Origin of the sequence: Nonomuraea sp. NPDC005983 (assembly GCF_040614375.1) — a bacterium.
Classification (GTDB): domain Bacteria; phylum Actinomycetota; class Actinomycetes; order Streptosporangiales; family Streptosporangiaceae; genus Nonomuraea.
Map to the genome: position 1 here is coordinate 1 of NZ_JBEXUP010000065.1, position 46581 is coordinate 46581.

Annotated in this window: 35 protein-coding genes and 3 pseudogenes; 24 read left to right on the top strand and 14 right to left on the bottom strand. The window is 67.5% G+C overall.

Going from position 1 to position 46581, the window contains the following annotated elements:
• Both ABZ297_RS26095 and ABZ297_RS26100 read left to right on the top strand, forming a co-directional pair.
• A partial coding sequence (locus ABZ297_RS26095) for an IS256 family transposase (protein WP_355350972.1) occupies positions 1–909 on the top strand: 909 nt, incomplete at its 5' end.
• Between the two features lie 270 nt (positions 910–1179).
• Entirely contained in the window at positions 1180–1557 is a 378-nt protein-coding gene (locus ABZ297_RS26100; protein WP_355350974.1) for a nuclear transport factor 2 family protein, read from the top strand.
• A gap of 73 nt (positions 1558–1630) precedes the next feature.
• Here ABZ297_RS26100 and ABZ297_RS26105 read toward each other — a convergent pair.
• The 3 genes and pseudogenes from ABZ297_RS26105 to ABZ297_RS26115 form a co-directional block, all read right to left on the bottom strand.
• Positions 1631–2753 (bottom strand): annotated as a pseudogene (locus ABZ297_RS26105) (IS630 family transposase).
• A gap of 277 nt (positions 2754–3030) precedes the next feature.
• Positions 3031–4284 (bottom strand): alpha-L-fucosidase, encoded by a 1254-nt coding sequence (locus ABZ297_RS26110; protein ID WP_355350976.1) that lies wholly within the window; start codon positions 4282–4284, stop codon positions 3031–3033.
• Positions 4285–4305: 21 nt separating this feature from the next.
• Positions 4306–5415, bottom strand: a complete 1110-nt coding sequence (locus ABZ297_RS26115) for an ROK family transcriptional regulator (protein WP_355350978.1) — start codon at positions 5413–5415, stop codon at positions 4306–4308.
• A gap of 172 nt (positions 5416–5587) precedes the next feature.
• On the opposite strand from ABZ297_RS26115, the gene ABZ297_RS26120 reads away from it, so the two are divergent.
• From ABZ297_RS26120 to ABZ297_RS26145, 6 genes are read left to right on the top strand one after another with little or no spacing between them, the layout of a single operon-like run.
• Positions 5588–6877: an extracellular solute-binding protein gene (locus tag ABZ297_RS26120; RefSeq protein ID WP_355350980.1), complete on the top strand. Its 1290-nt coding sequence runs from the start codon at positions 5588–5590 to the stop codon at positions 6875–6877.
• Positions 6874–7842 carry a sugar ABC transporter permease gene (locus tag ABZ297_RS26125; RefSeq protein ID WP_355350982.1) on the top strand — a complete coding sequence of 323 codons (969 nt, stop codon included), beginning with the start codon at positions 6874–6876 and terminating at the stop codon, positions 7840–7842. Before ABZ297_RS26120 ends, ABZ297_RS26125 begins: the two co-directional genes overlap by 4 nt.
• Positions 7839–8690, top strand: coding sequence for a carbohydrate ABC transporter permease (locus ABZ297_RS26130; protein ID WP_350804250.1), 852 nt, complete (start codon positions 7839–7841; stop codon positions 8688–8690). Before ABZ297_RS26125 ends, ABZ297_RS26130 begins: the two co-directional genes overlap by 4 nt.
• 17 nt (positions 8691–8707) lie before the next feature.
• Positions 8708–9682, top strand: a complete 975-nt coding sequence (locus ABZ297_RS26135; RefSeq protein WP_355350984.1) for a Gfo/Idh/MocA family oxidoreductase — start codon at positions 8708–8710, stop codon at positions 9680–9682.
• On the top strand, positions 9679–10644 hold the full coding sequence (locus ABZ297_RS26140; RefSeq protein ID WP_355350986.1) for a Gfo/Idh/MocA family oxidoreductase: 966 nt from the start codon (positions 9679–9681) through the stop codon (positions 10642–10644). Before ABZ297_RS26135 ends, ABZ297_RS26140 begins: the two co-directional genes overlap by 4 nt.
• Positions 10644–14270, top strand: coding sequence for a carbohydrate-binding protein (locus ABZ297_RS26145; RefSeq protein ID WP_355350988.1), 3627 nt, complete (start codon positions 10644–10646; stop codon positions 14268–14270). Before ABZ297_RS26140 ends, ABZ297_RS26145 begins: the two co-directional genes overlap by 1 nt.
• A gap of 99 nt (positions 14271–14369) precedes the next feature.
• Here the strand turns inward: ABZ297_RS26145 and ABZ297_RS26150 are convergent, their stop codons facing one another.
• Complete coding sequence (locus ABZ297_RS26150) at positions 14370–15821, bottom strand: MFS transporter (protein ID WP_355350990.1); 1452 nt, start codon at positions 15819–15821, stop codon at positions 14370–14372.
• A gap of 101 nt (positions 15822–15922) precedes the next feature.
• Between ABZ297_RS26150 and ABZ297_RS26155 the strand changes: the two genes are divergently transcribed.
• The 3 genes from ABZ297_RS26155 (at position 15923) to ABZ297_RS26165 (ending at position 22155) form a co-directional block, all read left to right on the top strand.
• Positions 15923–16774 carry a helix-turn-helix transcriptional regulator gene (locus ABZ297_RS26155; RefSeq protein WP_355350992.1) on the top strand — a complete coding sequence of 284 codons (852 nt, stop codon included), beginning with the start codon at positions 15923–15925 and terminating at the stop codon, positions 16772–16774.
• An 842-nt stretch (positions 16775–17616) separates the two neighbouring features.
• Positions 17617–21651 (top strand): DNRLRE domain-containing protein, encoded by a 4035-nt coding sequence (locus ABZ297_RS26160; protein ID WP_355350994.1) that lies wholly within the window; start codon positions 17617–17619, stop codon positions 21649–21651.
• Positions 21652–21843: 192 nt separating this feature from the next.
• Positions 21844–22155 carry a hypothetical protein gene (locus ABZ297_RS26165; RefSeq protein ID WP_355350996.1) on the top strand — a complete coding sequence of 104 codons (312 nt, stop codon included), beginning with the start codon at positions 21844–21846 and terminating at the stop codon, positions 22153–22155.
• A 1046-nt stretch (positions 22156–23201) separates the two neighbouring features.
• Here the strand turns inward: ABZ297_RS26165 and ABZ297_RS26170 are convergent.
• A complete protein-coding gene (locus ABZ297_RS26170; protein WP_355350998.1) occupies positions 23202–24035 on the bottom strand; it encodes a TetR/AcrR family transcriptional regulator in 834 nt (277 codons plus the stop codon).
• Positions 24036–24242: 207 nt separating this feature from the next.
• Between ABZ297_RS26170 and ABZ297_RS26175 the strand changes: the two genes are divergently transcribed.
• A complete protein-coding gene (locus tag ABZ297_RS26175) occupies positions 24243–25841 on the top strand; it encodes an MFS transporter (protein WP_355351000.1) in 1599 nt (532 codons plus the stop codon).
• Positions 25842–26198: 357 nt separating this feature from the next.
• Here the strand turns inward: ABZ297_RS26175 and ABZ297_RS26180 are convergent, their stop codons facing one another.
• Positions 26199–27716 (bottom strand): hypothetical protein, encoded by a 1518-nt coding sequence (locus tag ABZ297_RS26180; protein WP_355351002.1) that lies wholly within the window; start codon positions 27714–27716, stop codon positions 26199–26201.
• Positions 27717–27989: 273 nt separating this feature from the next.
• On the opposite strand from ABZ297_RS26180, the gene ABZ297_RS26185 reads away from it, so the two are divergent.
• Positions 27990–28250: a hypothetical protein gene (locus ABZ297_RS26185; RefSeq protein ID WP_355351038.1), complete on the top strand. Its 261-nt coding sequence runs from the start codon at positions 27990–27992 to the stop codon at positions 28248–28250.
• Between the two features lie 40 nt (positions 28251–28290).
• On the opposite strand, the pseudogene ABZ297_RS26190 reads toward ABZ297_RS26185, so the two are convergent.
• Both ABZ297_RS26190 and ABZ297_RS26195 read right to left on the bottom strand, forming a co-directional pair.
• Positions 28291–28374, bottom strand: a pseudogene (locus ABZ297_RS26190) (hypothetical protein); the annotation flags it as partial.
• A gap of 57 nt (positions 28375–28431) precedes the next feature.
• Entirely contained in the window at positions 28432–29301 is an 870-nt protein-coding gene (locus tag ABZ297_RS26195; RefSeq protein ID WP_355351004.1) for an alpha/beta hydrolase, read from the bottom strand.
• Positions 29302–29933: 632 nt separating this feature from the next.
• Here ABZ297_RS26195 and ABZ297_RS26200 point away from each other — a divergent pair.
• Positions 29934–30416 (top strand): hypothetical protein, encoded by a 483-nt coding sequence (locus ABZ297_RS26200; RefSeq protein ID WP_355351006.1) that lies wholly within the window; start codon positions 29934–29936, stop codon positions 30414–30416.
• 159 nt (positions 30417–30575) lie between these two features.
• Here ABZ297_RS26200 and ABZ297_RS26205 read toward each other — a convergent pair whose 3' ends face one another.
• From ABZ297_RS26205 to sigJ (ABZ297_RS26215), 3 genes are all read right to left on the bottom strand, one after another.
• On the bottom strand, positions 30576–30935 hold the full coding sequence (locus ABZ297_RS26205; protein ID WP_355351008.1) for an SdpI family protein: 360 nt from the start codon (positions 30933–30935) through the stop codon (positions 30576–30578).
• A gap of 909 nt (positions 30936–31844) precedes the next feature.
• Positions 31845–32285 (bottom strand): nuclear transport factor 2 family protein, encoded by a 441-nt coding sequence (locus ABZ297_RS26210; RefSeq protein WP_355351010.1) that lies wholly within the window; start codon positions 32283–32285, stop codon positions 31845–31847.
• A gap of 205 nt (positions 32286–32490) precedes the next feature.
• Positions 32491–33423, bottom strand: coding sequence for an RNA polymerase sigma factor SigJ (sigJ, locus tag ABZ297_RS26215; protein ID WP_355351012.1), 933 nt, complete (start codon positions 33421–33423; stop codon positions 32491–32493).
• A 157-nt stretch (positions 33424–33580) separates the two neighbouring features.
• On the opposite strand from sigJ (ABZ297_RS26215), the gene ABZ297_RS26220 reads away from it, so the two are divergent.
• From ABZ297_RS26220 to ABZ297_RS26240, 5 genes are all read left to right on the top strand, one after another.
• Positions 33581–34210, top strand: coding sequence for an LUD domain-containing protein (locus ABZ297_RS26220; protein WP_355351014.1), 630 nt, complete (start codon positions 33581–33583; stop codon positions 34208–34210).
• A gap of 82 nt (positions 34211–34292) precedes the next feature.
• The gene (locus ABZ297_RS26225) at positions 34293–35483 is read left to right on the top strand and encodes an FAD-dependent oxidoreductase (RefSeq protein WP_355351016.1); all 1191 of its coding nucleotides are present in this window, start codon (positions 34293–34295) and stop codon (positions 35481–35483) included.
• Positions 35480–36370, top strand: a complete 891-nt coding sequence (gene sigJ, locus ABZ297_RS26230; protein WP_355351018.1) for an RNA polymerase sigma factor SigJ — start codon at positions 35480–35482, stop codon at positions 36368–36370. Before ABZ297_RS26225 ends, sigJ (ABZ297_RS26230) begins: the two co-directional genes overlap by 4 nt.
• Before the next feature lie 149 nt (positions 36371–36519).
• Complete coding sequence (locus ABZ297_RS26235; protein ID WP_355351020.1) at positions 36520–37713, top strand: cytochrome P450; 1194 nt, start codon at positions 36520–36522, stop codon at positions 37711–37713.
• A gap of 121 nt (positions 37714–37834) precedes the next feature.
• Positions 37835–39352, top strand: coding sequence for an FAD-dependent monooxygenase (locus ABZ297_RS26240; RefSeq protein WP_355351022.1), 1518 nt, complete (start codon positions 37835–37837; stop codon positions 39350–39352).
• 112 nt (positions 39353–39464) lie between these two features.
• Here ABZ297_RS26240 and ABZ297_RS26245 read toward each other — a convergent pair whose 3' ends face one another.
• Entirely contained in the window at positions 39465–40517 is a 1053-nt protein-coding gene (locus ABZ297_RS26245) for a hypothetical protein (RefSeq protein ID WP_355351024.1), read from the bottom strand.
• Positions 40518–42229: 1712 nt separating this feature from the next.
• Between ABZ297_RS26245 and ABZ297_RS26250 the strand changes: the two genes are divergently transcribed.
• The 4 genes from ABZ297_RS26250 to ABZ297_RS26265 all read left to right on the top strand — a co-directional run bounded on the left by ABZ297_RS26250 (position 42230) and on the right by ABZ297_RS26265 (position 44530).
• Positions 42230–42796 carry a MauE/DoxX family redox-associated membrane protein gene (locus ABZ297_RS26250; protein ID WP_355351026.1) on the top strand — a complete coding sequence of 189 codons (567 nt, stop codon included), beginning with the start codon at positions 42230–42232 and terminating at the stop codon, positions 42794–42796.
• A complete protein-coding gene (locus ABZ297_RS26255; protein WP_355351028.1) occupies positions 42793–43347 on the top strand; it encodes a hypothetical protein in 555 nt (184 codons plus the stop codon). Before ABZ297_RS26250 ends, ABZ297_RS26255 begins: the two co-directional genes overlap by 4 nt.
• Positions 43348–43378: 31 nt before the next feature.
• Positions 43379–43747 carry a hypothetical protein gene (locus ABZ297_RS26260; RefSeq protein ID WP_355351030.1) on the top strand — a complete coding sequence of 123 codons (369 nt, stop codon included), beginning with the start codon at positions 43379–43381 and terminating at the stop codon, positions 43745–43747.
• 207 nt (positions 43748–43954) lie between these two features.
• Positions 43955–44530 carry a hypothetical protein gene (locus tag ABZ297_RS26265; RefSeq protein ID WP_355351032.1) on the top strand — a complete coding sequence of 192 codons (576 nt, stop codon included), beginning with the start codon at positions 43955–43957 and terminating at the stop codon, positions 44528–44530.
• Positions 44531–44569: 39 nt separating this feature from the next.
• On the opposite strand, the gene ABZ297_RS26270 is transcribed toward ABZ297_RS26265, so the two are convergent.
• Complete coding sequence (locus tag ABZ297_RS26270; protein ID WP_355351034.1) at positions 44570–45157, bottom strand: hypothetical protein; 588 nt, start codon at positions 45155–45157, stop codon at positions 44570–44572.
• Positions 45158–45196: 39 nt separating this feature from the next.
• Complete coding sequence (gene selD, locus ABZ297_RS26275) at positions 45197–46186, bottom strand: selenide, water dikinase SelD (RefSeq protein ID WP_355351036.1); 990 nt, start codon at positions 46184–46186, stop codon at positions 45197–45199.
• Positions 46187–46232: 46 nt separating this feature from the next.
• On the opposite strand from selD, the pseudogene ABZ297_RS26280 reads away from it, so the two are divergent.
• Positions 46233–46581, top strand: a pseudogene (locus ABZ297_RS26280) (L-seryl-tRNA(Sec) selenium transferase); the annotation flags it as partial.

The following is a 46581-nucleotide window of genomic DNA, read 5'->3' on the forward strand; positions in this document are numbered from 1 at the left end:
CTGCTCGGCGTCTCGACCCGGCGCGTCGACAAGCTGGTCGAGCAGCTCGGCATCAAGCACATCTCCAAAAGCCAGGTCTCGCAGATGGCCAAGACGCTGGATGAGCAGGTCGAGGCGTTCCGCACCCGCGCGCTGGACGCCGGCCCGTACACGTTCGTCTGGCTGGACGCACTGACGCAGAAGGTGCGCGAGGGCGGGCGCACCATCAACGTGCATTGCCTGGTCGCCACCGGCGTCAACGCCAACGGTCAGCGCGAGGTCCTCGGCCTGGACGTCACCTCCGCCGAGGACGGCGCCGGCTGGCTGGCCTTCCTGCGCAGCTTGGTCGCGCGCGGCTTGTCCGGTGTTCAGCTGGTCATCTCCGATGCCCACCGCGGGCTGGTCGAGGCGATCGGCGCCAGCCTGCCCGGCGCGGCCTGGCAGCGCTGCCGCACGCACTACCTGCGCAATCTGCTCACCTGCGTGCCCAAGTCGGCGCAGCCGTGGGTGGCCACCCTGGTGCGCACCATCTTCGACCAGCCCACCGCCGAGCAGGTCCGCACCCAGCACGCCTGGGTCATCGACGCGCTGGAGACCAAGTACCCGGCCGCGTGCGAGCATCTGGACGCTGCCCGCGAGGACCTGCTGGCCTTCGCCGCCTTCCCTCGCGAGACCTGGCGCCAGATCTGGTCCAACAACCCGCAAGAGCGGTTGAACAAGGAGATCCGCCGCCGCACCGACGTGGTCGGCATCTTCCCCGACCGGGCCGCGATCATCCGCCTTGTCGGCGCCGTGCTGGCCGAGCAGACCGATGAATGGACCGAAGCCCGCCGCTACATGGGCCTGGACATACTCGCCAAAGCACGCGTCCGGCTCATCGCCGGCGACACACCGACCGCGAACCCGCTCCCACAGACACTTACCGCTTAACCTGCAGAAACAGGATCACTCGAAGATCGATTCATACACCACGTCCGTGGACGTGACCCGAGCGGCTGAGCGGGTACGCGGGATGAGGAATGACCGCCAACGTTGCTGAGCTAGCACCAACGCCGTGTAGTTAGGTGTGGGGCGAGTGTGTCAAATCGCCTTATGTGGCGACAGAGCTCCTGCTAGTGCTGTGACCGGGATGGTTCACCGTGATCGGGAGACGGCTCACGGGCCGACCGCGTTTCGCGAAGCGACTGGTATTACTGGTACATGCAGGAAGAGACCGCGCGGTCCGCGATCGACACGTTCATCTCCGCATTCAACGCCTCGGACGACAGCTATGTGACTGCGCTGCTCTCCCAGGCCCTGACCTCGGACGTGGTCTTCTGGGGGCCGTTGGGCCGCAGCGAAGGGATCGAGGCGGTCGAGCGGTTCGTGCTGGACATCCGGCGCCACCCGGCGGGGACCGGCACGATGGTGCGCTGCTCGGCGGTAGACATGCCTGATGAGTGGGCCCGGTACCAGTGGGTCTTCACCATGCCGGATGGGGGTCCCCGCCTGGCGGGAACGGACGTCGTCCATCTGCGGCGGAGCCTCATCGACCAGGTCATCGTCTTCGCGGGGGAGATCGAGCCGTCCGCCTCCTAAGTCATCCCTCTCTGGCGCCGTCCTTCTCCTGAACCGGCCCGTTCGGCGCTCCGGGGCTGCGGTTCGCGGTTGGTCAGGCTGCGGTGTTGAGGGGGCGTCCGCCCCAGCGGATGCCTTTCTCGCTGCGGATGCGGGCGCGTTCTTTGCGTTCGGCGGCCAGGACGTCGCGGTGGCGGGCGTTGGCGTTGCGCCAGCGCAGGTAGGCGTGCAGGGCCCGGGTCTGCACGGTGTGGTTGGGGTGGTTGGAGTTGGCGATGGTGAACTGCCTCAGGGGTCCGAAGTGCGCCTCGATCGGGTTGGCCCAGGACGCGTAGGTCGGGGTGAAGCACAGCTCGACCTTGTTCGTCTTCGCCCAGCGGCGGATGTCGGCGCCTTTGTGGGCGGACAGGTTGTCCAAGATCACGTAGATCGGGGCACCGTCCGGGCGGGCGGCGCGGATCGACTTCAGCGCGGTCAGCGTGTTCGCGGCACCCTTCCTGCGGTGGTTGACGCCCCACAGCCGGTTGTCGCCGATCGAGTAGCAGCCGTGGAAATACCGGACGCCGTGGGTGCGGTGGTAGGTGGCGGGCAGTCGGTCGGGGCGTTTACGCTCGGCCCAGCCCGAGCCCGCGGTGGGACGGATCCCCAGTGGCCCGAACTCGTCGAAGGCGAACACCCGGTCGGGGAAGCGGTCAAGGACCTTTTCGATCCGGTCCAGCTTCGCCTCGCGGTCGGGGTCGGGAGACTCCTTCCAGGTCTTGGTGCGCTGGAAGGTCATGCCGCGGCGGGCGAGTAGGCAGCGTAACGCCTCGCGGCCGATCCGGATGATCCGGCCGTGGACTTTGCGCAGGTAGGCGACGAGCTTGCGCGGGGACCAGCGGGTGAAGGGCTGGCCGAGCTTGGTGGGGCGGGTGGCGGCCGTCTGGATGACGAAGTCCTCCTCGTCAGAGCTGAGTTGGCGGGGACGGCCTCCCGCCCACCGAGGGTGCAGGCAGGCCAGGCCGATCTCGTTGAAGCGGCGGATCACGTCCCGGACGGTGTCCTCGTCGGCCTGCACCAGCTGGGTAATCACAGGCACCCGGTTCCCGCCAGCCGAGGCCAGCAGCATCATCGCGCGCCGGTAGCGCACCGAGCTGGTGCTGCCCCCGACGCACGATCTGCTGCAGCTTCTGCCCCTCCTGGTCGGTCAGTCTGCGCACACGGACAGGTCCGGCCACCGCGCCTCCAGCGGTCGGATCGGACGTCACCGCCCATCAAACCGCCACGATCACCAAACCGGTTCACGCAGTTGCAGCAGACCGCGACCGAGGAGCTCCTGGTGCTCGACCGGCCACCGTACGCGCAGGATCCCTCCCAGCAGAACGCCCCCGAGCTTGGCTTCCAACGGAGCTCCCGCCGAACAGTGATCTTGGTCGACGCCGTTCTAGCAGGAGCTCCGTACACATTTCCGCGGATTGACATGCTCGCACTGCGCCTAACTACACGGCATTGCCACTAGTCGCGGCCCCTGCCACGGTAGAGGTCGAGCTCGCCGTCGAGCTCCAGCGCGATCACCGTGGCGTGCGGGTCGATCGCGCCAGCGGGCGGCGCGTCGATCCACAGGATGCCGGGCACCCCGTCGAGCTCTCCGGTGATCGCGTGCCCGAGCTCGCCGTCGGCGCCGACGACCCTGGCACGCAGGACGGCGTTGCGCAGCCCGCGCACCGCGACCGTGTCGCGGGGCGGGTCGAAGCAGGTCAGGTACAGGGTCCTGCGGTCGGCGGACAGCGTGCTCGGGCCGTGGTGGTGGCCCGCCGGCATCCCGGCGGTTGTGCCGTACACCGCCTCCGCGTGCCGTTCGATCCACGCGCCGAGGCCCTTCAGCCGATCGGCCTGTTCGGGGAGGATGCGGCCGTCTGCGGTGGGCCCGACGTCGAGCAGGAGGTTGCCGCCCGCGCCGATGGTTTCGGCGAAGTAGCGGACGAGGTGGCCCACAGGCTTGTGGTTGGTGTCGTCCGGGCGGAAACCCCAGCTGTCGTTGATGGTGAGGCACAGCTCCCACGGGCCGTCAGGCGGCATGATGGGGACGCCTTGTTCCGGTGTCGCGTAGTCGCCGCGCGAGAGCATGCGCCCGTTGAGCACGGTCTGCGGCCGTACAGCGAGGATGCGGTCGGCGAGGCCGTCGATGCCCCACTGCTCCTCCGAGCGCTCCCACTCGCCGTCGAACCACAGCAGGTCGGGCCGGTACCGCTCGACGAGCTCGTCGATCTGGCCGTCGCGGTAGGCCAGGTAGCGGGCCCACGCGGCCGGGTCCTCCTGCCCCTCCGGGGGAGTCACGTAGGGGCTCGGGTGGGCTTGCGGCCCGCGGACGCTGGGGTAGTCGGGGTGGTTCCAGTCCGAGTGCGAGTAGTACAGCCCGACCTTCAGCCCGCGCTCGCGCAGCGCGTCTGCGAAGGGGCCGACCAGGTCGCGTCCCGCTGGGGAGGCCGTGACGTTCAGCTCGCCGTACGCGCTGTCCCAGAGGGCGAAGCCGTCGTGGTGTCGGGTGGTGAGCACGGCGTACCGGGCTCCGGCCTGGGCGAACAGCTCCGCCCATGCCGCGGGGTCGTAACCGTCCGCGGTGAATCCGTTGAGCTGGGACAGGTAGGCCTCACGGGAGATGTCGCCGTAGTAGAACGACCAGGACTCGGCCACTCCCTCGACGGCGTAGAGGCCGTAGTGGATGAAGATGCCGAGCTTGGCGTCGGGAAACCAGGGCTGCATGGGCATGGGGGGATCCTTCTTCGGTTCTTACCATTTCCAGGGCGGTGTCGAGGTGCTGGAGAGAGTCTTGCCGCCCAGGGCCGAGGCGTAGAGCTGTTCCATGACCGAGGTGGCGGCCAGGCCGCCTGCGCCGGTGATCGACGCGCGATCCTTCAGCGCGGAGGGGACGATTGGGGGCGCGGGCCGTACGGTGCACAGCCTCTCGACGTGGCGGCGCAGCGGGTCGAGGAAGGTGTCGCCCGCCTGGACGTTGCCGCCGCCGACGACCACGATCTCGGGGTCGATGGCGAGCACCAGCGCGGCGATGCCGATCGCGATGACGTCGCTGAAGCGGTCGACGGCGGCCACGGCGAGCGGGTCGCCCGCGGTGGCGGCGTCGAACACGCCCTCCCTGCTGACCCGTCGGCCGTCGGTGAGCTCGACGTCGTGCAGGTACTGCTGGGCCTGCTCCCAGCCCATCTGCGGCAGTGCGCCGATCTCGCCGGCGGCGCCGTTCGCGCCCCGCACGACGGTGTTGTTCAGTACGACCCCCGCCCCGGTGCGGTTGCCGGAGTGCACGTAGATCATCGAGCTGGCCTCGGCGGCGCTGCCCTTCCAGGCCTCGGCGAACGCGGCGAGGTTCGAGTCGTTCTCGACGGCGATGGGGCACTCGAAGGACGACTCGAAGGCGGTGCGGACGTTGAGACCCTCCCAGTCGTCGAGGCCGCGCGTGACGACGTCCTGGTAGACCACGGCGGGGACGGACACCCCGATCGCCCACACGTCGGCGCGCTCGCGTCCCTGCGCGCTGAGGAGCTGGTCGACAACCTCGACGGCGTCGGCCACGACGGCCTCGGGCGGGTCCGCGACGGAAACGGTGATCGAGCGGGTGGCCTGGACCTCGCCGTTCAGGTCGGCGAGCTCGGCCCGGGTGGTGTGCTGGCCGATGTCGATGCCGGCGACGACGGCCGCGCCCGCGTTGAACTGGTAGCGGTTGGCCGGCCGCCCGGCTCCGGTGGGGGAGAGGGGCTCGATGCTCTCCACCCAGCCGAGGGCGACGAGGTCGCCCACCACCGTGTCGGCCGCGGTCTTCGACAGCCCGGTGACCTGGGCGATTGCCGGTATGGTGAGAGGCTCTCGGCGGATCGCCTCGATCACTGCTAGCGAATTGATGCGGCGCAGGCGCGACAAGCCTGCGGGTTGGCGCAGGAGGCTCGCTTCACGTCCGATCAGCACTCACGTGGCCCTTTCGTTTCCTGAGACGCCTTCCATTAAAACACAAAGTGTATTTATTATTGCCCACCGTACCCCCAGCAAGAAGGGACCGTCCATGCGTAATCGCGTCATAGCCGTCGCCACGTGCGCCTCTGCCGTGCTCGCCCTCGGCGCGTGCGGCCAGAAGCTCCAGGACGCCGGTCCGTCGGCCTCCGCCGATGCCAAGCCCGCGAGCCTCCTCTATTGGGGCAAGTGGGCGAAGGGCACGCCGCAGGCGAACCTGTTCGAGAGCGTCATCGTCGACTACACCAAGCAGACCGGCGTCAAGATCGACGTTCAGTGGCTCGCGCAGGGCCAGGAGCAGCAGGTCAAGAACGCTGTCGCCACCGGCACCGGTCCCGACTTCTTCGACACCGCCATCGACCACACCGCCGAGTTCCGCACCGCCGGCGTGCTCGGCGACATGGGCCCGATCTTCAAGACCCAGATCCCGGGCGAGGGCAAGACCATCGAGGAAGTCCTGCCGAAGAGCGTGATCAAGGCCATCAGCGACGACAAGGGGTACGGCTTCGTCCCGCACAGCGTCTTCTCCATCGGCCTCTGGTACGACTCCGCCAAGTACCCCGACTTCGCCCCCAAGTCGTTCGACGAGTTGCTGGAGATCGCTAAGAAGGAGAAGGCCTCCGGCCGCGCGCCGATCGCGCTCGATGGCTCGATCAACGCCTACAACTCCTTCTGGATCCACCAGATGCTGCTCTCCACGGCCGGCCCCGGCATCCTGCTGAAGCTCGCCACCGACCCGGCCACCTGGGACCTCCCCGAGGTGAAGCAGGCGGCCAAGGCGCTGGAGTCGCTGGTGAAGGCCGGTCTCTTCGAGCCCGACTATATGGCCACCAAGTTCCCGGCCGCGCAGAACGCCTGGGCAGGCGGCAAGCACAGCTTCATCCTGAACGGCTCCTGGCTCGGCAGTGAGACCGCCTCGCTGCGCGCCGCCGCGGTCAAGCCCCGCATCATCGCCTTCCCGCCGGTCGACCCTGCCAAGGGCTCGGTCGCCACGGTTGGCGCGCTCGGCTGGGGCGTGAACGCCAAGTCGAAGAACCAGAAGGCGGTCGCCGACTTCCTGGCCTTCGCCATGCAGAAGAAGTACATCGACCGCATCGGCACCGACGCGGCCAATATCCCCTCGCGCATCGACTCGCCCGCCCCTGTGGAACTCCAGCAGCTGCAGGCGTCCATCCGCGACGCGGAGCAGGTCACGCTCGACGGCGACGGCGTTTCGACCGTGAAGCCCAAGTGGCTGGTCGACGTCTTCCTCCCCCTCGACGACAAGTTCATCGCCGGCAAGCTCAGCGCCGAGGAGTTCCTGGCCGAGGGCAAGGCGAAGACCGCCGCCATGAACGGATGACCGTGACTGTGTCCGACACCGCCCTGCGGGCTCCGTCCGCAGGAAGGCGGGCGAAGGTGTCCGGCGGTGCGCTCCAGGGCGAGCGCCGCCGGCTGTACCTGCCGATGCTGCTTCCGGCACTGATCGCCTACCTGGTCTTCTTCGTGCTGCCGTCGCTGTTCGGCGTCGTGCTCAGCTTCGCCGAGTGGTCAGGACTGGGGACGGAGTTCTCCTGGGTCGGCTTCTCCAACTACGTGTCGATGGCCGAGAGCGAGCTGTTCCGCGCCTCGTTCGTGCAGACGCTGACCCTGACGCTGATCGTGGGCCTAGCGCTGTTCCTCATCGCCAGCGCCTCGATGATCGTGTTGCGTACGGCCCGCGGCAGCGCGTTCATCCGGGCGGCCGTCTTCCTGCCGTTCATGATCTCGCCCATCGCCGTCGGCCTCGCCATCTCCTTCCTCTTCAACCCGGACGGAATGATCAACACCGTGCTGGGGGTCCTCGGCCTGTCCGAGTTGCGCCAGCCCTGGCTGGCCCCCGAGCTGATCTTCAACGTGATCATGGCCGGGGTGGTCTGGAGCACGGCCGGCTTCTACGTCGTGCTGGTGATGTCCGCGGTCGACGGCATCCCGCCGAGCTACTACGAGGTGGCCAGGATCGAGGGCGCGAGCGAGCTCCAGCAGTTCCGCTACGTCACGCTCCCGCTGACCAGGGACATGCTGGCCATCGCCGCCTCGCTCTGGGCGATCGCCGGCATCAAGACCTTCGAGATCATCATCGCCTTCGTCGGTACGGCGGGCACCCCGCCCCCCGAGGCCAGAACCCTCGCCGTCGAGCAGTACCTCCGGGTCGCCGGCGGCCGTGACGGTGGACTGGCCCAGCTCGGCGAGGCAGCGGCGGTCGGGATCGTGATGACGATGATCACCGCCGTCCTGATCGTCCTGTCGCGCAGGATCCAGCGGCGCGAACGACTGGAGCTGGCATGATCCGCGCCGGATTCGCCCTGATCAAGGCCCTGATCTGGGCCTGGGTGCTGTTCAACGTCGGCATGGTGGTCTGGGTCCTGCTGAACTCGGTGAAGAGCTCGCGGGAGATCTTCGACAACCCGGCGGGCCTGCCTGCCACCTGGATGTGGGAGAACTTCGCGACCGCGTGGTCGGACTCCGGGCTCGGCGCCGCCGCGATCAACTCGGTGGTCCTGACGCTCGTGTCCGTCGTGCTCATCATGGCGCTGTCCATCCCCGCCGCCTACGCGGTGGCACGGCTGGGCGGGCGCTCCAGCGGTCCTGTCGCGACCTTCTTCGCGGTGGGCATGAGCATCCCGTTCCAGGCGTTCGCCGTTCCCATGGTCCTCATCGGGGCAGGGCTGTCCCGGTTCATGATCGACTGGGTCACCGGCGTCTGGGACACGCGGATCACCGTCACGCTCTTCTACGTCGTGCTCAGCCTGCCGTTCAGCATCTTCGTGCTCATCGGCTACTTCCGCTCGCTCCCCGGCGACCTGGAGGAGGCGGCCGCTCTCGACGGCGCGTCGCCGTTCCGTACCTTCTGGCAGATCATGGTGCCGCTGGCCAAGCCCGGCATCACGACCGTGGCGGTGCTGAACGCGCTGAGCCTGTGGAACGAGACCGTGATCGTGCTGATGCTCGTCCCTGAGCAGAGCGCGCAGACCCTCAACGTCGCCCTGCTCAACTTCTACTCCAACATGCAATACACCTCGAACTGGGGTGGGCTCTTCGCCGGCGTCGTCATCGTGGTGCTCCCGATGATCGTGACCTATCTCTGGTTCGGCCGCCGCATTGTCAACGGCATGACGCAGGGCATCGGCAAATGAGAATGGATGGATCTCCCATGCACGCAACGGTCGGACTCATCGGCGCCGGTGGCATCGCCAACGCGCACCTCCCGGCCTGGCTCGACCTCGGCTACGACGTCGTCGTCTACTCGATCGCCGACGACGCCGGGGCCCTGACCCAGCGCCACGGGGGCGGCCGGGTCGTCCCCAGCCTGGACGCCCTGTTCGAGGCGGCGGACGTCGTCGACATCTGCACGCCGACGCACACCCACTACGAACTGGCGCTCGCCGCGCTCGGTCACGGCCTGCCGACGATCTGCGAGAAGCCGCTGACCCGCACGCTCGCCGAGGCGGAGGACCTGGTCGCCCGCTTCGCCGACGCCGGGGTCCCGCTCTTCCCCGCGCACGTCGTGCGCTACTTCGCCGAGTACGCCGAACTGCACCAGTCCGTCACCCGCGGCGACATCGGAAGCGTCGCCGTACAGCGGCACACCCGCCAGGGTCGGAGCCCGGGCGGCGGCTGGTTCCTCGACGAGGCGCTCTCCGGCGGGGTGCTGCTCGACCTCATGATCCACGACATCGACATGGCGCGCTGGATCGGGGGAGAGGTCGAGCGCGTCTTCGCCCGCACCCACGTGGTCGGCGGCAGCCAGAGCACCCAGGCCTTTCTCACGCACGCGAACGGCTCGATCTCCGTGCTGACGGCGACCTGGACCACCGCGCCGATCGAGTTCAGGACGCTGTTCGAGGTGGCCGGTTCGCGCGGGCTGCTGCACGCAGACTCCGACGAGCGCCGCCCCTACCGCTACCAGGGCAACGCCGTACCCGCGCCCGACATCCTGCCCGACTTCTCCCCGCTGACCAGCCCCTACCGGGCCGAGATCGAGGACTTCGTCCGCTCGGTCGCCACCGGTGTCCCGCCGCGCGTCACGGCGCTGGACGGCCTCGCCGCCATGCGCATCGCCGACGCCGTCGCCCGCTCGGCCGCCGAAGGCCGGCCGGTCGACCTCAAGCCCCTGGAAGCCGCATGAAGATCGCCCTGCTCTCCTTCGCCCACCTGCACGCCGCCGAGTACGCCGCCGCGCTCCTGCGCTGCGGCGACGTGGAGATCGGCGCCTACGCCGACGGCTACGACGGCGTCCCGGACGGCGTCACCGCCTTCGAGACCGAGGACGAGCTGTGGGCCTGGCGGCCCGACGGCGTGGTGATCTGCGCCGAGAACGCGCGTCACCGGGAGTTCGCGCTGCGTGCCGCCGCCGAGGGCGTGCACGTGCTCTGCGAGAAGCCGCTCGCCACCTCGCTCGCCGACACCACCGCGATGCTGGAGGCCGCCCGCACCGCGGGCACCGTCCTCATGACCGCCTTCCCGGTCCGCTTCGCGCCGGCCTACGCCGACCTCCGGGCCGCGGTACGGCGGGGCGACCTCGGCCAGATCGTGTCGATCGCGGCCACCAACTGCGGCGGCGTCCCCACCAACCGGGACTGGTTCACCGATCCGGAAAGCAGCGGCGGCGGTGCCCTGACCGACCACGTCGTGCACGTCGCCGACCTGCTCGCCGACCTGCTGGACGACGACCCGATCGAGGTCTACGCGATCGCCAACTCCATCCCCAACCCGGGCACGGCCGTCGAGACCGCCGGGCTGGTCTCCCTGCGCTACCGCGACGGGGTCATCGCCTCCATCGACTGCTCCTGGTCGCGCCCGCCCGGCCGTCCCAACACCGGCGACCTGGTCACCCTCACCGTGATCGGCACTGAGGGCGTGGTCGACATCGCGCCCTTCTCCGGGGTCCTCACCGGCTGGAACAGCGGCCCGCTGGCGCACGGGTACGGCGCGCCGCTCGACGACCTGCTCATCCGCGCCTTCCTCGACGCCGTCCGCGACGGCGAGGCCCGCCAGCCCGACGCCAGGGCGGGCCACCGCACCGTCGCCCTCGTCGAGGCCGCCTACCGCTCCCTGCTCGACGCCGCCCCCATCCCCCTGGAGATCTGATGATCCGCCATGTCCTCGGCGCCGCCGCGACAACCGCCGCCTTACTGGTGCTGCCCGCGCACGTCGCCTCCGCCGCTGAACCGACTGCCGGCCGTACGACGGTGTCATTCTCCGACACCCACGAGATCCTGCACGGCAACCCGTACACCGGGACCGCGTTCGACGTGAACACGCACAGGACGCCGGGCACGCCCGGCTACACCTTCACCAACGACCCGGGCATCACCGACTTCATCGAAGGCACCAGGAAGATCCCCGCCGACGCCGACGTGGTGCGGCTCCAGATCGCCTGGGCCGACTTCGAGCCCGACGACGGCGTCTTCGTCTGGGACCGCCTCGACGCGTTCATGAAGCGCGTCAACGAGCAGGGCAAGACGGTCGAGTTCCAGCTGCTCATGTCGGAGGCGCCCGACTACAAGAACGACCCGGGCGTCTTCCCGTACGAGTACCCGCCGGCCTGGCTGTTCGATAAGGCCGGGGTGCCCTTCCGGATGGCGCCGTACAACAACTACTTCTCCAAGCAGCCGATCTACTACAACCCGATCTACCTGGACCGGCTCAAGCGCGCCGTGGACGCCTTCGCTGACCGCTACGACGCCAACCCGGGCGTGGCGTGGGTGGACCTGCGCGCCTTCTCCCTGTTCGGCGAGTGGTCGGGCTGGAACGACGCGATGAACTTCCCGTGGCCGGACAACGCCACCCGCGTCTCGACGCTCCAGGCGATCCTCAAGATCTACGACGACGCGTTCGACAAGTCGATGGTCATGATGCAGAACGCCGGTGCGGAGGTGAACAAGAACGATCCCGACGCGGACACCCAGGCCAAGCGGTTCAGCGTGTACGGCTACGACAAGGCGGCCACGTTCAAGAACTGGGGCATCCGGTCCGACACGGTCAACGCCGGCTTCGTCTGGCACAACTACGGCGACACCGCGCAGGCCCCGTACGTCAACCGCAGACTCCGCCGCGACATGATCCAGGTGTCCGAGGGTTCCAACTGGGACAACCCCACGATCATGCTGAACAACCCCCGGCTGTTCGTGAAGAACTCGCTGGAGGGGTACCACTCCAACCTGCAGGGCATCAACAACACCGGCTTCGAGAACTGGCAGCCGATGAAGGACGCCTACGGCGAGTGGTTCGAGACGCTGGCGCGTTACACCGGCTACCGCTTCCTCATGCCCACCGCGACCTTCGACACCGAGGTTAAGCCCGGTGGCGAGTTCCGTATCTCGCACACCTGGACCAACAACGCGGTCGGCTTCAGCCCCCGGCGCTACCCGGTCGAGGTGCGCTTCACCGACAAGTCCACCGGCAACGTCGTGTGGCGCGGCACCGACGCCACCCTCGACCAGACCAAGCTCTTCAAGGGCGACGTCCGCCAGATCAACTCAGCCTTCACCCTCCCGGCTGACCTGCCCGCGGGCTCCTACGACGTGGCCGTCGCCATGCTCGGCGAGGACGGCAAGCCGCGCGTCGAGCTGGCAATGCCGGGCGGCAAGGACAAGGTCTACCCGATCGGCACCGTCCAGGTCGCGGCGGGAGCCGCACAGGCCGGGCAGCCGACGACCCCGCTGACACAGTTCACCATCCAGAACGAGGACTACACCGCGGCCAGCGGCGCCTACGGCGTCGAGACCCCGCCCGAGGGCGGCCTCGGCGCGCTCTACATGGACGCGGCCGGCGAGTCCGCCGAGTACGACAACGTCGACGTGCCCGCCACCGGCACCTACCGGGTCGAATTCCGGGCCTCCTCCGAGGAGGCCAACCACCTGAAGTTCGAGGTTGACGGCGAGGAAGTCACCACCATCAAGGTGCCGGACTCCGGCGGCTATAACACCTACAGGACCTTCGAACGGCAGATCCCGCTCACCGAGGGCCGTCACACGATCAAGCTCACCCGGCCTGACGGGCGCTGGTTCTTCCTCAACTGGATGCGGTTCACCCTGGAACGGCCCGAGTCGATCACCCTCCAGGCCGAGTCGGCGACTGAGCAGCAGGGCACCCAGAACACCGACCTCACCGACAGCGACGACGGCACCCCCGGTGTCGCCTACATCGACACCGGCGACTGGTCGCGCTTCGACGGCGTCAGCGTCCCCGCCGACGGCAAATACCTGCTGCAGCTTCGCTACTCGACCGTCAACGACAAGCCGCTGAAGTTCCGCGTCGAGGTCGACGGCACCGACGCCACGGGACTGCTTAGCCTGCGCCCCACCAGCGGCATGCTCAGCCCGCGGACCGAGGACTTCGTCCTCCCGCTGACCGCAGGCAAGCACTCGGTCAAGGTCGTCTGGATCGAGGCGAGCACCAGCATCGTGTGGAACTGGATGCGGCTCGACCTGCAGGGCACGTCCGAGCAGACCCTCCAGGCCGAGCACTGGACCATGCAGTGGAACACCGACCAGGAGTGGAACTGGAAGGGCCCCGACACCGGCGTCGTCACCAAGGATGGCATCGTCGGCGGCATCGACCCGAACGACTACCTGCGCTACGAGAACGTGTTCGTCCCGAACACCGGCATGTACAAGGTGACCTTCAAGGGCTCGGCCGCCGAGGACACCACGTTCAGGTTCGAGGTGGACGGTGACCGCAACACGGTCTTCGTCCCCAAGTCCGACGACGCGAACGTGACCACCTGGGTCAAGATCCCCGCCGGCCTGCACACCCTCCGGATCGTGAGCGAGGGCAGCGGGCTGAAGCTCGACAAGTTCACCCTCACCGCCTCCACCGCCGCGATCAAGGCACTCGACGTCACGGGCGCCGGCGCGCTCAAGGTCGGCGAGCCCGGCCAGCTGTCCGTCGCGACGGTCGGCGCGGACGGCACCCGCACCCCGGTGACCAAGGGCGTCATCTTCAAGAGCTCCGACCCGTCGATCGCCACCGTGGACGCGGATGGTCTCGTCACCGCCCGCACCTGGGGCACCGCCACGATCACCGCGATCTACGACGGATTCTCCGGCGAGCACAAGATCACCGTCACCGACCCGAGGGTGGTGCTCACCTACGTCAACGACACCGACGAGCGCATCGCCTACCCCGACAACGACTTCACCTACAGCCGCGACCGAGGGGTGGGCGACTACAACGACGACGTCCACGCCGGCTGGCACGCCGGGCAGGCCGTCGAGTTCACCTTCACCGGCACCGGCATCAGCCTGCTGTCCGAGCGCTACTCCGACATGGGCACCATCGACATCTACGTCGACGGCGAGCTCAAGGCCACGGTCGACTGCAACTCCCCGGTACGGCTGGCCGCCCAGCGGGTGTTCCAGCTCACTGGGCTGCCAATGGGCGATCACACCATCAAGGTCGTCAACGGTGTGGACAAGTTCGTCATCATCGACGCGTTCGTGGTCGAGACGCCCAACACCTGGAACGGCGCCGAACTCGGCGTCGGCAACCTCAACGCCAAGTCGGTGACCCTGACCTGGCCGTCCGTGCCGACCGCCACCGGTTACGCGGTCTTCAACGGCGACACCGAGGTCATGCGGGTGACGGGGACGACGGCTCGGGTCACTGGGCTCCGTGGCCGCACGAGCTACACCTTCACCGTCCGCCCGCTGGCCGCCGACGGCACGACGCTCCCGATCGAATTGTCAGCCACGGTGCAGACCAAAGGCTGACCGTGCCCGCTTGAACGAACCGGCCGGGTCAGCGGACCCGGCCGGTGCAGCCAGACCATGACAGACGGCCACCAGATGCCCTCTCAGGGAGCTGTGGGATCAGCGGCGGGGGAGGGCGAGGGCGCAGAGCGCGAAGACGACGGCGAAGGCGGCCTGCACGGTCATGCACACGGCGAGCGCGGTTGTGTACGTGACGCCGACAGGTGCGACTGACCCGACGGTAACCGCGGCGAGTAGCCCGCCGGCCACGGCGACGCCGAGGCCCATTGCGGCTTGTTGTGTCGTCTGGAGCGCTCCTGATGCGGCCCCGGCGGAAGCCGGGGGGACGTCGGCGATCATCGCGCCCACGAGGGGCCCGAACATGAGCGCTTGCCCGATGCCGACGCCGATCAGCAATGCGGCGAGAGTCCAGGAGTTCGGGTTGGTGCCTTGTAGGGACACCGATGTCGCGGTAATCGCAAGCAGTGCTGCCTGGATGACTCCGCCGATGATCAGCAGCCGGCGGAATCCGAAGCGCGGTGCGAGTTTTCCGGACCAGACGGAGACGACGAAGAAACAGAGGGCGAATGGGAGCAGCACGACAGCGGCGTGCATCGGGGTCCATCCCAGCCCGGTCTGTGTGGTGAGGGCGTAGAGGAAGGTGAATGCGCCGAAAGCTGACTGGAGCATGAGTGCCATCACGAGTCCGACGCGGTAGGAACCCAGGCGGAGGAGGGGCGGCGGAACCAGTGGGACGCGGTCGCCGCGGTGCAGTCGGAGTTGCCATCTCCAGAACACGGCGAACAGGACGGGGACGGCGACAAGCAGTGCCCAGCACCATGCGGGCCAGCCGAGCGCGGCGCCCTGAGACAGCGGGACCAGCAACGAGAGGAGGGCGGAGCCCAGAAGCACAGTGCCGATCAGGTCAAGTGAGCGGCGGCCGGGGGAGTTGGTTGTGGGCACCCAGCGCAGGGCGGCGAGAAACGCGACGACGCCCATGATGACACTCACTGCGAACACCATGCGCCAGCCGGCGCCGAGGAGTGGGACGGCGAGCAGCACTCCGCCGAGGACCTGCCCGATCGCTGTTGCGCCGCCCGCGGTGGCTCCGAACAACGCGACCGCTCTGGCGCGTTCGCGCCCCTGCGTCGACGCGGTGATCGTTGCGAGCACCTGGGGAACCATCGCCGCCGCGGAGATGCCGGTGAGGGCGCGCGCGGCGATCAGGATGATGATGGTGGGGGAGAGGGCCGCCATCAGGGAGAAGAGGGTGAAGCCAGCCATGCCGAGGAGGAACAGGCGCCGCCGTCCGTAGAGGTCGCCGAGGCGGCCGCCGAGCACCATCGGCACCGCGAAGCCGAGTGAGTACACCGAGACCACGAGCGATTGCTCGGCAGGGGAGGCGTGCAGTGACGCGCCGATGTCGGGGACGGCTATGCCCGCGGCGGCGAAGCTGACCACCGAGAGGAGCAGAGCGGAGAGGGTGGCGAGGAGTCCGGGAAGCCCGAGCGTTTGTGGTGGGGACGGGATAATTGGGGGCGAATCGGTGCGCGGGGTGGATGCTGTGGTCACGTGTCGATCCTGCGTGCTCGCGGATCCGGGTACCAGAAGCCTGTTTATGGGGGTAGTGGCCGAACCTGGCTGGGGAGCCGTGGGTGCAGCAGTATGGAGTCATGACCGACACGATCTCCCCGATCGCCCGGCGTGAACTCGGCGACTTCCTCCGCACCCGACGCGAGCGGTTGAGTCCCGAGATGGTCGGGCTTCCGGCTACCGGACGACGTCGCACGCCGGGCCTACGGCGTGAGGAGGTCGCGGTGCTCGCAGGGGTGGGGGTTACGTGGTACACCTGGCTCGAACAGGGTCGGCCGATAAATGTCAGCATGCAAGTGCTCAGAGCGGTCGGCCGGGCGTTGCATCTGGATGAGGCAGAAACGCAACACTTGCGGAGGCTTGCCGGCGTGCGGACACCGCCCACCGATCCGGTCGTATGCGACCCGGCTCTGCTGACCGCCTTTCAGCCGGTGCTGGACAAGCTGGATCCCTATCCCGCGTGTCTGCAAACGCCCCTGTTCGATGTGGTGGCGTACAACCGCGCCTACCGGCACCTCTTCACCGACATGGATCAGATCCCGCCCGGTGAACGGAACTGCGCCATGCAATTCTTCACGGACCCGGACTGGCGCAGCCGGTACGTCGATGACGACATCGTCGCGACCAGGATGGTGGCGAGGATGCGTGCCGCGGCGAGTGCCGGTACGGCAGGAGCGGATGCCTCGAGCGTGGTCGGGCGGTTGCTGGAGCAGTCGGACGAATTCGCGCAATTGTGGAGCCGCCACGATGTGCTTCTCCAGCACTACGAGGTGAAACGCCTCGAGAGTCCGCTTGTGGGGCTTCTCCAGTTGAACTTTGTTTCCACCGACGTCACGGAGACGGGCCACCGGCTGATGGTGATGACCCCCGACGATGAGGAGACATCGCGGAGGCTGGAAGAGTTGCCAGCCCTTGCCGCGAGTGTCGCGTAGTGGTGTCCTGACGCGCCTCTACCCGGCAACGACGGCGCTTCGTCCGAACTGTTTCGCTGAGATCCCAACTGCCTTCCGCTCTCCAGTCGGGGTTCGTGCATGCCTCAAAATACTGCGACAACCCTGAGTCGATCGAAAACGCCTACTCAGACAGCCGTATCCGAGTCATAGGGAGCGGCTGTCTGTATTTGCCAGGCCAACGGGTCCGTTGCCCCGCATCGGTATTCATATCAGCCACTGCCGTTTGACTTGGCCGCACTGAAAACGAACGAAAGCCGGCACCGCGCCCAGCAAGCCCTGGGTCATGCGGCTTCACAGCGCTCTGTGTCGTCCAATCAGAGCGAGTTGCCAACCCGAACATCCGTCGACGCGCCCGTCTCGGAAGGGTCCTCCACGAGTGCGCATACGCCACTTGAACTGTACGGACGGAGCTCTCGGAAGGCACCAACGGCGTAGCCGGCCTCCTCTGGCACGCTCCGCACGGAGGACGGGCGACCGGCATCAAACGAGCCAGCACATGGCTACCTCGCGACTGGACGCCAGCAACCGTGGCAGACCAGGCAAGACACCGGTTTGCCGCGTGGTCTGGACCGTGCCATCGATCTGAAAGGTGAAGTTTCCTTATAACGGCTTTATATCGATAGAAGTCTAGAAATCGGACGATATGTAGCGGAGAACGCTTTCCTCGTCTCTGTGATCTATGCAGATAGGGCCGGTTGTCGGTGGACGAGGTGAGGGTGTGATAGTGGCGCGGCGACTACGCTGCGTCGATCTTGACGGGATGGATCTTGTAAGGTCTTCTCCTTCTTGGCGTATTACCTCCTGTTACGATCGGAGTGTAAGTGGAAGCCTCTCCCCGTCCGTTATTTGGCGCAAAGATCCTGCGGCGAGCCATGATCGCGCTGTCACTTAACAGCATGATTGCCGCAACCCTGGTGATCGTTCCGGGATCCACGGCACAAGCCGACCCCACTCCAGTTCCGACGACAACATCGGCATCGACAAGTCGAACGTTCCCCCGCCCCGATGACCCGGACGAGGCGTTGCGGGCGGCAATCGCCGAAGCAAAGAAGCAGGGCAAGCCAGTAGAGGTAGCGGCCGCGGCCACCGCATCCGGGCGGACATGGGCCTATCCGGACGGCCATCTCGCATCCGATATATACGCTGGCGCTGCTCGTGTGAAGCAGGCTGACGGTGAATGGGCCTGGATCGACAATACGCTCGTCGAGCAGAATGGCGTTCTGAAACAGAGGACGTCTTCTGCGGCAGTCGCGGTCCAGTTCTCGGCAGGTGGCGCGGCTCATCCGTTCGCCGTATTAACAAAGGGAGACAAGAGCGGGCAGCTCGCGCTCGCCTGGCCAACACCCCTCCCGAAGCCTGTGGTCGAGGGGCAGACGGCGACCTACACCGACGCGGCCGGACCTGGTGCCGATCTGGTGGTAATAGCGCTTACGACCGGTTTTCGGTTTGACGTCGTTCTCAGGGAGAAGCCGAAGGGTTCATTCAACCTTCGCCTGCCGCTCGCCGCCAAAGGCCTCGATCTAAGTGCAACCTCGGACGGGACTCTCCAGCTCACCGATGGTAAGGGGCGAAAGGTCGGTCCTGGTCAGCGACCGATGATGTGGGATGCCGGTCCCGAACGCGGAGCGCGCCGTACGGCCGTGAAGGTGGATGTCGAGAAGGGCAACAATAATGCCGTCCTCGTCATCAAGCCGGATCAGGTATTTCTAAGCGACTCGGCTACCAAATACCCTGTAACCATCGATCCCACCGTCAGTCTCGGCCTCCAGGCCGACACGTGGGTCGAAAACTCAGCCGTCTATGGGGACTCCCAGTCGAGCGATCTCCAGCTTTGGGCCGGGGCCTATGAGGATCCTTTCCAAGGCACAAACGTTGTCGATCGATCGTTCCTGAAGTTCGACTCGTCTGCCCTGGCTGGTCGATGGATCAAGGATGCAGCGCTCGAACTCCGACAGCACAATTTCACTGGCTGCGGAGATAAGAACTCCGCTATAAAGGCGCAGCGAATTGTCGCTGAATGGAACGAATTCAGCCTGACGTGGGCAAATCAACCAGCCACCACCGCCTCCGGAGAGGCGGCCGCGAGAGATGCCGCCGCATGTGGCGATGTCCAGACTATGACGTGGCCGGTTTCCGGCATCGCGCAAGCCTGGGCGGATGGTGCGCCGAATTACGGAATTCTGCTACGCGGGGCGAACGAGTCAGCTGCCAGTCCTGATTACAGTCGTGTTTTCGATTCGTCCGAATGGGGCGGCGCGGGGATACCCAAGCTGACCGTCACGTACGGACTTCCGCCCGAGATCCCCGCTGTCACCAGCGACTTGGTCGACTCCATGGACGATACCGACGCGATCGTGCGCAGCGGTCAGGTCGGCCTCACCTATTCATCCAGCAGCACCGACGGAAGCGCCATCGAGTACTCGATGGCGATCAGCGAGACCACCGGCGAGCTCCCCGCACCCGCTCCAGTCACTGGATCCAGCGGTCAGGCTGTACGGCAGAGTGTGACGCTGGGCAATCCACACAGCTTCAGGTTCGTCGTGAAGGCCTGCGTGGCTCAGGGCGTGTGCAGTCAGACCCCCGCCTACAGGATCAGCAATGACGCGCCGTTCCCGCCGGGATCTATGGGCGCCGATTTGACGTCCCCAACCAACCCGATCCTGTACGGCCTGCTGTCGCGGCCGTCGAGGGGAGCGGTCACTGGCAAGTTCTACCTCTACGACAGCGCCGGCGCTCCGGTCGGACCGAGCCCCGTAGGCGAGGGCACTGTTCAGGGAGGTCAACGTATCACCCTGCGGCTGCCCGACGGCCTGGTCCAGAACGGCAAGTCCTACACCTGGCGGCTCCAGGCGTGTGTCCAAGACGCGTGCACTGACAAGAGCCCGGCCAACGCCTTCACCGTCCCCACGAGCCCACCAACACCGCCCGCAGGCTCGGCCACGATCACTGTGGATAGGTCGTCCATCGTAGTGAAATCGGCCCGGACGGCGCCCGACGCCTGCTCGGGCAGCTCCTGCCCGCTGACGGTCAGCCCGGCGGTCGAGGCAGGCGGCAGCGGCTCGGAGGAAAGGCTCTCCCTGATCAGACCTGACCTCGGCTCGGTTCCTGAGGGGGCCAGGGTCACTCGGGCGGTACTGAACCTCGGAACCGCCTCCTGCACAGGGGGAACCTGCTCCACGAGCGCTGCTGTTGTGGCGTACGCCCCCAGCGCTGCCGTCGGCGACGACGCCACGGGAGCGAGCCTCAGCCAGGCGCTGAACCCGGAATCCAGCGCCTCTGCCTCGGCGTCGCAGCCCACCATCGACCTGACCACCCTGGTCACCGCCTGGCTCGAACAGCCGAGCACCAATTTCGGAGTCGTGATCCGCGGCTCCGGCGACCAGGTCCCGGTGATCTCATTTGGCGATGCTGGAACGGTCACTCCGACCTCCCTCGTCATCGAATACCTCCCTCCGGGCGCTCCCGGTGCGGTCTCCACGCCGAAGGTCAGGTCGGGAGACGCCGGAGCGTTGGTGACCTGGCTGGCGCCCAGCGATCCAGGTACGGTCGGCGGTGTCGATAGCTACGATGTCCAGGCACTTGACACCGGCAACAAGGTCGTCAAGCAGGTCGCCGTCACTGGGACCGAAGCCGTCATCACCGGCCTGACGAACGGCGCTGGCTATCGATTCCAGGTCCGGGCCGTCAACTCCCGGGGCGCGGGGCCGTGGGTAATGAGTAGCACGGCCAAACCTCAGGCCGTCTCGGGTGGCGCCCAGCAGTATCTGGACGCCGTCAGGCAGCTCGCCCAGACGGACAACGAGCTTGCCGAGGCCAAGAGCGCCACAGTCGACCAGGCGTTGACCACCAAGTCCCAGGCCACGCTGCTGCGGGCGCTCGCGTACACAAGTGGGCCCGGCCTGAGCAGGTGGGCGAAGCAGGCAGCAACCAGGAAGTACAGTCAGCAGGGCTCAACGGTGACGCTCGCCGACACGCTGGTCACGGCAGATGGCACTGGCGCCGTGACAGTGCACGGCACGTTGACGGTCGAAGCAGTCTTCGCCGATGCGACCGGGGACACTCCTGTCCAGACCACAACTGACTCAACCGTCGAGCGACGCGACTATCTCTTCCGCCCCAACGGGAGCAAACTGCAGCTCATCCAGTCTATGAACGCGGACGCTTCCGACCCGGATGCGCCCGTGGGTGAACTCACCGCCGAGCCTGCCGGCAGCCCGCCGGTTGACCCCCCGGCCGAGGCGTCGCCCCTGGCTGTCGACGAGGCCGGGTTCTCCGACTATAGCGCCGGCGCTCCCAGTCCCTCGGAGGTCCAGGAGCCGGCCAGGGCCAATCTGGCTGGCATCAACCACAGGGGTATCAAGCTCTGGGCTGTCGCGAATGCCTATAGCAAGGTGGAACGCTTCCCGGAAAATGATTGCACCAACTTCGTTTCCCGGGCAATCAACCAGGGCGGGGGTGCGCCGAAGGACTTCCACCCGTTCCCATCTCTCCTCACGCGAGGAAACAACAATTACTGGTGGCAGTATGCAGGACTGGCCGCCATAAACCTCCGGACCTCTTATTCGTGGGGGGCGGTGAACAACTGGTACCGCTACTGGATGGTTAACAAGAAGCGCGCGTCATGGGTGCCTTCATGGAAGGACCTCAGGCAGGGAGACATCCTGCTCTGGGGAACCGGCAATGCGAACTCGCCCTGGGGACACCTTTCGATCGTGAGCAACGTCGACTCGAAGGGCCGCGTCTTCTACGCCCAGCACAGCGGAGAGCACGCCTATCGCTCATTCGAGCAAGGTCGCGTTTGGTGGCGGAACTACTATCCGAACGGTAAAGTCTACGCTGTTCGTATTAACCGCTGACAGGATTAAACTGTGACTGCCAGGACGACGCGCATCATCTGGATACTGGCCGCTGTCGTTCTGGCAGTTGCGGCTGTCGCGATCACCTTTGAAGTGCTGCCTACGCTACGAGTCGGGTGGTGCAAGCGTTTTCCCGAAAAGCGGTCCGCTGTCGCCGTTCCGCCCGCGGACGCCGGTCCCAAACAGGTTGTCGTGGCTTACCTCAACGCCGTGGCGGCCAGGGACGACGACACCCTGCGCATGCTGGCGGCGCCGTCCTTCCTGGAGAGGCACGGCGGCAACGGCATCGGCTGCTACTACCGCCGTCTCGACCTGACCTGGGTGGGCGAGCCCCATGCCGACAGTTCCGCCTACGCCCGGCAGGCGGTCGCCGTCCCCACCCGATACACGGTCGACATGGAGGAATCGGGACCAGAATCGGACGGGGAACGCCGTTACGACGTCCTGGTCGGCAGAAACGCCCCTTCGGAACGGTGGCGGATAATCGACTACGGAAAGGGATGAGAAGACGCCGACCCGGACCCCTGAATTACTTGGAGCCTGATGGAGGCTCGACTGCCTCAAGGCGGCGGCTGATGTAGAGGACCGCGCAGATGCCGCGCAATCCGCGCTACCTCCCTGGAAAGCGCCAAGTCAACCTTGGTTCGCGTGTAGGTGGCGTCCGCGCAATGCCGCAGAGAGCCGCACATTCTGTCGGGCGTCATCCACTTCAGGCGGCCTTGAGGAGCTGGTCGGCCCGGGCCTTCGACATCCCAAGCTTCGCCGCGAGCCCTGCCAGGGGCAGTCCTTCGGCATCCCGTATCCGAGCCGCCGCCCTGGCGCGAGCCAGGGCGGCAGTGTCCGCAATCTGGCGCATGGCGACCGCCGGCCCTGTCGCGCTTTCGCGCGCACTATCAAGGTCAGGCATGGACTGTATCGCCTCGTTGACCTCGTGATACGCCCGAGGGAGTGCCCGTATTCGAGATCACGCCGGGTCCGCGTAAGCATCGTAGGGTGCTGAGAGGCGATCGCGTCGAGCTCCTCGTCGATGACCGAGTACCTGAGGAGTGATGATCCTGGTGGGCCATGGATTCCGCGGAATATTGCGGGATTCCGCGGTGCTTGATCATCTCGTCTGTCGTGACTGCTGATCTGCGGTAACACCGCAGGTGATGGAGTTCCGCGGACTGTGCGTACTGCGCGGCGCATGGTACGCAAACGGCACTCTAGCTGTACGGGTTGAAGAGCTGTGGCTGTGTCCGTCCTATGGTCGATATATCGCTTACCTCAGGGAGGATGTATGACCCCCGGATGCGGCTCGTGCGACTGCTACCTCGTGGAAACCGGGATCACGCTGGTCGGCCAGTCTGACAACGTGTAGGACTGTGGCTCAGTAGGCCCAGTGATGCTGGGCCTACCGGTCTCACTGAGGTCATCCCTGACGTCCAACTCCACCCGATACCCGCGCCCCAGCGGCTCCGACGAGTCCTCGGTGGGCCTCTGATCAGCCCGGAAGCCGCTTAACGATCATGTATTGCGGCTTTTGGGCTCACCTTGGCTGGACCCCAAGCTCAGGCATCGATGCCTCGTCTCGCAAGATCGGCTGCGATGCCGTCCAGGACACCGGCAAGACCTGAGGCGAACAAGGCGTCGAGGTCCCAGGGGGCGGCGCCTGCGCGCATCGCGGGGGCGAGTCGGGGATACGCCCCGGGTTCGAAAAGCGGATTCTGTGCGTGGCCCGAGGCTTTCGTCCCCTGTTTCATGGCGACTTCCGATTGCCGCTCCGCCTCCACATCGCTGACGTAGGTCAGCGCCACGCCTTGCACGTAGGAGGCGAACATGAACATGTACCGGAAAGCATCGGCAGGTTCGAGGTCGAGCCCGTCGAATGCGGAGAAGGCGCTTTCACTGTCTGCCGCGAGAGCCGGGCTGAAGTACGCGCGGGTTGTCACCATGACCCTCGGCAGGATCCACGGATGGCGGTGGTACAGGTCCCAATCACGGTACGCGGCGCGCTCGAGGCCGTGACGCCAGTCCCGCGGCGCCGAGTCGGGCAGGGGCACGTCGGCCATCGCGGCCTCCACCATCAGAGTCACCAGGTCGTCCTTGGATGCCACATGCCGGTACAAGGACATGGTGCTCGCGCCGAGGTCCACGGCGACCCGGCGCATCGACAGCGCGTCGAGCCCCTCCGCGTCCGCGATGGCGATCCCAGCTCGCACGATGCGCTCAACGGTGAGATGCGGCGCGCTGTCATTGCCTTCCGGGGCATCGGCCGGCGTTTCCGCTCTACGCGCCCGATACGCCCTCGCCTGGCATGCCCGGGAACAGTAGCGCCTCGGCCGGCCCCGATCCCTGGGCTCGAGCGACTTTCCGCACGCCCCGCAAGCCAGCTGCACCGACACCACTGCACTCCTTTTCGTCACAGCGCTACGTTGTGACGAAACTCTACCTCAATGGAGGTGCGAGTGCATAGAGAGAGAAGAGCAGCAGGTCAAAACGCTGTTGTGTCGTGTTAGCGTGTATGCGTATTCTGTACGCTAGACCGCGTACAAAGTACACATCGGGGCGATTGGCTCCGACTCGATCGACGCGACTTGGGAACAAAGGAAATGACTGAAGAAGACAGAAGAGCCGGAGCCAGGGAGTGGGTCGGGCTCGCTGTCCTGGTACTGCCCTGCGTACTGGCGTCCATGGATATGTCCGTCATGTTTGTTGCGCTCCCGTCCCTGACGGCCGACCTCAAGCCGAGCAGCTCCGAACTGCTGTGGATCATGGACGCCTATGGCTTCCTCCTCGCCGGCCTGCTCATCACGATGGGCACACTCGGTGACCGGATCGGACGGCGGCGGGTGCTGCTCGTAGGCGCCGCAGCCTTCGGCGCCGCCTCGGTTCTGGCGGCCTACTCGACCAGCTCCGGGACACTCATCGCGGCCCGCGTGCTTCTGGGCATCGCCGGAGCCTCGCTGGCGCCGTCCACCCTTGCCCTGATCCGGAACATGTTCCACGACGCCAAACAGCGGGCAACAGCGGTCGGCGTGTGGACGGCGGGCTTCGCGGGCGGCGCCGTACTCGGCCCCATCATCGGCGGTCTGCTGCTGGAGCACTTCTGGTGGGGATCGGTCTTCCTGATCAACGTGCCCGTGATGATCCTGCTGCTGGTCCTCGGCCCGCTGCTGCTCCCCGAATACCGCGACCCCAAGCCGGGCCGTTTCGACCTGCTCGGCGCCGGCCTGTCCCTCGTGGCCGTGCTCGGCGTCATCTACGGCGTCAAACGGATGGCGGAGCACGGCTTCGGGTGGATTTCCCTGGCGTACTGCGTCGCCGGACTCGCCGTGGGGGCGGCATTCATCCGCCGCCAGCGCGTGGCCGCGAACCCGATGATCGACATCGCGCTGTTCCGTACCCGCCGGTTCAACCTGCCCCTGCTGATCGACGCGCTGGCGACGTTCGCGCTGGTCGGCTTCTCCCTGTTCAACTGGCAGTTCATGCAGCTCGTTCTGGGCATGAGCCCGTTCGAGTCAGCCCTATGGTCGCTGCCAACCTTCCTCGTGATGCCCGTGGGCATCGCCCTGGCCACCGCGATCGCACCCCACATCGGCAAACCCAACGTGATGGCCGCGGGACTGCTCGTGGCGGCTGCCGGCTACGTCATGCTGTCCCTGATTCAGGCCGACTCGGGAGTCATCTACCTCGTCAGCGCCATGACGGTCGTCGCGATCGGCATCGGCGGAGTCTCCGCCGTGGTCACCGACGTGATCCTGTCCGCCGCACCACCGGAGCGAGCCGGGACGGCCTCCGCCATGGCCGAGACCTCTGCCGAGTTCGGCGGGGCGCTGGGCATCGCGATCCTGGGCAGCATCGGCACCGCCATCTACCGTTCGGAACTGGCGACCAAGGCCCCCGACGCCCTCACACCCAAGGAACTGGAGGCAGCGCGGAGCACCCTCGGCGGCGCCGTCGACACCGCAACGACCCTCCCGAAGGGCACCGCCGAAGCCCTGCGAAACGTAGCATTCGACGCCTTTGCCCGAGAGACGCGGGTCGCCGCAGTGGTCAGCGTCGTCCTGACGGCGTGCGCGGCCGTCCTCGTCGCCACCCTGCTCCGCAACGCACGCATCCGGCCCAGATCCGAAGCCCCGGAATCCGCAGCAGAACACAACGACCGGGACCAGGCGGATGACCTGCCCTCCACAGCAACCTCATCGTGAGCAAAGATCTCGTGGGCCGTACCAGCGCCCGCGCTCGATGCCGCCCGGCTGCCCGGGACCTGGTGTCGGCGCTGATTTCCAGGGCCGACGCGGGCACCTGGTCCTCGCCGGCGGATGTGTCTCATGGCTGCGGCCGGACGCGGGCAGCGTTCCAGACCGGGCCTGTTGGCAGGCCCACGGGTACAATCAAGCTCTGAGGCCAGCCGTTCCCAATGCGTTCCCACGGGATCAGGGATGTGCAGCATCCCAGATGCGTCTGCAGTCGCGGCGCGGGGCCTGCTTCAACGAGACGTTCCCCGAAGTCGTGTGGGCCGTCTACGAGCAGTTGTCCTCTCAGTGCTATCTCGACGGCTGTGGCTAAGATGCCACGGTCCGCCGGCGCAGCAGGGCCAAGGCGAGTACGCCTGCGGCGTATCCGCAGAGCACGGCGAGCCCGGCCCACCAGGTCAGGGGGAAGTACCCTTCCGAAGGTGCGTAGTGGGCGATCACCTGAGGGTATTCGTGGATGGTCTGCTGGACGGCGAAGCCGGCAGCCGGGGTGAGGCGTAGCAGCCACTTGGCTGCCTGGTCGGGTAGCAGCGGTAGGGCGGCCAGGACGTACGGGAGAACGACGGTTGAGGCCGCGACGGTGACCGCGGCCCAGGTGCGCCGCAGCAGTACGGCGAGGGCGAGCGCGAAGACGGCGGCGACGGCGAGCAGCGCGGCGGTGCCGAGGATGACCCGCAGCTCCGTGAGCGCGGGCACCGCAAGCACGCTTTGGCCGTTGGCGCGCAGCATTCTCGTGCCGACCGGCACGGCGACCCCTGCGCAGACCAGTCCGGTGAGGAAGGCAATCGCGCCGACGACGGCCGCCTTGGCCGCCAGAGCCCGGCCGGTGAGTGACGGCGCGCCGGTCGGGCCTGGCCGACGGGGGACGAACCGGGCCGCGACCACGATCACCAGCATCACGCTGATGGCCAGGCCGGCGAGAGTGTCCTCTACGTTGTGGCTGCCCACGGCGCCGATCGGGCCGATGTCACCAGAGCCGGTGATGGTGAGCGTGCCATTCGACTCGACGAGTCCGGGCGGTTGGTGATATCGCTCCCAGTCAGTGTGGCCCATCTCCCCGATGCTGCCGTGCTGCCACGCTTCGGCGGACACGCCGCCGTCGAGGCTGACGTTGTCGAAGACGGCGGTGGCCTGGGTGAAGCGATACTCGGTGGTGCTGCCCCCGAGGGCGACGCGCCGCAGCGTCAGGTCTCCCGGGGAGGCGGCGAAGAGCCCGGCTTGCACCGTGCCGGGCAGCCCGGGCAGGTGCGCTGCGCCGACCTTCGTCCACCTCGCGCCGTCGGCCGACTCGTAGCCGGTGACGGTGTCGCCGGAGCGGGTAAGACGCAACCAGCGCGGTGACTCCGCTGAGACCCCACCTGGGCGGCCGGCTACGTCCTGGGAGTAGTCGTACTGCATGCGGACGCCGTTGTGGCCGGTGACCATGAGGGCCACGTAGGAGGAGCCCTGCCGGGTGCCGTCCTTGACGATGATGCCGGCCTTCGCCCACGGCACCAGACCAGGAACGATCTCGTCGTGGTCGGGGGGCGGGTAGGTGATGATGCCCGTCAGGGAGGTCATGCGGACGGTGATGCTGCCGTTCGCACCCAGGGATCGGTGCGCGAAGTAGAACCGATCGCTCACCTCCTGGCCGTCCGGCCCGACCGGGTTGGTGGGGCACGCGACCGCCACGGAATCGAAGCCGCAGGACGACGACTTGCCCAACGCGGGAAGCAGGCCGAGCCCGATGGTCGTCAGGATCGCGGCCGTCATGGCGATCGCCCGGCCTCTGCTGCAGAACTTGGCCCATTCGGCATGCAGCAGGCGGTGAAAGGCGGCGGCGGTCATCGGGGCGCCCCCCGGAATGCGACCGCTTCCCTGGCGAGCTCCATGTGCGCCTCCTGCGGCGTCGCACGCCGGGCGCCCACGTTCCGTGAGTGGGCCTGCCACAGGAGATGGTGGCAGGCATTGTGGCTGGGCTGTGGCACACCCGCGTTCAGAAGCGCCCCGACGTGGCCCAGCGGGGGACGCTCGATCGTTGCTTGCATGACCGGCAGATTAGGCAGCGGGCGCGACCCGAATCGTCACGCAGACCAGCGATCTTTGCCGTCCCTCGCGCGTGTGACGCTCGTCCCTCTCTCGAGGGACGAGCGGTTCTCGAGCATGGCGATGCAGGCGCCGTGGGAGAAGAGCGATGGAGTCGCTGACGCAAGCGGCCGGTCCGCCCGCGACGCCAAGAAGCACGCGGCCGTGGCCCGCGAGCGCGCCGCCGGCTACCGCGCCAAGGACGCCCACCTGAAGGCCGTCGCTGCGGCCGCCGGGCACGAGGCGCAAGATTCGGCAGGGCTGCTGCTGGGCGAGGCTTCGTGTTCAGGTAGGTGATCGAGGCCTGGACCAGATGGAGCGCCAGCGCGGACACCTCGACGGTCTCGCGGTCATCGCCGGTCAGGTCGCCGGCCTTGCCGTAGAAGATGTCCTTGTTTGCCGAGTGCCAGTTCTCCACCACGTTGAGATCTTCGTGGATCTCGCGGCGCAATTGTTCGCCGGCAGGGACGGGGCGGCGTCAGGCGGCCTCGGCGGACGGCCGGTCGGCTCCGGTCTCGTTCAGGCCGAGCAGCCAGTCCAGGGTCTCCGGGGTCGCGTCGAAGTGGCCGGCGTGACCCGCGTCCTGCCGGACGATCAGGTCCGCGCCGGGGATGCGGGCGCCGAGCCAGCGGGCGTGGGCGACCGGGACGACGGTGTCCAGCTCGCCGTGCCACAGCCGCACCGGAACGGAGATGGACGCGGGATCGAAGCCCCACGGGGTGCCGAACAGGGCCATGACGTCGTCCACCCAGCCGTCGATGCCGGGGCGGACCGCCTCAGCGTACGCGGCCGCGAGCATGGCGGCGATCTCGGGCCGGGTGAGGACGGCGGCCTCGCTCGGGGGAAGCTGCGGCGGCGCCGAGGAGTCGCCGCCCAGGTGCGCCGCCATCGCGTCCCGGTCCTGCAGGGCGACGGCAGCACTGCGGACGTTGCCCGCCATCATCCCGGCCGTCCAGTCCAGCCCGGCGGCGTCGCGCGGCGCGAGCGCCGCCAGCGAGGCGACGCGGGTGACGCGCTCGGGGTGCAGGGCGGCGAACGCCAGCGCGTGCGGGCCGCCGCCCGAGACGCCGTAGACGGGGAAACGATCGAGGTCGAGCGCGTCGGCGACGGCGGCGACGTCCTCGGCGCCGTCCACGACGCGCCGTCCGCGCCTGGGCGTCGAGCCGCCGAAGCCGGGCCGGTCGAAGGTGATCAGCCGGATGCCCCGTTCGGTGAATAGGGAGTCGTCGGGATGGCGGGCCAACCGCCCCATGGGACTGCCGTGCAGGTAGAAGACTGCTTTGCCGTCCGGGAGGCCCCATTCCTCCACCGCGATCGTACGGCCGTCACTGCTGATCACTTCGCGCATACCGACAAACTAACCATGGCCACCACACAAGGGATTCCGCTTTCGTTCATGGCGAAAGGCCCATAAAAGACGATTGCCGTATCGATGTCGCCGACGAGGGCGAGCCGGTGCAAGAGGAGGAGGCCGTCCCAGCCCCCGGCCAGCGGCGCCCACGACCCATCCCACCCCGCCAGGGTTCCACCGTTTGTGAGAACCCGGATCGTCCGTCGCTGGCCGCCCACCAAGATCAACGCGGTTCAGGGCTCCGGGGTCGGGGAACGCAGGGACAGCCATTGGCAGTGAGATGGATCATGGTGCGCATGGCCATCGCGGCCGGCTGCGCCCCTTTCCCGTCATATCGGAGATCTCGTCGGTGGGCCGACCAGTGTCATCACCAGGCCTGACCCCCGGCCCTGAGTGAGGCCCCAACGAATCCTCAACGAATCCTCAACACGCCCCTGCCTACCTTCGCCTCGTCATCACACGAGAGAGGAAGACGGACGACCGCGAGAGTCGTGATCCCGGCGGCCGCCCTCACCCGCGCGGGGAGCCGCGCCCATGCCGTTCCGGCAGCGCAACGGCCTGCCGGGCCGGTCCGAGAACGTCCTATGCAATTCACCCGAATGGCAGAGACACCGGAAAGGACTCACGCAATGCACGCTGCAAGATACGCCACGCTCGGCGCCGTCCTGGTGGCCGGCGCGATCATCGCGGCGCCGCCGATCCAGGCGGCCACCTCGTCTGTTCCCCTGGGCCCGACCGCCGCCCAGGCGCCCCAGAGCACCGCCGTCGAGGCCGCCCACGGCAAGGAGGCTGCTGCCGGGTCGCTGACCGCCGCGGATGCGAAGAGACTCGCTGCGGGGTGTCTGCATATGTACCGCCCCGAGGTACGTCCCGGCAAGATCGCGGCCACCGTCTGGGCGCCCGGCTGCAGCGGCACGCTCTTCGGCACCAACCTGCTGCGCAAGCGCGCGTGGGGCTGGGAGACCATCAAGTACATCACCTGGCGCGGACCTGGCCCCCGCACGCTCTACGCCAACTGCAAGAGGGGCACGACCTTCACCTACATGACCGAGGCGTGGGTCGTCGCCGCGAACCGCCCGGTCTACAGCCCCTCCCGTCGCGGCCGCTGCTGACCTCACCGGCCTGGTGGTGGCTGATCACCGTACGGAGTCGGGGGCGATCGACGGGCCGGGGCTGAGGAACGAAGCCCGGGCCCACCGAACACCGACGCGACGGAGGAGCCCCCGTCCCGTGCCGCTGCGTGCCCGTCAGGAGGGGGAACAAGCGCTGACCTACGCGTTGCGACGCTGATTGACCTGCGCCGCGACCTTATTGGCGCGCCAGCCGATCAACAGGATTCCACCCACGAACAACACTGCCTGGGACGCGGCAATCGTCAGCGCGAGAGCCTCAGGCAGGCCGAACGCCATCTCGCTGGCGATGGAGACGACGAGAACCGCCGCCATAACCACGGCCAGGCGTCGCAGGGGGCGCCTCAGCCAGGCGTGCGCGGCATCCCACGCCTCGCGAGAGGCGAGTGTGTGGCGGGTGCGCAGGCCGGATAGCCGGTTTCGCGTGTCCATAGCGCTTGACTCGTCATGGAAGGGGATCAGTAGCAAGGCGAGCGCTGGGAGGGTCAGTAGCGACGTCATGAATACGGGTCCCATTCCCAAATCGTAACCTTCCGCGTATCTCGCAGGAAAGATCAATGAATGGTCCGTCGGTGGCGAGGAGGGCAGACCACCGGAGGTGGAACTGCGGGATTGGGGCATGCCCGGCGACCGCCCGCACACCTACGCAGCCCGTAACACCGTCTGACTGTGTGAAGCGAACCAGGCTCTCTGAACCCTCGGAGCTTGATCATGACCTAGCGCGAAGAGCCACGGTGGTGGGGCCGGGGCTCTGGGTGAAAGTTCCTCCAGCTCCACCGCGTACTCCAAGAGAGCGTGGAAGACGGCGCGTTTACGGGCGACGGTTGTGGAGGCCGCCGCCTTGCCGTCGAGGCACAAGGTCAGGGCGTGCAGGGCGAGCCGTACCGTCTTGGCCTCCTCCAGGCTCGCGCTCGCCCGGGTCGGCGCCGGGTGCGGTGTAGACACTGCGGATCAGCCACAGCCCGAGCGGGGTAGACGCCTCCCTGCGCAACGCGCGCGGGCCGGAGTGGTGCCGCAGCGTGGCCGGGACCGGTATCCACGCGGTGGGCAGTTCGTTGAGCAGGCACGCCTTGAGGTAGTTCGCGGCGACCCTCCCGGTGAGGCGGATGGGGACGACGACGTGCGCTTTGTTCACCGGGGTGCGCGCGCGGGTGAACTCGCGGGTGCGGCTGGTCGGAATCAGCTGGTCGCTCTCGCCGATGGCAACAGCAGGACGCTGTCGAATCCTCCAGCGCCTGGCTGACGGCGATCGCCAGCCGCACTGCCTGGACCTGCTCGGCCGGTGACGCCTCGGTCAGCACGGACCGGGGCGTCACCGGCAGCAGCACCGCCGAGCCCCCGTCCTGCGAAACCAGGACAGTGGCTCAACGGGCAGCACCGCCCGCGACGTCCCGAAACTCCTGCGACTCGTCAGGGCTCGAGGTCGGCCACTCCTTTGCCGCTCGCCATATCGAACGGCACGGAAACCTGGTCGTGCGCGATCAACCAATTGCCGTCGATCTTCCGGAAGCAGAAAGTGACCCGGACCCACATACCGCACGTCGCCGTCCCGTTCTTCAGCGTGCCGCTGAGTCGGCCGAAGCCGTGCCCGAACGCTACTTCGTCGCCCACGGTGAGTGTCAGGTCGCGAACCTCATAATTCACATCCTGGAAGAACGTGAACACCTTCGCCCAGTTCTTCAATTTCGCCTCTACCCCTACATGCTGCAGCGGCGGCTCGACGTCGAAGGACACGACATCCGTTGTGTAAAGCTGCTTCAGGCCGTCGAGATCCTTGGCTCGGAGCCCTTCGACTATCTTGTCGGCTTGCTGTCTGATCTTGGCTTCGTCAACCTCGCGTTGCGTAGGCATCGCTACCCATCCCTTCCATGCAGTGCGAAATCTTGGCTTCTCGCTAGTACGACAAGACAGCGCCCCGGAATGTCAGGCCCGCGGTTGCCGTGCCAACTTCGGACCGCCGGGCCATCTGGGGGAGTTGACCCAGTTCGTCGCCACGGCGCCAGGACAGGACTAGGTGGCAGTGGCCCTCAGCGGACCGATGAGATGGAGACGCGCGTCAGCCCGTCGTCCAAGGCCGGAGTTTCTCGGGGTTGAATATTGCCCAGATGCGCTTGATGCGGCCGCCTGCGATATCGAAGGCCAGCACCGCCGCGGTGGTGCCGTCTTGCTGGGCGACCAGGCCGGGCCGGCCATTGACGGCGCGCTCCAGGATCGTCAGGCTGGGTGCCCGGTCGGCCAGATCGACGCAGGCGCGCGCGACCTGCTCGCCGCCCTCGACCCGCTGGCGCCGCACGACGAGGCCGCCACCATCGGCGATGACCGTGGCATCGGGGTCGAGCAGGCCGATCAGGGCGTAGATGTCCCTGGCTTCCCAGGCCTGTTTGAAGTCCCTGACGATGCGGGCCTGCTGGGCTGCCGGCACCGCGGAAGGCTGTGACGCGCGAACGCGACGGCGGGCCGAGAAGGCCAGCTGGCGGCACGCCACCGGGGTACGGCCGACGATCTCGCCCACCTCGGCGAAGGAGTAGCGGAAGACATCGTGCAGGACGAACGCGACGCGCTCAGCCGGGGTCATCGATTCCAGCACGACCAGGAAGGCCATACTGACCGACTCATCCAGGGTGACCCGGTCGGCCGGGTCGACGGTGGTGCCGCCCGGCCGCCCATCGATCCACTCGCCGGGTTCGGGCAACGGCTCGGGGATCCATTCACCCACGTAGGTCTCTCGCCGGGCCCGTGCTGAGCCGAGCATGTTGAGGCAGATGCGGCCGGCGACCTTCGTCAGCCAGGCGCCGGGCGATTCGATGGCGTCCTGCTGCTGTGCGGACATCGCATACCAGCGGGCGTAGGTCTCCTGCACGGCGTCCTCGGCCTCGGCCAGGGATCCAAGGAGCCGGTAGGTGAGATTGATCAGCCGGCCCCGCTCGCTCGTGACCGCGTCCAGGCCTGGACCGGGTCGGCCATACCCTGGCCCGGCTCGGTTGGTCATGGTGCCGGCGGCTCCCTCGGTCGCATCTGCTCTCACTGGTTCGACAAGACAGCGCACCGGAATGTGAGGCCGGCGCGCCGCCTAACATTCCTGGGGGCTGCGTTGTCGAGCTGATGAGACGAACACATCACACATCACGACCAGCCCAGGAGGCACCGTGACCACTCCGATTTCGGCAACCCGGTTCGCCGACCCGGCGCCCACGAATCACTTGGAGCGGGCGGCCAGTGCGCTGACCGCGCACGGGTTCACCGTCGAGATCCTCGACGACGTCGCCGCCGCTCGTGCCCGCATCAAGGATCTGGTACCCGAGGGCGCCAGCGTATTCACCGGTGCCAGCGAAACCCTCCGCCTGTCCGGCATCGAGGCCGACATCAACACCAGCGGACGATACGACGCCGTCAAGCCACGCGTCCTGGCCATGGACCGCGCCAGTGAACCTGACGAGATCCGGCGGCTGATGTCCACCCCCGACGTCATCGTGGGCAGCGTCCACGCGGTCACCGAAACCGGCTCCCTCGTGGTCGCCTCGGGCAGCGGAAGCCAGCTCCCTGGATACGCCGGCGGTGCCGCCCGCGCGATCTGGATCGTCGGGGCGCAGAAGGTGGTACCCGACCTGCCCACCGCGCTGCGCCGCGTCGAAGACCACTGCCTTCCACTGGAAAACGCCCGCACCCGGGCAGTCCACGGGTGGCCCAGCGCCATCAACCGCCTCCTCATCCTCAACGCAGAGTTCCACCCCGGACGCGGCACCGTCCTCCTGCTCCGCGAAGCCATCGGATTCTGAGGGACCGCACGTCACTTGAGTGGAGTGACGCGTGTCACGTCGCGTCATGTCACGTCTCAGCGGTCCGCGGTGTCCTGAGGGCATGACCGAACACAACACACCCCACAAGGTCGTGGTCATCGGTGGCGGTTACGCCGGAACGCTGGCGGCCAACCGTCTGCGGATGCGCGACGACGTCGACATCACTCTGGTCAATCCGCGCCCGGAGTTCGTCGAACGCATCCGGCTGCACCAGTTCGTGGCCGGCACCGGCGGCGCCACGATTGACTACGGCACGCTGCTCGGCGAGGGCATCCAGCTGGTCGTCGACAGCGCCACGCGCATCGACACCCCCGCCCGCACCGTGCAGCTGGCGTCGGGCCGTCCCCTGGACTACGACTACGTCATCTACGCGGTCGGCAGCACCAGGGCCGTACCGTCATCGGTGCCTGGCGCGGCAGAATTCGCGTTCGACATCGCTGAATTCGAGTACGCGCAGCGGCTGCGCGCCAGGCTGGAGGAGTTGCCCCTCGATGCTCCGGTCACCGTGGTCGGCGGCGGATTGACCGGCATCGAGACGGCCGCCGAGCTGGCCGAGCAAGGGCGCAGGGTCACGCTGGTGTGTGGCCGGACCCTGGCGCCGACATTCAGCGCACCTGGTCGCCGATACATCGCCAAATGGCTGACCCGGCACGGTGTCGTGGTGCTCGAGGCCTCCGTGGTGAGCGAGGTGCGGCCGGACGCGGTCGTCGTCGCCGACGGTGGGGTGCGTACGAGCGCGCTGACCATCTGGACGGGTGGTTTCGGTGTGCCGGAGCTGGCGGCGGCGAGCGGGCTGCGCACCGATGCGCTCGGCCGGCTGCTCACTGACGAGACGCTGACCAGTGTCGACGACGACCGCATTGTCGCGGCCGGGGACGCCGCCGCACCGTCGGGCCGGCCGCTGCGGATGAGCACGTACGTCGCTGGGCCGCTCGGGGCACAGGCCGCCAACACCGTGCTGAGCCGCATTGCGGGGACCGAACCGGCGGTGATCGACGTGGCTATGTCGGGGGCGTGCGTCAGCCTCGGCCGGCGCGCCGGCATCCGACAGCTCGCCCGCAAGGACGACACCGCGATGAACGTCTACATCGGCGGCCGCATGGGCGCGGCGATCAAGGAGAAGACCTGTAACTTCGTGGTGGATAACAGGATTCGTCGGGAGGCCCGCGAGCCGGGTTCCATGTGGTGGCCCAAGGGCGGCCCGCGTCCCGGACAGCCGACCTCCGCTGCGCGGGTGGTCACCTCTCCGTGAGCACCGACGAGCATGCCGAGCGGTTCACCCTGTTGCGGCCGCTGCTGTTCACGATCGTCTACGAGATACTCGGCTCGGTAACCGAATCCGACGACGTGCTGCAGAACAGCTATCTGCGGTGGGCCGACGTGGACCTCGCGACGGTCCGTGACACCAAGTCGTATCTGGCACAGCTGGTGACCCGTCAGGCGCTCAACGCCTTGCGGGCGAGCGCACGCCGGCGCGAGGACTACATCGGCTCGTGGCTGCCCGAGCCGCTGCTGCTCGAGGAGAACGACGCCTCGACCGATGTGCTGCTCGCCGAGTCAGTGTCGATGGCGATGCTCGTGCTGCTCGAAACACTCACCCCCGATGAGCGTGCGGTGTTCGTGCTGCGCGAGGTGTTCGGCTTCGACTACCACGACATCGCCACAGCGGTGGGCAAATCCGTGGCGACGGTGCGCCAGGTGGCGCACCGTGCCCGCGAGCACGTACAGGCGCGGCGTAAGCGCTTCGAGCCCGTCGACGCCGCGACGACCGCGCAGATCGCCGAGCAGTTCATGACCGCGGCGGCCACCGGTGACCTGGAAGGGCTGCTCTCGCTGCTCGCGCCGGACGTCACCTGGACCGCCGACAGCGGTGGCAAGGCCGCCGCGGCGCGCCGGCCGGTGGTGGGCGTGCAGAAGGTGGCCGCGATCCTCATGAACATGTTGCGCCTGGAGCGGCTGGCGGGCCTGCGGATCGAGATGGTCAACTGCAACAACACGCCCGCGATGGTACTCAGCGGCGAGCGCCTGGAAGGCGTCTTCCTGATCGAGATCGCCGATGGGAAGATCACCAACTTCTACGCCATCCGCAACCCAGACAAACTTCTCGCGGTGGCGGTTCCGCGTCAGATCAGCCGGTAGAGGAGTCGGCAAGGTTTTCGCCGTCCCCAACCCGCGATGGACAGGTATCGCCGCAGGCCGGTGGCACCACAAGACGCTAAATGTCAGTCGCCTTTCACTTCTCTGGTGGCGCAGAGAAGTTCACACGATCACAGGATGGATGGACAGAAATGACGCAAGCACCGGAGTTGCCGCTGCAGATGCGGCGCAACGGGCTCAACCCGGTCGAGGAGCTGGCCCGGGCACGCGACGGCGAGGGTGTGGTGCGGGTGGAGACGCCCACCGGCGTGCTCGCGTACCTGGTCTGCCGCTATGAGGACGTTCGCCAGGTGCTGGCGGACCCGGCCCGGTTCAGCAGTGCCCTGACGCCGTTCCCGGGCTCCGGGCAGCTGAACGCCGACGAGCTGGCCAAGATGCGGGCCGGGCAGCTGATCGGGTTCGACCCGCCCGAGCACACGCGGCTGCGCAGGATGCTCACCCCGGAGTTCACGGTACGGCGGATGCGCAGGCTCGAGCCGCGGATCACCGAGATCGTCGAGACGGCTCTGGACGATCTGGAGCGGGCCGGTAAGCCGGCTGATCTGGTGGCGCACTTCGCGCTGCCGGTGCCGTCGCTGGTGATCTGCGAGCTGCTCGGCGTGCCGTACGCCGACCGCGCCGAGTTCCACGAGCGTGCCGCTCGCCTGCTGGACACCTCCTTGCCGATGGAGCAGCGGGCTGCGGCGCAGCGGGAGGACCGCGCCTACATGGCCGGCCTGGTCGCCCGCGCGCAGGCGGACCCGGGCGAGGACATGCTGGGCATGCTGGTGCGCGAGCACGGCGACGATCTCAGTACCGATGAGCTGATCGGCATCGCGGGACTGCTGCTGCTGGCCGGGCACGAGACGACCTCGAACATGCTCGCCCTGGGCACCCTGGCCCTGCTGCGGCACCCCGACCAACTGGCTATGATCCGCGACGATCCGGCGCGGATCGAGCCCGCCGTCGAGGAGCTGTTGCGCTGGCTCTCCGTCGTGCAGTCGCTGCCGCCGCGCACGACCACGACGGAAGTGGAGATCGCCGGGCACGCCATCCCCGCAGGCTCGCTCGTGATCCTTTCGCTCCCTGCCGCCAACCGCGACCCTGCCCTCATCGACGATCCCGAGACACTCGACATCACCAGGGGAGCCGCCGGCCATGTCGCCTTCGGGCATGGTGTGCACCACTGTCTCGGGGCGCCGCTGGCGCGAATGGAGATGCGCATCGCCATCCCCGCCCTGCTGCGGCGCTTCCCCGGCCTCGCCCTGGCCGACCCGTACGAGCAGGCCGACTTCCGCGTCTTCAGCCTCGTGTACGGCTTGCACACGCTGCGGGTGACCTGGTGAGCGGACGGGCACCGAGAGCCCGATGCCACCCGTGACCACGAGCGGAACGACGGCGCCGAGGTCCTGGCGTTCGATCACGTTCAGATGTCCGTCAGCAAACAGGCTTAGCGAGGGAGTTTTCGTGCATGATGTAGTGATCGTGGGCGCCGGCCCGGTTGGTCTTTTCCTTGCCTGCGAGCTCGGCCTCGCGGGCTGCTCCGTCCTGGTGCTCGAGCGGGAGCCCGAGCGCCACTCCCCGTGGAAGGCGAACCCGCTCGGGAACCGGGGCCTGTACACCACATCGATCGAGGCGTTCTACCGCCGCGGAATGCTGCACCCGCTGCTGAAGGCGTCGGGCGTCCACAACGACCCCGGCGCGAACCTCGACGCGGACGAGCCGTCACCCCCTCGCAGCGTGGGCCACTTCGCCGGCATGGTGCTCGATCCGGCCAAGGTCGACTTCGCCGCACTGCCGTTCCGGCTTCCCAGCCCGGCACCGGAGTTTATGTTGGCAAGCCTCGAAGCGGTCGAAACGGTGCTGTCCGAGCGGGCATCCAAGCTCGGCGTAGAGGTCAGGCGCGGCGTCACGGTCTCAGCCATCGCACAGGACGATGAGACCGTGGTCGCGCAAGCCGGCGAGCACGAATACGCGGCGCGCTGGCTCGTCGGCTGCGACGGCGGACGCAGCGCGGTGCGGGGGCTCGCAGGCTTCGAGTTCGTCGGCACCGAGCCGCAGTTCACCGGCTACACCATGCTCGCCACCATCGCCGATCCCGAGAAGCTGCGCCCTGGGTTCAACCTGACGCCGACGGGCATGTACATCCAGATGCCCACGGAAGGGCACATCGGCCTGCTGGACTTCGATGACGGCGCCTTCGATCGCTCGCAGCAGCCGACCCGCGACCATCTCCAGGCGGTTCTCCGTCGTGTGTCCGGCACCGACGTGACGCTGAGCGACGTCCATCACGCCTCGAGCTTCACCGATCGGGCGATGCAGACGACGACCTACCGGCAGGGACGCGTCCTGCTCGCGGGCGACGCCGCTCACATCCACCCCCCTTTTGGTGGGCAGGGACTCAACACCGGCATCGGCGACGCCATGAACCTGGGATGGAAGCTCGCGGCGACCGTGCACGGGTACGCGCCGGACGGACTTGTCGACACCTACACCCGCGAGCGTCATCCGATCGGCGCAGGGGTGCTCGACTGGACGCGCGCCCAGGCAGCGGTCATGCGGCCGGACTCGCATGCCCAGGCGATCCAAGGTGTGATTCGCGACTTGCTCGGGACCCGTGACGGAACGACCTACGTGTTCGAGAAGGTATCGGGATCGTCGATCCGCTACGACCTTGGCAGCGAGCAGTCGCTGGTCGGCCGCAACGCCCCGGACCTTCGTCTTGAGGACGGCACTCGCCTCGGCGACCTGATGCAGGACGGACGAGGCATCGTGCTTGACTTCAGCACCGACCGATGTCTGCACGGTTCAGCGAAGGGCTGGGAGAGCCGGATACGGTATGCGGCCGGTCCGGCGAGAAACGACCTCGGATTCGGGGCCGTGCTTATCCGACCCGATGGCATAGTCGCCTGGGCAGGTGATCGCGACCCTGATCGTGAAGCGTTCGAACGGGCCGCCGGCCATTGGTTCGGCGATCTGGCGTGAAACTTCCTCAGACCTCGCTCAGCGCCCTCCGTCCTCGCTCATGTTGTGCACCGAGATAGATTGCCACCGGCGCCCGCAGCCGCAGGACCCCCGGCGCTCTGAGGCTGGGCGGTCAGGCCAACTCGTAGATCAGTAGGGTGCCGTCTACGCGCCGGGCCAGAGCCCATAGCCGGGTGGTGCCCGGTACCGGGACGATGTCCACGAACCCCGCCCACCCCCCTTCCGCGGGCAGCGTCGATTTGGTCATACGGCCGCCGCGGAAGTTGAGCACGTACGACTGCGCGTGGGCGGGGTTAGCGGCGATCCACACACCGCCGACCCGGTCGGCGCGGACGGCAGGCAGCCAGGTCTTGGCCAACGGCAGGTTCAGCCACCTCCACGCGGTGCCGTCCCAGCGCACGACCATGCCGCGGTCGGGCGCCTCGCAGGACCCGGATCGCTCGAAGGCGCCCTGCGTCACCAGCCACACGTCGTCGTGGGTGCGGGCCGCCATACCGTAGAAGTCGCCGGCGTGCGAAGGAGGGCAGCCAGGCGCGGGAGGCAGGGGAGCGGTTACCCATCCGGAGCCGTCCCGCCGTATCACCGTGGCTGCTCCCGAGGGGTGGATCACCGCCCAGGCCTCGCCCCTGTCGGGGGCGGCGACGAGCGAGATCTGGTCCAGGTCGCCGTACGGGCTCGGCTTGGGGACCGGTTTCCACGAGCGGCCGTCCCAGTGACTGAGTCCGGATCCGGAGTAGTCGTCCGGGCCGCCGTGTTCGGAGACCCAGACGTCGTCCTTGGCCCCGACGGCGATGGATCCACGCTCGTACTCGTTGGTCCACGGGCGGTACACCCACCGGCCGCCGGCCAGCTGGAACGGGCGGTCCCCGGAGAACATCCACAGGTCGTCCCCTGATGGGGAGGCGGCGAAGCGCGCGTTGTAGGCGCTGACGCCCTTCGGCAGCACGGCGGTCCGCCAGGAGGCGCCGTCCCAGCGGAGCATCGTCGAGGAAATCTGCTGCTGGCCGTGCTGGAGGAGGGCCCAGGCCTGTCCCTGTCCTGTGGCGCCTATCGTGCCGGTCCATCCCCGCACCGCGTACGTCAGCCGCCACGTGGCCGCCCACGTCGCCTGTACGTCCGCGCCGCACACCGCGAGCAGGACGACGAGGACGGTCACGAATTTCATGAACGATCACGCTATCGCGCGCGAAGGGGCGTGGCTGGATCTTGGCTATGCGGTCAGAGAGGACCGTCAGGACCTTCCACGCTCACACCGCTCCGGCAACCGCGTCAGGCGGTGCTCCCTGCACACGCGGGGATGGTCGCGACGCCACTGGCGAGACCACCTGCGAGCGGATGTGCTCCCCGCATGCGGGGATGATTCCGGCGTCAATGAGGTGCACCTTGGGCGTGGTGGTCTCCAGCCTGGTCGTCCACCACATGCCGGCTGCTGAGAGTGGCACGGCCATACAAGAGACGTTCCGGGTGCTGCGGCCGGCAACTGTTGTGTCTGGCCGTTCATGGTCATAAACGACGGCCTACTGCCATCCACGACAAATACGCGGCCAAGTTTTGAGGGCTGGACGCGGTCCAGAGCCCGCATGGCTCTTGCAGGGGAAGCACGTCCCGCGGCCCGCACTGAAGTGACTATCCCCCGTGTCCGAGGAGCACTTCGTGTTGGTGTGCCATCGGCTTGTGGCGGACCCTCTCTATGCGCGGGAGCAGGTAACCGCATGCCTGGACTGGGATCCCTGGTGGGAGACCATCCCTGAGTTCGTCGACCACAGATACTGACCTGTAGCGCTGTCAGTGCTAGACGTCAAGAACGGGCGGTTTCGAAGCGATAGACATTTGGGAGGCAGTGGCTTTGTCTGGCTCAAGGTGCAGGTTGTGGCCAGCGAATAGTGTACGGTCCAAATAGCTGATTTCGGGTGTCCTTTGCGACGCTGACGTGCCTTGCTTTGGGGAACGTCAATATCATCGCGAAATTTCAGCGGAGTCCGTGCTGGTTCCCCCTCTGTGCACTTACAGCCAACACAGGGTGAGGTGTAGGCCCCTCGATCGCGGATGACGGACAGTAGCTGCTCGCAGCGCTGTGCAGAGTGAAACGCGGGGGTGGTCTGCAAACCTGCAATGCGCTCCTCATGCATGTGGGGATGGTCCCACAGGGTGCGGCGTAACCACGTCCTGGGGTAAGTGCTCCACGTGCACGCGGGGATTGGGCTGCAGGCATTGCTGGCCGGAAGTGATCCCCTTGACGGGAGATCGCTTCCGGTCGCAGCAGTTGGGCGTCCTTTCGGGGGTGCATGATCGTTGTCTTGTCGGCGAACTGTCAGCTCTCCGGCAAGCTTGAGGCTTGAACCCGCTGCGCAACAAAGGCTCTTAACTCGATCTATCGGCTAGGTGCTCACGCCGAGTTGATTATTCAATACTGCATTCGGGTCTTTGTCGTGCCCTGAATAAGCTGCTTGTCGCGCATTCTCCGATGCATCCGTGGACACGTGTCCATCGTTGCCTTTGGAGGGGCGACACCTTCGCAGGAGCGAGCGTGGATCATCCTCACCCGCGTGCGCCGGGAGCACCTGGGCCGGTAATGCCCGGGAGGGCGGCGCAGGGAGCGCCAGGAAGTGTTCCGTGGATCATTGAACCGGGTCACGGAGCCAGATCCTTATCGAGGAGACGTCGACGGCGTCAATCCTCCCAAAACGTGGAGACGTGACTGCTGACCGATGACGGGATGCTCGGTCAAGGCGTGTCCGACCAGGCGTCGTCCTCAGCGTCGAGGTGGGCTGACGGGCCGACGTCGCCATCTATCTCGCCGGGACGATCTTGTCAAGTGTTGATCATTTAAGGCCGGTACCATACTTTTCGTTCATCCGACCCTGACGGGAGTGACGGATGAACGTGAATGCGGCAGTCGTGACCGGAGCCGCAGCTCAGGTCGTACTCATCGTGGTTTTCCTGATTGCGGCACTGTCAAAGATCATTACCCATCACGAGCTCGGCCAGACCATCGCACGGCTCGGTCCGGCGGCTCTGGCGAGGCATGCCGCGATCGCGGTGATCTCCGCGGAGATGCTGGCCGTGACCGGCCTGGCGGTGGCGCCGTCCGCCTTGTGGCCCAGAGTGCTCATCGCGCTGCTGGCGCTGGTGTTCGCCGGTGCCGGAATCCGCGCGCTGGGCCGCGGAGAGAAGATCAAGTGCGGTTGTTTCGGGGATAGCGGCGCCGTGCTCGGCTGGCGCCAAGTGCTGTACCTCCCGCTGTGGTTGGCGCTGGCCGCACTGGCCGAGGGGAGCCCGCCGACCTGGACCGGGCAGGAGGGGCTGCTCGGCCTGGCCGTGGCGCTGCTCGCCTTGGTCGCCTGGAAACTGAGGGCCGAACTACGTGTGTTGCGCCCGCTGCGGGAGGACCGGATGGTGCTTCCCGACCCGACCCAACTCGAAGCGGAGGTGCACACCGCATGACGATGGTGCTGCTCATCGTGGTCTGCCTGCTGGCCGTGGTGCTGTTCATCCAGATCAGCGCGCAGGTGGAACTTTTCCAGCAGATCAAGCAGATCCGGGGATACCTCGACATGGAGGACAAGCCCACCCCGGTGGAGTTGGGAACCCTGGAGGGCGCCCGGCCGAGCAGCTTCGGCCTGCCGGCGGCCCTCGACGAGGCCGAGCGGGCCATGGTGCTGTTCCTCTCCAACAAGTGCGAGACCTGCCACAACCTGGCATCGGCGCTGCGTGGGGGTGCGGTGCCGCCATCAATGTGGGTCGTGGTCGTCCCGGTGTCCGGGGACGGCAACGAGTTCATCGCCGAGTTCGGGCTGTACAGCGAGCGGGTCCTCCTCGACGAGGAGGAGCGCATCGTCGGCAGCATCGGGCTCGACATCACACCCGTCGCACTCCACGTCACCGAGGGGAAGCTGACACGGGCCCACACGGTGCCGACGGTCAGGCAGATGTACGCGGCCGCCCCTGTCCCCTACAAGCACAACCTGGCCGGCAAGCCCTCCGTACGGCACTGATCCGATTCATCCCACGGTCAGAGAGGCCAGTATGGACCACCTCAACAAAATGTCGGAAGGAACCGATTCGTCTAGCCGGCGAGGATTCCTCGGCTGGATGGGCAGGGTCGGCGTTGCGGCGATCGGTGCGGTCGCCGGCGCGACCGTGATGACCAAGCCGGCGGCGGCGGCGAACTGGCGCTGCTGCAACCTCGCCCTCCCCAACAAGTTCTGCAGCACCAACAGCAGCGGACAGTACGTCTGCCCGTCGGGTTACAGCATGAAGGTGTGGCAATGCTGCAGCGGCTCGGCGCCGTACCAGCGGAAGTACGCCTGCGGTGAGTGCACCAAGGGCGGGGACTGCTCCACAGGCCCGTTCATCTGCTCGGCCGGCTGGACCGTCAACGCCAACGGCTGCTAACAGGTAGCCGAGTGGCCGGCCGGGCGCGACGCCGTTGGCCGGCCACTCCGGATGGAGGATGGCTTGTCCTTTGACACCTGGGTGACCTTCGCGTTGCTCCTGCTCATCGCGAGCGCGGGCTTCGCGCAGTTGTTCAGCTTTTGAGGCGTGTCCTTCGTCGGATACCTCCGCCCCCTGGTTCAGGGGAGAGTTCCCGGGGAGAAGGCCATGTACCGGCCGATCCTCATGCTCATGCTCGGCTTCAGCCTCTCCGCGCTGACCATGTACGGGCTGGTGCACCTGTTCGGCTCCGGCCTGTTCGGCTCCGGCCTGTTCGGCGGAGTGCCGGGGACGGGAGCCAAGCTCGCCGCGGCGACGGTGATGCTCGCTTGCCTGGTCATCGACTCCGGCCTGTTCGGGCTGCGCACACCCATGTGGCGGCGCCAGACTCCGCAGCAGCATTTCTACCGGTTCGGCCCGGCCAGGGGAGCGCTCCTGTGGGGGCTGGACACCGGCCTGGTCCTGACCACGTTCAGGGTCACCTCGCTCACCTGGGCGGCACTCGGCGTCACGCTGTTCGGGCTGGTGCCGTGGTGGGCGGGACTGGCCTACGCGATCGGCTTCACCTGGCCGGGTTTCGTGTTGGTGGCGATCGTGCCACCGTCGAAGGACCTGGTGGAGATCCCTGAGCCGATGTGGCTGATCGACTGGCTCATGAACAGAGAGAAGCCGGTCAGGCGGCTGGCGCTGGGCGTTCTCACGGTCGCGTTCGCCGGCGTCGTCACCTCGTTGTTCCTGGGCTGAGGCGCCGCCCGCCGCTCGCGCGGGCGGCGCCTCCCCAGGTCAGCAGGCGCCGTTGAAGAAGGAGATCTCACGCCGGACGACGGCCTCGCCTGGCACTCGGAACTCCAACGGGACGCACCTGGGTTCCTTCACGTAGAAGCCGCCCACGAAGATCGTGTCATGGTCGGAGCACGCGGTGAAGGCCACCGCGTGGTCGGCCTCGGCCGGGGTACGGGCGTTCCTGGACTGCTCGGAGTAGAGCAGGCCCGCGCTGTCGTGGAACTTCGCGGGGATGGACACCGTGATCGTCTTGCCCTTCCTGACCAGCGCGCCGACCTTGAACCTGTGGTCGCTTCCGTACTGCTCGGCTTGGGCGCCGCCCCACGCGAGCAGTCCGGGGATGACCAGCGGCCCCACCACGAGGTCGTCCGGCGCGGCGGCGCGGCTCGAGTTCTTCTCCCCCGGGAACTCCCCATTGCGGTTGGCGCAATTCAGCACCCGCGGATTGCCGAGGCTTCCCGGTCGCCCGGCCGTCTGCGCGGCCTCCGTCCGCGCGTCGGCCTCCCCTGCGGCACAAGCGGTCAAGGACGGCAGCAACGCCACCAGCGCCGCCCAAGTCGATCCCCTGCGAACACCTTTGAAGATCATTACCTAGTTGTACACCCGGTCCCGGACGGTGGCCAGATGTCAGCGGATCACGACGGCGTGGCGTTTGCGGGGGATCAGCTCACCGATCACCGGAGCCCCCGGGATCTCCCCGGCGACCAGCAGGCCCCCGGAGGTCTGCGCGTCGGCGAGCAGGAGGAGCGTCTCCTCATCCACCACCCCGGTGTCGGTGTGCGGGGCCACCCAGTCCAGGTTGCGGCGCGAGCCTCCCGGCACGTAGCCGTCGCGCACGGCCTCACGGGCGCCCTCGATGAGCGGAACGGCCGCCGCGTCGATCACCGCGGTGACGCCGGAGGCTCGGGCGAGCTTGTACAGGTGGCCCAGCAGACCGAAGCCGGTGACATCGGTGGCGCAGCGGACGCCGGCTTCCAGCGCGGCCTGGCCGGCGTCGGCGTTGAGCCGGGTCATGACCTCGATCGCCTGCGGGAACACCTGGCCCGTTGCCTTGTGCCGGTTGTTCAGCACGCCGGAGCCGATGGGCTTGGTCAGCGAGAGCGGCAGCCCGGGGCGGCCCGCGTCGTTGCGCATCAGCCGCGCGGGGTCGGCCAGCCCGGTGACTGCCATGCCGTACATGGGCTCCGGCCCGTTCACGCTGTGCCCGCCCGCCACGTGGCACCCGGCCTGCCGCGCGACGTCCGCACCGCCCCGCAGCACCTCGCTGGCGATCTCGTACGGCAGGCCTTCCCGGGGCCAGCACAGCACGTTGAGTGCGACGAGCGGCCGCCCGCCCATGGCGTAGACATCCGAGAGCGCGTTGGAGGCGGCGATCCGGCCCCAGTCGTAGGGGTCGTCGACGACCGGCGTGAAGAAGTCGGCGGTGCTCACGATCGCGGTGTCGCCCTGAACGCGGACGACCGCCGCGTCGTCACCGGTCTCCGTGCCGACCAGCAGTTCGCCCAGCGGATCGTCGGGCGGCACCGCGCCGAAGCCCGCGAGCACGCTCTCCAGTTCGCCGGCCGGGATCTTGCAGGCGCAGCCGCCGCCCTGCGCGTAGTGCGTCAATCGCTGCATGATCGTAATGTACAGATCTGTTGATCATGGTGTAAGTCCGGATGTCATGACCGATCCGCGCCGCCTCATCCCACGCACCGACACCGTACTCGCCGACCCGAGGTTCACGCAGGCGCTGCTGCGGCTCGGGCACGACAGGGTCAAGGCCGTCGTCAACGAGGCGCAGCGCTTGGCCAGGGAGGGGACGATCGCCCCCGGGGAGGTCGCGGAGGCGGCACTTGCGTCCCTCCCCGCCGGGGGCCCGCGCCGAGTCGTCAACGCCACCGGGGTGCTCCTGCACACCAATCTGGGCCGCGCACGCCTGTCGGAGGCCGCGGTTGAGGCGGTGCGCGTCGCCGCGGGCATCACCGACATCGAACTCGATCTCGCGACCGGCCGCCGGGGCCGCCGGGGCC

What these genes read in the sequence shown, in the direction of transcription:
- ABZ297_RS26135 (WP_355350984.1), top strand. Translation starts at nt 8,708, where the DNA reads ATGCACGCAACGGTCGGACTCATCGGCGCCGGTGGCATCGCCAACGCG.
- ABZ297_RS26255 (WP_355351028.1), top strand. Translation starts at nt 42,793, where the DNA reads ATGACGATGGTGCTGCTCATCGTGGTCTGCCTGCTGGCCGTGGTGCTG.
- ABZ297_RS26205 (WP_355351008.1), bottom strand. Translation starts at nt 30,935, where the DNA reads ATGACGTCGCTACTGACCCTCCCAGCGCTCGCCTTGCTACTGATCCCC.
- ABZ297_RS26155 (WP_355350992.1), top strand. Translation starts at nt 15,923, where the DNA reads ATGACCGACACGATCTCCCCGATCGCCCGGCGTGAACTCGGCGACTTC.
- ABZ297_RS26250 (WP_355351026.1), top strand. Translation starts at nt 42,230, where the DNA reads ATGAACGTGAATGCGGCAGTCGTGACCGGAGCCGCAGCTCAGGTCGTA.
- ABZ297_RS26180 (WP_355351002.1), bottom strand. Translation starts at nt 27,716, where the DNA reads ATGACCGCCGCCGCCTTTCACCGCCTGCTGCATGCCGAATGGGCCAAG.
- ABZ297_RS26210 (WP_355351010.1), bottom strand. Translation starts at nt 32,285, where the DNA reads ATGCCTACGCAACGCGAGGTTGACGAAGCCAAGATCAGACAGCAAGCC.
- ABZ297_RS26225 (WP_355351016.1), top strand. Translation starts at nt 34,293, where the DNA reads ATGACCGAACACAACACACCCCACAAGGTCGTGGTCATCGGTGGCGGT.
- ABZ297_RS26270 (WP_355351034.1), bottom strand. Translation starts at nt 45,157, where the DNA reads ATGATCTTCAAAGGTGTTCGCAGGGGATCGACTTGGGCGGCGCTGGTG.
- ABZ297_RS26130 (WP_350804250.1), top strand. Translation starts at nt 7,839, where the DNA reads ATGATCCGCGCCGGATTCGCCCTGATCAAGGCCCTGATCTGGGCCTGG.
- ABZ297_RS26175 (WP_355351000.1), top strand. Translation starts at nt 24,243, where the DNA reads ATGACTGAAGAAGACAGAAGAGCCGGAGCCAGGGAGTGGGTCGGGCTC.
- ABZ297_RS26100 (WP_355350974.1), top strand. Translation starts at nt 1,180, where the DNA reads ATGCAGGAAGAGACCGCGCGGTCCGCGATCGACACGTTCATCTCCGCA.
- ABZ297_RS26145 (WP_355350988.1), top strand. Translation starts at nt 10,644, where the DNA reads ATGATCCGCCATGTCCTCGGCGCCGCCGCGACAACCGCCGCCTTACTG.
- selD (WP_355351036.1), bottom strand. Translation starts at nt 46,186, where the DNA reads ATGCAGCGATTGACGCACTACGCGCAGGGCGGCGGCTGCGCCTGCAAG.
- ABZ297_RS26235 (WP_355351020.1), top strand. Translation starts at nt 36,520, where the DNA reads ATGACGCAAGCACCGGAGTTGCCGCTGCAGATGCGGCGCAACGGGCTC.
- ABZ297_RS26125 (WP_355350982.1), top strand. Translation starts at nt 6,874, where the DNA reads ATGACCGTGACTGTGTCCGACACCGCCCTGCGGGCTCCGTCCGCAGGA.
- ABZ297_RS26245 (WP_355351024.1), bottom strand. Translation starts at nt 40,517, where the DNA reads ATGAAATTCGTGACCGTCCTCGTCGTCCTGCTCGCGGTGTGCGGCGCG.
- ABZ297_RS26260 (WP_355351030.1), top strand. Translation starts at nt 43,379, where the DNA reads ATGGACCACCTCAACAAAATGTCGGAAGGAACCGATTCGTCTAGCCGG.
- ABZ297_RS26200 (WP_355351006.1), top strand. Translation starts at nt 29,934, where the DNA reads ATGCACGCTGCAAGATACGCCACGCTCGGCGCCGTCCTGGTGGCCGGC.
- ABZ297_RS26265 (WP_355351032.1), top strand. Translation starts at nt 43,955, where the DNA reads ATGTACCGGCCGATCCTCATGCTCATGCTCGGCTTCAGCCTCTCCGCG.
- ABZ297_RS26140 (WP_355350986.1), top strand. Translation starts at nt 9,679, where the DNA reads ATGAAGATCGCCCTGCTCTCCTTCGCCCACCTGCACGCCGCCGAGTAC.
- ABZ297_RS26120 (WP_355350980.1), top strand. Translation starts at nt 5,588, where the DNA reads ATGCGTAATCGCGTCATAGCCGTCGCCACGTGCGCCTCTGCCGTGCTC.
- sigJ (WP_355351012.1), bottom strand. Translation starts at nt 33,423, where the DNA reads ATGACCAACCGAGCCGGGCCAGGGTATGGCCGACCCGGTCCAGGCCTG.
- ABZ297_RS26110 (WP_355350976.1), bottom strand. Translation starts at nt 4,284, where the DNA reads ATGCCCATGCAGCCCTGGTTTCCCGACGCCAAGCTCGGCATCTTCATC.
- ABZ297_RS26195 (WP_355351004.1), bottom strand. Translation starts at nt 29,301, where the DNA reads ATGCGCGAAGTGATCAGCAGTGACGGCCGTACGATCGCGGTGGAGGAA.